Source organism: Acidaminococcus sp. HCP3S3_G9_1 (assembly GCF_052122455.1).
Classification (GTDB): domain Bacteria; phylum Bacillota; class Negativicutes; order Acidaminococcales; family Acidaminococcaceae; genus Acidaminococcus.
Window position 1 is genome coordinate 1 of record NZ_JBQKCH010000006.1, and the last position, 56,512, is coordinate 56,512.

Below are 56,512 nucleotides of genomic sequence, written 5' to 3' on the forward strand. Positions count from 1 at the left end.
GTACTGGCAGAAACGGTTTGACCGCGTGAATCCAGACCAGGAAGTAGAGGACAAAATACAGGAAATCCGCAGCCAGCATAAAGATTATGGATATCGGCGCATGACCGGTGACTGGGCTGGAAAAGTCCTGTTCAATACAGGCTTCCTTTGCAGGCAGCATAAAAAAGTAACGAGACAGTAAAAACCATCTCGTTACTAAGGTCTAACTTTTTGGGGTCACATCAGGGGACTGGCTGCTTTCACCGTTTTCTTCTGCACGATTTGTCAGGATTTTTGCCTGTGACAGTAATTTCGGAAAATTCTTCCATGATATACTGGACCTGCTGTGGAATCGGAATTTGGCAGGGAGGAGGAATTGCCATGAGTTCACTGGAAGAAATGCTGCAGGGATATGAAATCCCGGAGGTGGTGAAAATCCGGACCATCTTTGACCGGACACGGTTGGAAAATCCGGAGGAAACTCTGTTGGCACGGCTGCGGGCCAAAAATCTGCCAGTTCTCCCGGGACAGCGGATTGCCATCACAGGGGGAAGCCGGGGAATTGCGGATTATGTGCCTTTGATGCGGGCGGCCGTCCGGTATCTGAAGGAAATGGGTGCCGTGCCTTTTATCGTGCCGGCCATGGGCAGCCACGGGGGTGCAACGGCGGAAGGCCAGGTGGAAGTACTGCGGAATCTGGGGATTACGGAAGAAAGTGTGGGAGCCCCAATCGTTTCCAGTATGGAAGTGGTGGAAATCGCCCGGACGGAACTGGACCTGCCGGTGTACCTGGATAAAAATGCCTGGGAAGCGGATGGTATCCTGCTGTTGAACCGGGTGAAGACCCATACCTCCATTTATGGCCGGTACCAGAGCGGGCTGGTAAAGATGCTGGCCATCGGACTGGCCAAGCATGTGGGGGCCGCCATGACCCACAGCCTGGGTACGGACTACCTGAATGACAACATGGCCCGGGTGGGCCTGACGGCACTGGACCATGCCAAAGTGGTGGGCGGCATTGCCGTCATTGAAAACGGGTATGACCAGCTGGCAGATGTGTATGTGCTGAAAAAAGAAGAAATCAGGGAGGAAGAACCGAAAATTTTGGAACGGGCCAAAGCCATGGTTCCCCGGATCCCTTTTGCACATATGGATGTGCTGATCTGCCGGAAACTGGGAAAGGAAATCTCCGGTACAGGGATGGACCCGGCGGTGGTGGGCCGGCCCATCAACAACCGGCCCAATGTGGGTCCGGATGTAACGGAACTGGGAATCCTGTCTCTCACGGCCAAATCGGAAGGCAACGGGAACGGCATCGGCATGGGAGATTTCATCAGCCGGCGACTGCGGGATGCCGTGGATGAAAAAATGACGGTGGTGAATGCTTTGACTGGCATGAAGCCCTTTACGGCCCGGATCCCGCCTACCATGGATACGGATGAGCTGGTGTTCAAAGCCTGCATCAAGGCAGCGGGACGGATCGCTCCGGAAGATTTGAAACTGTGCATCATCAACAGCAGCGGGGATCTGCGGCATATCTGGGCCACCAGAGCGCTGGCGGAAAATCTGGATCCTCATAAGGGAGAACTGGCCGGAACGTATCAGAAGGTGCATTTTGATGGGTCCGGAACATTGATGCTGGAAGAATAGAAAAGGGGGGTGTGAATTTTTTCACACCCCCTTTACGTATGGTCCCTGATGAATTTTTTGGGGGACTGGCCCAGTTTGCTGGTGAAGGTGCGGATGAAGTGGGTATAGGTCTGGAACCCTACGGCCTTGCCCACTTCTTTTACTTTGCCCCCTTTTTCCAACAGGGAACAGGCCATCTGGAGCCGGTACATGGTCAGATAGCTGCCGATGGTGAACCCGGTATGTTCCCGGAACACCTTGCACAGCCGGGACTTGCTTACATACAGGTGGGCGGACAGATCTTCCAAGGAAATCTCTTCCCGGTAGTGGCTGTGGATGTACTGGAGGATCTGCTGGACCAGGCTGTTGTATTCTCCGGAACCGGGCTGCCGGGCAGGTCCTCTTGCCTGCAGGATCCGGGCAATGGCCAGGACAAAATGGAACAGGAGGAGGTTCTGCTGGATGTCCTGGCCATAGGCATCCGGAGCAGGCTGAAGCAGAGACTCCATCAGACCGCTGATCTGGGCCAGTTCCTGGTGGGTCAGCTGGATGGTCTGTGGGGCGGCCTGGAACAGGGATTTCAGATCCGTCTCCTCCGTGGACAGCCGTTCCAGGACGGAAAGGGGAAACCGGATGGCATACCGGCTGGTGGTTTCGTTGGCACCGCAGAAACCGTGGTGGATTTCAAAGGGGTGGATCAGGAACAGGCTGCCTACATTCAAAGGATACTTCTGTTCCTGGAGAAAAAAATCACCGATATTGTTCAGACTGATGTAAATTTCCAGCTGGTCATGAAGATGGGGACGGGGATTCACATTATGGTCTCCCCAATAGGCATAATAGAGACAGTGTGTCATAATGAGCTTCCTTTTAGCGTAATGGATTCTTTTTTCATGATACGTCAGATGGAAGGATTTGTAAATCAAAGAAAAAGCTGCTGAATCATATCATGATTTTACGCTCGATTGGCAAATCTTCGCCGGATGGACTAAAGGAATTGACGGTAAAATTCTGAATACTCTATGATAACTGGCAGATGGCCCTGCTGATATCCAGCAGGGGTGCCAAAAGGATTTCGTGGAATTTTGCAGAATGCAGAAGGGAGCAGAAAAATGAGTGAGATTACAGTCTGTCTGATCATCGCCGTAGTGACGATGATCCTGTTCATCGGCCGGGTGTTTCCCATGGCTCTGACGTCGGTGCTGTGCGCCCTGGCCATGGGGATCTGTCTGCCCAGTGTGAAGCTGTCCGCCATATACAGCGGCTTCGGGACGGCTCCGGTGTATATGATCGCCGGGATGACCATTGTGGGGGATGCCCTGTTCCAGACAGGGGTGGCCCAGAAAATCGGGATTACCCTGAGCCGGATGAAAATCTTCCAGAATGAACGGGTCTTTACGGTCATGGTGGTTGTGGTGTGCACTCTGATGTCCGCTTTTATGAGTGATTCGGGCTGCATCGCCATGTGGATGCCCATCATTGCAGCAGTGGCAGCCGGGTCCAAGGGAAAGATCCGGTCCAAGATGGTGATCATGCCTGCCGGCATTGCCTGTATCGTAGGGGGCGCTACCACCCTGGTAGGGTCCACCTCCCAGAATACAGCCAACAGCTTCCTGATGCAGGTCCCCGGCTTTGAAGCAGGCATGGGGGTCTTTGACATGACTTCGGTGATGTGGATGGTGGATGCCCTGATGGTCCTGTATTTTGCCACCATTGGCTATACCATCACCAAAAAGACACTGAAGCCTGGCTCTCCCCATTTCGATGACGGGAATGTGTTTGCCCAGAGTTCGGAAGAACTGGACAATGTGCCCCAGGCGTCCACCCGGAAGCAGGTGATTTCCGTGTTCACCCTGCTGCTGTGCATCCTGGGCTTCATCCTGTGCGGGTTTGCTCCTTTCAACAAGTATCTGAACATCGCCAATGTGGCCCTGATCGGATCCTCCATCCTGTTTGTGACGAAGACCATCGACTACAAAACCACGCTGAAGAACATCAGCTGGGACGTACTGCTGACGGTAGGTTTCATCGCCACCCTGGGGGTGGCCCTGGAGAAGACCGGAGCCGGGAAACTGATTGCGGAACAGACCCTGGCATTCTTTGGCGGAGAGGATGCTTCCCTGAATGTGATTCTTTGCGTCATGTTCGTTTTGGGCAGCTTCCTGACCCTGTTCATGTCCAATGTGGCCGTATCCGCCATGCTGGCCCCCATTTATATCCCTCTGGCCCAGCGGATGGGCCTGAGTCCGGTGCCGTTCATCATCCTGATTGCCATTGCGTCTAATATGGCCATTGCAACGCCCATCGGGACGCCGGTGAACATGCAGATTTTGCCGGCAGGGTATAAATTCAGTGATTATGTGAAAATCGGCGGCCCTCTGTGGCTGATCTTCATGATTGCCGTATGTCTGACCGCCAAGGGTATTCTGTTCTGATGGGAGAGATGAAAAATGGAACTGTATGATGCAGTTGTTGTGGGTGCAGGGGTTGTAGGCTGCGCCATTGCCCGGGAACTGTCCCGGTATGATCTGAAAATCCTGGTACTGGAAAAGGAACTGGACGTGGCTACAGGGAATTCCAGCCGGAATACGGGGATGCTCCATGCAGGATTTACTTACAAACTGGGAACCCTCCGGGCCAAATGTTCCGTGGAAGGGAACCAGGAATTCGACCAGGTGTCCCAGGAACTGGGGGTTCCTTTCAAACGGACCGGGAAACTGGTGGTGGGCTTTACGGACCATGACCGGGAAAATATCCTCCGGTTCAAGGCCAATGGGGAAGCCAATGGTGTCAAAGGCATCCGGATGGTGGATCCGGAAGAAATGCACCGGATTGAACCCAATGCAGGAGGAAATTTTGCCATGTACGTGCCGGCTTCCGGCATCCTGGACCCTATGCAATACACTATTGCCCTGGGGGAAAATGCCTGCAAAAACGGGGCGGAGTTTTCCTTTGGCTCCCGGGTTATCGGTATTGAACCCCTGGACGGAGCCCGGCAGCAGCAGGTGCTGGGCCAGGCGGAAAAGGGCAGAGTATACCAGATTACCACCAACCGGGGGATGGTCTGCAGCCGCTGGGTCATCAACAGTGCCGGTGCCTATGCAGTAAGAATCGGTCAGCTGATGGGATATCCGGAAGTGCCCCAGATCGGGACCAAAGGAGAATACTATGTGCTGGACAAAAAAGCAGGAGCCTTTTTGAAGACACCGGTGTACCCGGCTCCCAACGACCGGGGCGGGTTCGTGACTCACGCCACTCCTACGGTGGATGGGAATATCCTGGTGGGACCGGACTGGTACACCACCACCGGACCGGAAGATTATGCCAACCAGCAGCAGAGCCTGGACCGGCTGTTCCAGGATGGCCGGAAGATGTTCAAAAAGATGGAACGGCAGTACTTTATCCGGAACTTTGTGGGTATCCGCTGGCGGAACTGCGATCCGGTAACCAAGGAACCCCTGGATTTCCGGATTATGACGGATCCGTCCATTCCCCATACGGTGAGCCTGGTGGGTATCGAATCTCCTGGGGTGACGGCGGCTCTGCCGCTGGCCCGGCGTGTAGTAGACATTCTGGTGGGAGAAACGGAAAATGAAGGGGGAAAAGTTACCCGGAAACAGGATTTCGATCCAATCCGGAAACCCATCCGCCGCTTTGCTGAAATGAGCCTGGAAGAAAAAGAAGCAGCCATCCGGGAAAACCCTGCTTATGGACAGGTGTTCTGCCGGTGTGAAAATGTTTCCAAGGCAGAAATCCTCCAGGCCATCCACAATCCTCTGGGGGTCCATACCCTGACCGGCATCAAGAACCGGACACGGTCCATGATGGGCCGCTGTCAGGGAGGCTACTGCCAGACCCGGATCACCCAGCTGCTGGAACAGGAACTGGGAACGGCGCCGGAAGATCTCCGGTATCAGCGGGAAGGCGGCTGGCTGTTCACCGGAGAAGTGCGGCCGGAAACCAAAGGGGAGGAATGAAGGATGGAAGGAGCCAATGGAATGAAACAGGAAGAGAAGATCCGGCAGGCGGATGTGGTGATCATCGGCGGCGGACCGGCCGGGCTGGCGGCTGCTGTCCGGCTCTATGACCAGGGGGTCCGGGACATCCTGATCCTGGAACGGGAGCATCAGCTGGGAGGGATCCTGAAACAGTGCATCCACGACGGGTTTGGGCTGACCCGGTTCGGAGAGACTCTCAGCGGGCCGGAATATGCGGACCGGTTCATCCGGGAAGTACAGGACAGGGAAATCCCCTACATTACCGATACCACGGTGATCCAGATCACTCCGGAGCATCGGGTTTACGCCGCTCATGAAACGGGCATGGTGGCGGTCCAGGCCAGAGCCGTGGTGCTGGCCATGGGCTGCCGGGAACGGACCCGGGGAGCCCTGGCCATTCCGGGGACCCGTCCGGCCGGGGTCCTTACGGCCGGTGTGGCCCAGGCCTACATCAATCTCCAGAACCGGATGCCCGGCAAAGAAGTGGTGATCCTGGGATCCGGGGATATCGGCCTGATCATGGCCCGGCGGCTGACCCTGGAAGGGGCTCATGTGAAGGGTGTCTATGAAATCAATCCCATTCCCAGCGGTTTGCCCCGGAACATCGAACAGTGCCTCCATGATTATGATATTCCCCTCTATCTGAGCCATACAGTAACGGATATCCGTGGCCGGGACCGGCTGGAAAGCGTAGTGGTGGCTCAGGTGGATGAACATCTGCGGCCCATTGCCGGGACGGAAGAAGAAATCCCCTGTGATACCCTGATCCTTTCCGTGGGACTGATCCCGGAAAATGAACTGACCCTGGGGGCCGGGGCGGTGCTGGATCCCCATACCCAGGGTGCCCTGGTGGATGAATTCTGCCAGACGACGGTTCCCGGACTGTTTTCTGCCGGCAACGTGCTCCACGTCCATGATCTGGTGGATTTTGTTTCCCTGGAAGCGGAAGGCATGGCGGAGGGAATCCGGCAGTATCTGGAAAATGGACTGCCCGGAGCGGTCATCCCGGTGTGCTGCGGAAAGAATATCGGTCATACGGTTCCTCAGCGGGTCAGTGGACAGACGGGTTTCCGGCTGTCCCTGCGGGTGCGGCAGCCTCAGCGGAATGGCTGTCTGACAGTGAAACAGGGCGGGCAGGTTCTGGTGCGGAAAAAGATTCCCAACGCACTGCCGGCCAATATGATCGAACTGGAGGTTCCCTGCAGTGGGCTTTCTGCAGAAGGAGAAATCGAGGTGAGCCTGGATGAATAAGGAAATGACCTGCATCGTCTGCCCCAACGGATGCACGCTCAAACTGGATTATGAGATCCGGGAAGGAAAACCGGTGCTGGCTAAGGTGACGGGGAATCTGTGCCCCCGGGGACTGGAATATGCCCGGCAGGAACTGCTGGCGCCCAAACGGACCATTGCCAGTTCCGTGCTGGTGGAAGGGGGCGAACTGCCTTTGGTCAGCGTACGGACCCGGGGTGCCATCCCGAAAGAAAAAATCTCTGACGTGATGGAAGAAATCCGGAAATGCCGTGTGAAGGCTCCCATAGCGGCAGGAACGGTGCTGCTGTCCAATGTACTGGGCCTGGGAGCCGATGTGATTGCCACCAAAACGGTGGAAAAGAAATAACCCCATAAGAAAAGGACCTGTCCACAGGAGACGGGCCCTTTTTGTTTACCGGTTGTAACCGGGACTGTGCCGGGAAAATTGTTCTTCCATGGATTTCCCATACTGCCGGGCCAGGTCCAGCAGATACCGGGTGGCTTCCCCCAGGCGGTAGTCTTTCCGCCGTACTACGGAAACGGACCAGGTGGGATTTTCCAACATCCGGAACCAGGCACATTCATTCCGGTGGCTACTGGCCAGTACCCGGGAATGAGGCAGGATGGTGCAGCAGAATCCCCGGCTCACCAGAGTGGCCAGGGCACTGTTCATGGCCGTTTCCAGCATGATGTGGGGGTAAAAGCCGCTTTTTTCGAACATGGGATCGATGACGTCCTGACGCATGGTGGAAGATTTGAAAATCAGAGCAAAGGAATCATCCTTGAACAGCCGGAGATCGATGACCCGGAGAGGCTTTCCGGCGCTGAGGGGAACCGCCCGGGAAGCCAGGGGATGGGACAGGGGAACCCCCAGCAGCAGGTCTTCCTGGTATAGGTCTTCCCGGATCAGGGTGCGTTGGAGCGGGGCCGGAAGCTTTTTGATCAGGACGATGCCCAGATCAAGGGATCCGTGGTTCAGCATGTGATACTGGTCTGCCACAATCTTTTCCACCAGGGAAAAATTGATGTGGGGATAGCGCTGGTGGAACTGCTGATAGATGGCAGTAAAAGCATCGATGCCGTGTTCATGGGTCAGGCCCAGGGAAATCAGGCCGCTGATACTGGTCTGGAGATCGCTGAGCTGGGTCAGCGTATTCCGCCGGATCCGGAGGATTTCCGTGGCACTGTCCACAATGAGCCGACCGGCAGGGGTGATTTCCAGATGATGGTTGTCCCGTTCAAAAAGTTTCACGCCCAATTTGTTTTCCAGTTTGATCAGCTGCTGGTTCAATCCCGACTGGGTGATGAACAGTTTCTGGGCCGCTTTGGAAATGCTGCCGCAGTCGGCAATGGTCACGATGTAGTCAAGGACCTGGATATCCATGGCAAGGCTCCTTTCCAGATTTTTGATAGTAATGATACTTCTTATAACTATAATTATTAGCACGTTTACTGATAACAAACAAGATGATAGGATAAAAATATGAAAAATTCCGGAAAATTCTTTCTTCAGAGAGGGGAGTAGGGAAAATGAAACTGGTCAAATGGCTCGACAAGAATCTTGAACTGGTGATTTTGGCCATTATGCTGGCAGTGATGTGTTGTCTGTCCTTTGCCAATGTCATCATGCGGTATGCTTTCCATCATGCGCTGACCTGGTCCGATGAAATCTGCTGCTATCTGCTGGCCCTGTCGGCTTTCTACTGTCTGCCCTGTGCTGTGCGCCACGGGGTCAGCATCAAGGTGGATACCTTTACCACCATGATGCCGGAAGGTCTGCAGAAAATCCTGGGCCTGGTGTGTGACGGTGTCATGATCCTGCTGTTGGCTTATCTGTTCAAAGGAACCCAGGAACTGATTGCCAAGGCGGCGCTGATCCATCAGGCCAGCCCGGCTCTGGGCATTCCGGTGGCGGATATTTACCGGGCCATGGCTTTCGGCATCCTGCTGGGAATCTTCCGGTACGCACAGCTGATGGTAAGAGTCCTCCAGGGGAAAGCCACCCTGGAAGGGGATAATGGGAATGATATACAAAACGGAAAGGGGGCTGGAGAAGAATGAACATTGGATTCTTTTTTGTACTGCTGGGAGCATTGCTTTTCATCGCTCTCCCGGTAGGCGGGGTATTCACTCTGCTGTCCACGGCTCCCAATCTGCTGAACGGCCAGTTTACTTTTGGCATCAGTGATGTAGCCCGGGCTATGTTCTCTGGCCTTAACAGTTTCACCCTGCTGGCTGTCCCCATGTTCATGGTTTCCGGGATGATTATGGCCCAGGGAGGGATTTCCAAGAAGCTGTTCAATTTCTTCGGGTATTTCATCGGCAACAAGACGGCCGGGTTCCCCTGTGCGGTAGTGGCTACCTGCATGTTCTATGCAGCCATTTCCGGTTCTTCTCCTGCAACGGTTTCTGCTGTAGGGGCCATGACCATTCCTTTTCTGGTATCCATGGGATATGAAAAGATCTTTGCCACCTCCATTGTGACGGTGGCCGGGGGACTGGGGGTCATCATTCCTCCCAGCATTTCCTATATCGTCTATGCCTCCACGGCCAACTGCTCTCCTTCCAAGCTGTTCATTGCCGGGATCATCCCGGGGATCCTGATCGGGGTCTCCCTGATGGGGTACTGCTGGATCTACTGCAGAAAGCACGGAGAGGATAAAGAAAAACTCAACGCCAGCTATCGGAAGCTTCATGAACAGGGATTGTGGAAACTGTTCCGGGAAAGCTTCTTTGCCCTGATGACACCGGTCATCATCCTGGGGACCATTTATTCCGGGGTCTGCAGTCCCACGGAAGCGGCGGTGATTAGCGTGTTCTACGGCCTGTTCATCTGCCTGTTTGTTTACAAGACACTGCAGTTCCAGGACCTGGGGAAAGTGTTTATGAAAGGGGCCAAGACCTATGTGAACATCCTCTTTGTGATTGCGGCAGCCGCGGCCTTTGCCAAGGTCATCACCCTGCTCCGGTATCCCCAGACCATCAGCACGGCAGTACTGGCTATCTCGGACAACAAGTATGTAGTGCTGCTGATCATGAACATCATCATGCTGATCTGCGGTATGTTCATCGATAACATTCCCAATATCATGATTCTGACTCCCATTATGGTGCCGGTGGCCACGGCTTTGGGTGTGGATCCCATCCATTTCGGGATCATCATGACCTGCAACCTGGCCATTGGGATGGTAACGCCGCCCATGGGCATCAACCTGTTCGTGGCGTCCGGGATGACCAAGATTCCCATGCTGAAGCTGGCACGGGCCACGGTTCCATTCCTGGCCACCTTCCTGCTGTCTCTGATGCTGATTACCAATATCCCTGGCATTTCCATGGGGCTGGTCAGTGCCCTTTCCAAAGAAAAGGCCAAAGTGGCCTCCAATATCAGTACCGCACTGGATGCGGATGCGGATGAATTCGGGAAAAACATCCAGCCTTTGGATCCCAGTGAGATTCCGGGAGAATACCACTGGCGGGCAGCTATGACAGTGGCGGATTCTTCCATCAACTACCAGATGGTAGCGGAATTTGCCCACCTGCTGAAAGAAAAATCCGGAGGCAAGATCACCGTTGACCTGTATCCTGGCGGCCAGTTGGGAAACACCACGGAATTTACCGAAGCGGTGGTCAGCGGTTCCATCGAAATCGGTACCGGCATGACTACGGATCTGGTGGATTTCATTCCTCAGTATGCGGTGTTTGACATGCCCAACCTGTTCGACAATGTGGGGCAGATGCGGACTGTGCTGAACGGGCCCTTTGTCCAGGTGATGAACCAGTACTGCAACGCTGGGGGCATTCAGATGCTGGGGTATTCCGATGCCGGCTTCCGGGAACTGACCACCAACAAAAAGGTGACGAAACTGGAAGACCTCCAGGGCCAGAAAATCCGTGTGATGACCAACAAATACCATATTGCCTACTGGAACGCCTTGGGAGCTGCGGCTACCCCCATGCAGTTCACGGAAGTGTTCATGGGCCTCCAGCAGGGCACCATCGACGGGGAAGAAAATCCCTACATGAACATTGTGGGGAACAACGTCCAGGAAGTCCAGAAGTATGTGGTGGAAACCAACCATGTGGGCCATATCATCACCTTCTTCATGAACAAGGACGTGTACAATTCTCTGCCGGACAACGTACGGAAACTGGTGGATGAATGTGCGGCGGCGGCCACGGCTTATGGGAACCGGCGTGCGGACAAGAGCATCCAGCAGTACAAACAGACCTGCATTGATGCCGGCTGTGAAATCGTTACCCTGGATCCCCAGGTGATTGCCCAGCTCCGGGAAAAAGGCAAAGTGGTCTATGACATGGTGAGAAAAGACCAGGGCAGTGAAATCGTGGATCAGCTGCTCCAGGCTGTGGACCAGGCCAGGAAGGCCGAAAAATAAAACAGGTGACCCGGCAGGATAATTTCTGCCGGGTCTTTTGAAAGGAAGTGCGGAACATGGATTTTTTGATCAAAAACGGGCAGGTGTATGATCCGGAAACCCATCAGCTGATACGAAAAAATATGGCCTTGGTCAATGGGAAAATCGAATATCCCGGAGAAGGGAGGGATGAGTCCGGATACAGACAGGTCATTGACGCCCGGGATTGTCTGGTAACGCCCGGTCTTATCGATTACCACACTCATTACTTTTTTCGGGGCAGTGAAAATGGCGTCAATGGGGATGCAGCCTCCTTCTGTATGGGCATTACTACCGCTGTGGACGGGGGGACTGCCGGCGTAGGAGGCTATGAACTGTACCGGGCCAGCGTGATGGCCATGTCATCGGTGCGGATCCTGAACTGCCTCCTGGTGGCTTCGGGAGGGCAGTCCAATGACCGGTATCCGGAGAACCTGGATCCCCGGTATTTCGAGGAGAAAAAGATCCTGGACTTCTTCCGGAGGTATGGGGACAACCTGGTGGGCCTGAAAACACGGCTTTCCCGTGGAATCCTGGATGAGGACATGGCCAGAAGTTCTCTCAAACGGACCGTGGAAATTGCCGAGAAGGCCGGGACCCGGGTGGTGGTCCATGTGACGGACTGCCCTCTGCCCCTGGATGAAGTGGCGGAAATCCTGCGGCCGGGAGATGTGATCTGCCATATTTACCAGAACCGGGGAGAGCACACCTGCCTGGATGAACGGGGAAAGGTCCTGCCGGGACTGTGGGAAGCCCGGAAAAAAGGGGTCCTGTTCGATGCATCCAACGGCCGGAGCAACTTCGACCTGGAAGTAGCCCGGAAAGCGGTGGAACAGGGATTTGTACCCGATGTAATCAGTTCAGACAACAATGCCTCCAGCTGTTTCCTCCAGCCTCTCCATTCCCTGCCCCGGATCTTATCCAAGTATCTGGAGTTCGGGATGCCCCTGGAACAGGTGCTGGATTGTGCCACCTGGAAGCCGGCTCAGCTGATCGGGCGGCCGGAACTGGGAGCCCTGGCCAAAGGAAGCCCGGCTGATGTGGCTTTGTTCCGGCTGAAAAAGAAAGACGTGGAGTACAGTGATATCAACGGCAATACCATGACCGGCCATCAGGTACTGGTGCCTCAGATGACCTTTAAAGGGGGCCAGTGTGTATACTGCCAGGCGGATTTTGGATAAGGAGGAAATGGCTGTTTCTTGGGATGGGCCGCATCCTCGCATCCTATGGCCGCTGACAGCTGACAGCTGACAAAGGCCGCCGGAAAATCCGGCGGCCTTTCCTACCTAAAGCAATCCATGTAATTTTCCCAGTTTCTGAATCTGATCCAGAGAGTAGTGGGTGATCCGGGAAATGGTTTCCATGGGGATTTTTTCCTTCAGCATGCCAAGGACGTTGGCTTCCCGTTCTTTCAGGCGGCCCTTTTGTTCGCCTTCTTCCAGAATGGATTGTCCGTATGTACACATGGTCTCCGCCTCCTTTTTCATCTCTACAGTCATGGGGATGTGGTATTCCCGTATGAAAATTCGATTCTTATTTACTGTTTATTTTATCATGTTTGATGGGTGATGGACGAGAGACGAAAGGAGGCAGAGCCGCTTTCCAGCCTCACACCGATGGATACCATCTGCCGGGGGCAGATGCTTCTGAACTTGTAAAACCCCCAGGCCGGGACGGGCGGGCCTTTGGCACGCCCCTACGGCGTTGGGGGCGGGCATTGTTTGTTCGACCGATTGGACGGGGATGCCGTCCAAGGGAGAGTCTCCGTAAGAAAATCGTTGTTAGCCGGCTCCTGGACAGCGACGGCGTAGGGGCTTGCCCCAGGCAAGCCCGTCCCGGCCGCCCAGGGGGCATATATTCAAAAAGGGGGTACTGCACAGAACGTGCAGCACCTCCTTTTTTCGTTCATCCCAATAAAACACTGTTGTTATTCTATACTAAACAAAATAATGGAAAACAGAAGCTGCATAAATTTATAGAGCTTCTGTTTTTTTCTTTAAAACTGTTGTATTACTTATGAAATCGCAGATAAAAAGAATACTGGAAATTTTCTAAAAATACCATTGACAAGGAGGATGTGTTTAATTATACTGTACATAACAAAGAAATTATGTTTAATAAATCTGAACGGAGGGATTTGTGATGGATGCGGAAAAGTACATTGCTCAGGACCCGGTGATCCGGGAAGTTTCGGAAAAGAAGGAAACGGTGTGGGTGAACCCCCGGTACCTTCCCTTTGACATGACCAATGCTGTGTGCAGCCTGGTGGTGTCCGATGCCATGATCGACGATGCGGCAGACCGGCTCCAGCGGTTTGCGCCTTTCATTGAACGGTGCTTCCCGGAAACGGAAGTGACTCATGGGCTGATCGAATCTCCCCTGAAAGCCATTCCGGATATGCAGAAGGCCCTGGAAAAGGACTTTGCCTGCACCATCCCCGGCCATCTGCTGCTGAAGATGGACAGCCATCTGGCCATTGCCGGTTCCGTCAAGGCCAGAGGGGGCATCTATGAAGTCCTGAAACATGCGGAAGACCTGGCCCTGGCTGCGGGCAAACTGAAGGTAACGGACAACTATGCCAAACTGGCAGATCAGGATATGAAGGATTTCTTCCATCAGTATACGGTACAGGTGGGCTCCACCGGGAACCTGGGCCTGTCCATCGGGATCATGAGTGCGGCGCTGGGCTTCAAGGTGAAGGTCCACATGTCCATGGATGCCCGTCAGTGGAAAAAAGATCTGCTCCGGCAGAAGGGCGTGGAAGTCATCGAATATGCCGATGACTATTCCAAGGCGGTGGCGGAAGGCCGCCGGCTGTCCGACCAGGATCCCACCAGCTATTTCGTGGATGACGAAAAATCCGTGAACCTGTTCCTGGGCTATGCTGTGGCTGCCAGACGGCTGAAGAAACAGCTGGATGACATGAATATCACCGTGGATGCTGACCATCCTCTGATCGTTTACATCCCGGCCGGTGTGGGCGGGGCCCCCGGCGGCGTTTCCTACGGTCTGAAACGGATCTTCAAGGACAATGTCCATGTGTTCTTTACGGAACCCACCCTTTGCCCTTCCGTCCTGCTGGGCACGGCCACCCAGGAATTCGAAAAGGCCAACGTCCACGACTTCCACATTGACGGGATTACGGAAGCAGACGGCCTGGCCTGTGCCAGCCCCTCCGGATTTGTGACCCGGATCATGACCAACCTGCTGTCCGGGGACTTTACGGTGGATGATTACCGGCTCTTCAATTTTCTCCGGGATCTGAAGAAAACCGAAGACGTGGAAATCGAACCTTCCAGCTGTGCGGCCTTCATCGGACCCTGCCGGCTGACGGTGTATGAAGGGACCCGGAAATATCTGAAGGACCAGGGCCTGGATGCAGGCAAACTGGCCAACGCCACCCAGATTGCCTGGGCCACCGGCGGCCGTCTGGTACCGGAAGAAATCCGGAAAGAATACCTGAACACCTATCTGAAAAAATAAGGTCTGTTCCCCCAAGGGGGAAGGAGGGATTTCCATGAATGGTGCATTTCCTGTGATTGCCGGGCTGGTCCTTGCGGTGCTGGCCCTGGTGATCTGTACTGTTAAACTGAAGCTTCACCCGTTCTTTGCCTTGATTGCCACGTCCTTTGTCTTTGCCATTGTGTCCGGCATGGGCATGGAGCCTATGCTGAAGGCCTTTGCAGATGGCATGGGAGGAACGGTGGCGGATATCGGCCTGGTCATTGCCCTGGGGACGGTGACCGGGGCCCTGCTGGAAAAATCCGGGGCCGCGGAAACCATGGCCAAGACCATTTTGAAGATCACCGGCAAGAAACATGCAGCCCTGGGGCTGGCCATTACCGGGTACTTCGTTTCCATCCCGGTGTTCTGTGATTCCGCTTTCGTCCTGCTGAGCCCCATTGCCAAAAGGCTCTCCCGGGATACCAAGATTTCCATGACCACCATGGCCATTTCCCTGTGCATGGGCCTCCACGCCACCCACATGTTCGTGCCGCCCACCCCTGGCCCTCTGGCAGTGGCCGGGATCCTCAGCGCCGACCTGGGACAGGTGATCCTGTTCGGGGCTCTGGTATCCATTCCCGTGACCCTGGTGGCTTACCTGGCTTCCCTCTATGCCGGGAACAAATACTACTATCTGCCCACCAGTGTGGAAGACACGCCGGAACATCAGAATCTGCCCAGTGCCATGATGTCCTTCCTGCCCATCCTGGTGCCCATTGCCCTGATGCTGCTGAAAACTGTAGGCAGCATGTGCAAGCTTACCGGTACCCTGGCCCTGGTGCTGAACATTGTAGGGACTCCGGCGGTGGCTTTGCTGATCGGGCTGCTGATTGCCGCTGTGGGCTACCACAACATCTTTCCGGAAGACACCAAAGCCTGGGGCTTTGACGGGGTCATTGCCGACGCCATGAAGACGGCCGGACAGATTGTCCTGATCGTAGGGGCCGGCGGGGCCTTCTCCGGAGTGCTGAAAGCCTCTCCTCTCCGGGACATCCTCACTGCCAGCATGAGCGGGGTTTCCATCGGCATCCTGGCACCTTTCCTGATTGGGTTCCTGTTCCGGACCTGCGTAGGCTCTGCTACTATTGCCATGGTAACGGCAGCCACCATGATCACTCCTCTGATCGATGTGCTGGGCTTCGGTTCTCCCATGGGCCGGGTGATTGCCATGCTGGCCTGTGCTGCCGGGGGCATGATGGTATTCCACGGGAACGACGATTTCTTCTGGGTAACGGCCACCACTTCCGATATGGATACGTCCATTGCCTACAAGACCATTCCCATTATCAGCGTGCTCCAGTCCATGACCGCACTGGTCACCGTGTTCCTGCTGAGCATGGTATTGCTGTAACAAAAAAACTGCCGCGGCTGCGGCAGTTTTTTTGTGCTTAAAAAGAAGGAGGAGTCACGGCGAAGATGACCCGGACCAGTTCTTTGGACCGGTTGGACCATTTGTGAGGGTGGCCGGACAGGATCCGTATGCTGTCTCCGGCAGAAAGCTGGTAGGTCTGGTCATCCACGGTAATTTCCACTTGGCCTTCCATCACATAGGCAGTTTCCTCGCCCTGATGGCCCCGGGGAACTTTGGTGGTGACGGTGCCGGCGGGGATTTCCATCAGGATGAATTCAATGGTACTGTCCGTATCCGGGGTCAGCAGCTTGTAGGTGACTTCCGTGCCCCAGTGGCCGATGATCCGGTGCTCTCCCTGGCGGACGATCTGGTCTGCAGGAGTGGGGGCCTGGGGCTTGAAAAATTTGTACAGGGGGATCTGGAGAACTTCTGCAATGCTCTTCAGGGTGTTGATGGAGGGGTTGACGGCGTTGTTTTCAATCTGGCTGAGCATGGAAGGAGAGATTTCCGCATGGGCGGCCAGTTCCCGGAGACTCATCCCGGCAGCTTTGCGGTATTCCTGGATCCGCCCTCCAATGTCCATCTCTTCCATGATAACAGCTCCTTCAACAGTTGATTTCTGTCTTCATTGTAACATAAAAAGAGAGAGAAAATGGAAGGAAATTTTAGGACAGGAGTCCTACGTCTTATGCCTATGGAGACCATCTGCCGGGGGCAGATGCTTCTGAACTTGTAAAACCCCCAGGCCGGGACGGGCGGGCCTGCGGCCCGCCCCTACGGCGTTGGGGGCGGGCATTGTTTGTTCGACCGATTGGACGGGGATGCCGTCCAGGGGAGAGGTGTCATAAGGAAACCGTTGACAGCTGACAGGGGTGCTGCAGAGAACGTGCAGCACCCCCCGTTTATTTCTCCCTCAGCCACCGTTTTAGCAGGAAACCGAGAAAATAAGGTATGGTGTAGAATTTTCCGTTCCAGCCGATGTTTCCGGTGCTGAGTTTGATGCCGTACCGGATGTCCGGATAATGGCTCGAATCTTCCAGGAGACGGTTCAGGGAGCGGGTACTGCCGTCGGTGGCTTTCACCTCCACGGGGATCAGGGAATCTGCATCCCGGACGAAAAAGTCCATTTCCAGGGTGCCTTGGGTGTTTTTGTAGTAATACAGGCCGTAGCCCTGCTGGACCAGCATCTGGGCGGCCATGTTTTCAAAGAGAGCGCCTTTGTAAACGCCGAAGTTACGGTTCCGGCGCAGATCCAGCTGGGCTTCTTCGTCCAGAGAGGCGATCAGGAGACCGGTGTCGGCAAAATACAGCTTGTACTGGTCTGGGTTGTAATTCCCTTTCAAAGGCAGTTCCGGATGGTCCAGGCAATAGCAGACATTGACGATGCCGGCGTTGGACAGCCAGTCCACTACCCCCAGATATTCCCGGTTCCGGGCTCCGTGGGCCACTTTGGAAATCTGGAATTTTTTGTTTTCCTTTCCCAGAAATACAGGGATTTTCCGGTAGACATTCAGGATTTTTCCTTTGTCCAGGCCGCCGACATATTTGGTGATGTCCTCTTCATAGTCCAGGAGCAGCTGTTGCTGGAGCTGGAGAGTGCCGCTGAAATTGTTCTGCTGGATGAACCGCCAGACTACTGCAGGCATGCCTCCCAGCACCAGATAGTCCTGGAAGTTTTTTTGCAGCACGTCCATTTCCAGCCTGGAAAGGGGCCGGGTTTCCAGCAGATGCTGATAAAAAAGGTCCACCTGTTCCGAAGTGTAGCCTCTGGCCCAGAGAAATTCTTCAAAATCCAAAGGATACAGGGTGATATCTTCCTTGTAGCCCACACTGTTGGATTCGATTTCCTGATAACTGATGCCCATAAGGGATCCGGAACAGATCACATCATAGCGGCCGTCCAGCTGGAAGGCCTTGAGACTGGTAGCGCAGTTGGGACAGGCCTGGAGTTCGTCGAAAAAAATCAGGGTTTCATGGGGCTTCAGCTGCAGGCTGGGGTCCAGGAAGGTGATGTTCTGAAGGATCCGGTTCACATCGAATCCGTCATCAAAGATGTGCCGGTATTCTTTCTGGAGGACAAAGTTGATTTCCACCAGGTGGGTGTAATGGGTGCGGGCAAAATGCTCGATGGCTTCCGTTTTTCCCACCTGCCGGGCTCCTTTGATGATGAGAGGAAGGTGATGGGGGGAATTCTTCCATTGGACCAGGAAGGAATCGATTTTCCGGGTAAGCCGGTTCACAAAAATCACGCCCTTTCTTCTCTAAAAATCACAAAAATCATGGTATTTTAGATGATTATATCACAAAATTATTAAAAATAGGGAGGAGTGCACGGTGGAAAGCGGCAGAGCCCCTTTCCAGTCTCACACCGATGGAGACCATCTGCCGGGGGCAGCTGCTTCTGAACTTGTAAAACCCCCAGGCCGGGACGGGCGGGCCTGCGGCACGCCCTACGGCGTTGGGGTCGAGTGTTGTTTGTTCGACCGATTGGACGGGGATGCCGTTGTGACGGCAAAAAAGGGCCGGTTCCTGGACAGCGACGGCGTAGGGGCTCGCCCCAGGCAAGCCCGTCCCGGCCGCCCAGGGGGCATAGATTCAAAATGGGGCTGTTGCATGAGCAACAGCCCCCCTTTTTTTCACTTCCCCAACACTTCAAAGATCACCTGATCCAGGGCCTTTGTGGCTTTGGAATGGTACCGGCCCGGGGCCATGGCGGTACCCAGGGGAATGGAGGTACCGTCTTTGCCCAGGGACAGCAGCTGGGCCCGGTGGAAGTACTGGCGGCTGCTGGCGTAGGTGAAGGCCAGTCCCAGACCGTTGGCGGCCAGGGCCGCGGCAAACAGGGCGGACAGGTTCTCGTTGTAGTAGGTGGGGTTCATGCCGTGGCGGAGGAAGATCCGCCGGGCTTCCCGGCCCAGGATGGTGCCGTAGCCGCTGAGCAGGAATTCGAACCGGGCCGCATCCTGGATGTTGATGTACTGGGACAATTGGGAAGGCTGCTGGCCGGCCTGGCCCTGATGGACCAGTTCCATCACCGGATGGTCCGGATGGGTGATCAGGCAGATTTCGTCATGCATCAGGAACCGGGCCTGGATCCGGCTGCGTTTTTCCGGCATCACCAGAAGGGCCAGGTCGATTTTCCCGGTGAGCAGCAGTTGTTCCAGGGCCAGGGAATTCTCTTCCACAATCTGGACCCGCACCCCCGGATATTTCTGCTGGAAAGCCTGGAGTACGGGCGGCAGCAGGAAGGATCCCCGGAAAGAACTGATCCCCAGGATCACATGCCCCCCTTTCAGGTTGCCGATATCCTGGATCTCATCCTTGGCCCGGTGGAATTCCGCCAGGGTATCCTGGGCGAACCGGATCATCCGTTTTCCCGGTTCCGTGGGCCGGATGCCGCTGGAAGTGCGGATGAAGAGTTTGTATTCTAAATGAGACTCTGTGGTGCTGAGAAACTGTGACAGACTGGACTGGGCCATGAACAGCCGTTCTGCCGCCCGGGAAATGCTCTTTTCTTCCGCCAGGGCAAGCAGGTAGTGAAGTTCCCGAAGATCCATTGTATCCTCTCCTTTGCCATCGATATTTCCTATACAAGATATCGTATTTTATCGGCTTCTGCAATAGCCAGCCCCGCGGTACACTAAAAGCAAATTTATTCAGAATACTTGTACAACAGGGAGGAATCAGAATGAGCAGAGTTTCACTGAAGGGAATCTGCGATATGCATGTGCACACCAATCCGGATCTGCGGCTGCGGGCCTACAACGATCTGGAACTGGCGGATGCGGCGGTGCGGGTGGGGGCCCGGGCCATTGTGATCAAGTCCCACCTGGGGTTCACGGTGAACCGGGCGGCCATTGCCAATGCCTATGTGAAGAAGGTCTATGGGGACAGCACCAACTTCACCATGTACGGTGGGGTGGTCATGAACAAAGTCATCGGGGGTGTGAACCCGGAAGCGGTGGAAAAAGGCCTGAAGCTGGGGGCCAAGGTGATCTGGCTGCCCACCCAGTCCGCTCGGCGGCATCTGGAAAAAATGGGGAAAAATCCCGATGAGGGAATCCAGCTGGTCCGGGACGGGAAAGTGATCCCGGAACTGGAAACGGTGTTCGGTCTGATCAAAGACCATGATGCAGTACTGGCCACCGCCCATGTATCTCCGGAAGAGGCTTTTGTGGTGGTGGAAGCGGCCCGGAAGGCCGGGGTGGAAAAAATCGTCATCACCCATCCGGAATGGTGGGTGTGCGGGTACACCTTGGAAGACCAGATCCGTCTGGTGAAGGATTATGACGTGATCCTGGAACGGTGCTATGCCCAGAACATGGGGAAAGGGAAGAAGTACCACATGAACCTGCGGGAAAATGCGGAACTGATCCAGGCTGTAGGGTACCAGCATGTCATGGTGGATACGGACGGGGGACAGACGGAAAATCCGGACTGGGAAACGGAAATCTACGAATACATGCATTACCTGGTGGAATACGGGATTCCTGAAGAACAGGTGTACTACATGACCAAAACTATTCCCTACCGGCTGCTGGGCATCCAGGAAGAACCGGTGGGCGCAGCCAAAGACTGAAACAAGGGGGAGGAAGCATTATGCTGAGTGCGGCGATTGTCCTGGCCATAGCCATTGCCATTTATCTGGGGTATAAAACCGGTCTGAACACCGGGCTGTTCTGTATTGTCTTTGCTTATCTGATCGGGTGTCTGGTCATGGGGCTGAAGCCCAAAGTGGTGATCGGGTTCTGGCCCATCAGTACCATGTTCGTGATTTTGTCCGTGTCCCTGTTCTACAATGTGGCGGCCATCAACGGGACCCTGGAAAAAATGTCCGGCTCCCTGCTCTATGCCTGCCGGAAATTCCCCGGGATGCTGCCCTATGCCCTGTTCGGGGTGGCCGTGGTGCTGTCGGTGATGGGGGCCACCTATTTTACGGTGCTGGCTTTCCTGGCGCCCATTACCCTTTTGATCTGTGATGAATCCCGGATGGACAAACTCACCGGGGCGGTGGCCATCAACTGCGGGGCCCTGTGCGGCGGGAACTTTCCCACCTCCAATCTGGGGGTGATTTTCCGGGGGCTGTCGGATACAGCCTATGAAGCCCTGAAACTGAAGGCTCCCATGGATTCCTTTGCCATGGAAATGGAAATCTTCCTGCTGTCCTTTGCCTTTTCCCTGGTGCTGATCACCCTGTTCCGGTACGGCATCAAGGCCAACCGGAACATCGGCCAGGGGGTCACCTTCAAAAGGCCGGAACCTTTTACGAAAGTCCAGAGCCAGACCCTGACCCTGATGCTGGTGATGATGGTCGTGGTGCTGGTGTTCCCCCTGCTGAAGATCCTGGTGCCCGGGAACGCAGGAATCGCCTATATGGCCGGTAAAGTGGATGTGGGCCTGGTGGCCATTATCTTCGCAGTGATCGCCCTGTTGATGAAGCTGGCGCCCCAGAAGGAAGCCATTTCGAAGATTCCCTGGAACACCATCATCATGATTGCCGGGGCCGGGATGCTGATTGCGGTGGCGGTGAAAGCCGGGACCATCAAGATGCTCAGCGCCTGGGTGGGAGCCAATGTGCCCACGCCGCTGATCCCTCTGGCTTTCTCCATCATTGCCGCCATCATGAGCTTCTTCAGTTCCACCACCGGGGTGGTGACCCCGGCTCTGTTCCCTCTGATTCCGGGTCTGGCGGAAAGCACTGGATTGTCTGCCTCCGCCTTGTTTGCCTGTACGGTACTGGGGGCCCAGTCCAGTGCCATCAGTCCCTTCTCTTCCGGCGGGTCTTTGATCCTGGGGTCCACGCCTAAAGAAGAGGACCGGAACACCCTGTTCAACAAGCTGCTGCTCCGGGCGGTGCCTGTCAGCGTCCTGGCGGCAGCTGCCTACAATTTTATTGTGGCATTTGTGCTGTAAGGGAAAGTGCGGGTTCCTTTGAAGAGTTGAAACCCCCAGGCCGGGACGGGCGGGCCTGCGGCACGCCCCTACGGCGTTGGGGTCGGGCATTGTTTGTCCGGCCGCTTGGACGGGGATGCCGTCCATGGGAGAGTCTCCATAAGGAAACTGTTGTTAGCCGGTTCCTGGACAGCGACGGCGTAGGGGCTTGCCCCAGGCAAACCCGTCCCGGCCGCCCAGAGGGCCTAGATTCAAAAAGGACCCGCCTTCATGAGAGGCGGGTCCTTTCCTTCGGCAATTGACCATTGACCGTTGACGGGGCTGCTGTGCCTGGCGCAGCAGTCCCTATTCCTTACACTCCCTGCAGAGCCCCAGAAAATAGGTCTGGTGGCAGCGGATGGTGAAACCGGTTTTTTTGGCCACGTCCTGGTCCAGGTGTTTGTGGTAGGCAAAATCCAGGTTGAACACCTTGCCGCATTTTTCGCAGCGGAAATGGGGGTGGGGATGGGGATCCACATCGTAGCGCATGGTCCCGTCGCCTACATCCACAGTCTGGATCAGGTGCATCCGGCAGAAAAATCCCAGAGACTGGTAGATAGTGGCAAAACTCAGGGTAGGCATCTGCTGCCGCACTTTTTCAAAGATTTCCGTAGCCGTGGGATGGTCTTCGGGGCCGGTAAAGGCCCGGTATACTTCCAGCCGCTGAGGGGTGATCTTCATCCCCTGGGCTTTCAGGACTTCTGACAGTTCCTTTGGACTGAGCATGGCAAAGCCTCCTTATATATAGATAGAATAAAATTGTTAAAAGAGAAGTTTCTTTAATAATAACTTTTAATACGTAAAATGTCAATAAAATCAGCCATTTCCAATGGGCGGCTTCCTCCATAACCAAACAGTTTATCCCAAGAGGGGAGATGTTGTGTTACAATTATATGATAAGATTTTGGAAAAGATCAGGGAGTGTGAAACCATATGGCGCAAGGACAGGAAAAAGAAATCAAACTGCTTTCCACCAAGGCGGGCCGCCGGAAATTCTTCCAGCTGCCTCTGGTGAAGGAAAAAATCATTCCCGGCAGCCGGCATACCCTGGACCTTTGGAACCAGTACCTGGATACCCGGGACCGGAAACTGACCCGCAGCGGCATGGCCTATCGGATCCGCCGGACCAACGGGAAGGCCTTCGAAGCCACGGTGAAAAGCCAGGGGAAGACGGTGAACGGCTTCTCCAGCCGGGAGGAATACACGGTACCTCTCACAAAGCCGGAGCCGGTGCTCCAGGGTTTTGCTCCCCAGCTGGACCAGAAGCTCCAGACCCTGCTCCAGGAAGACGAACTGCTTCCTTTGTGTACGGTGGAATTTACCCGGAAAACGGCTCTGATCCAGCTGTCTGCCGTGACGGTGGTGGAAGCGGCCCTGGACCAGGGAACCTTGACCGCCGGGGATAAAAAGGCTCCCATCGAGGAACTGGAACTGGAGATCAAACGGGGCCAGGAACGGGACCTGCTGCGGTTTACGGCGGCTCTGGCCCAGGCCATCCCTCTGTGGCCGGAAGAGCGGAGCAAGTTCAAACGGGGGCTGGATCTTACCGACTGGAAGGGGAACCCACCCAAAGACGGGAAGGCACCTGGCTGGAATCAGGAAACGGAGCCGTCGGAAGTGTGGCGGACCCTGGTCCAGCAGGCCCTGGGCAGGGGGCTGGATCTTCTGGTGCCCGGAGAGAACCGGGAATTTGAGAGCCGGGAACTGCTCACCATTCTCCAGCAGTGCGCCGGACTGTGGAACCTGGGCCAGGGCTTTTTGTCCCGGACCTCTTGGAAAAAGGGTCGGGATCTGTTGGACGGGCTCCTGGGGGTGCTGGAACCGGTGGATTACCTGGAAACGTCTGACCGGCAGCGGGAAAAGCCTTTCCCGGAAGAGCTCCTCTCCCTGGAACCGGCCTGGCAGTGGCTGGAAGACCGGTGGGTGGCGGCGGCCCAGCACTGTGCGGACTGCTGCGCCCGGGAAGCGGCAGCGGCCCTGTGGCAGCTGCTGTACCTGGCCACTCTGGCCAAAAAGGACGGAGAGAACTCCACCCTGGAAAAATTCCTCCAGGTCCGGTGGAATCGGTGGCAGCAGGAACAGCAGTTCCTGGAAGATGCCGGCAGCCCGGACCCCTGGGAACGGAAAGGTCAGCTGGAAGACCTGGCCGGGCTCCTGACCCTGGAACGGGGCCTGGGAGAAAAACGGCTGGTGAAGCGAGGGGAAGCCTACTGGGAAAAGTGGTGGAAATACTGCCGCAGCTATGCCCGGACGGGAGCCCTGGCAGAAGGGGCCGAAGGAGCCCGGGACCGGGAACTGACCCTGTCCCTGGCAGCCCTCTGTGGCCAGGAAGGGATCCGGACGGAGAAACGGGGGGACAAGGCGGATGCCGCCGGGAAGGCCTTCTTCCGGGAAGTGGCCCGTCATCCGGAATGGTCCTGTCTGGCCAAAGAAAAATAAAATCAAAAAAAGTCAAAAAAACGAAAATAATATTTGACTTTTTGACTTTTAATGGGTATAATAAGACCCGGGAAGTGAGAAAAGAGACTTCCCGGGCCCTGTTTGTTTCGGGCTCTGAATGAAGAAGATAACCCATTGATCCAATGGTTTTTGGAGGTGTTTGTTATGCAGGCAGAACGCTTGAGTGATGAAGTGCGTGGATTGTTGGAAGCTGCCCAGCAGCAAGCCGTTATGAATTACAACCAGGAACTGACCACCGTCCATCTGCTGTCCGCTATGTGCAGCCAGCCGGACGGGTTCTTCAAGTTTGTGCTGAAGAGCCTGAACGTGGATGAGACCCAGTTCAGCCGGGAGGTGGACCGTCTGCTGAAGCAGATCCCTTCCGTGAAGGGGTCCGATCAGCTGAGCATGAGCACGGGCCTGGCCCGGGTGTTTGCCCTGGCGGAAAAAGCCGCCGGCCAGAACCCGGTGACTGCATCCCATTTGCTGGCCGCCCTGTGTGAAGACGGGGATACGGAAGTGGTGGACCTGTGCAAAAAGTACGGGATCACCCGCAGTGCCATCCGTGGTTTGATCGACAAGTATGAAAACAATGGGGATGCGGATGAAAACCGCAAGACCCTGGAGAAATTCGGCCAGGACCTGACCCAGAAAGCCCGGGATGGGAAGCTGGATCCGGTAATCGGCCGTGACGATGAAATCCGCCGGACCATCGAAATCCTGTCCCGCCGGAAAAAGAACAACCCGGTGCTGATCGGTGAACCGGGCGTGGGCAAAACCGCCATTGTGGAAGGCCTGGCCCGCCGGATCGTGGCCGGGGACGTTCCTGAATCCCTGAAGAATAAGACCCTGTATGCCCTGGACCTGGCGTCCCTGGTGGCCGGGGCCAAGTACAGAGGGGAATTTGAGGAACGGTTGAAGAAAGTCCTGAAAATCGTGTCCGATTCTGCCGGCCAGATCATCATGTTCATCGATGAACTGCACACGGTGGTGGGGGCCGGGGCTTCTGAAGGCTCCATGGATGCGGGGAACATCCTGAAACCCATGCTGGCCAGAGGGGAACTCCGGTGCATCGGTGCCACCACCCTGAAGGAATACCGGAAATACATTGAAAAGGATTCCGCACTGGAACGGCGTTTCCAGCCGGTACTGGTGAAGGAACCCAGTGTGGAGGACACCATTTCCATCCTGAGAGGGCTGAAGGAACGGTACGAAGTCCATCATGGGGTACGGATCAAGGATTCCGCCTTGGTGGCTGCTGCCACGTTGAGCAACCGGTACATCAATGACCGGTTCCTGCCGGACAAGGCCATCGACCTGGTGGATGAAGCCGCTGCACGTCTGCGGGTGGAAATCGATTCCATGCCTACGGAACTGGATGAAAGCCGTCGCCGGATGCTCCAGCTCCAGATCGAGGAACAGGCCCTGTCCAAGGAAGAGGACGATGCTTCCAAGGCCCGTCTGGAAAAGATCAAAGAGGAACTGGCCAAACTGAAGGGCGAGAACGACAAGCTCATGGACCAGTGGAAGGCCGAAAAAGGCGGCATTGCCAAGATCCGTCAAGTCAAGAAGGATATGGACAATGTGAAGAAGGAAATGGAAGAAGCGGAACGGTCCTATGACCTGAACCGGCTGGCGGAACTGAAGTACGGCAAGCTGCCGGAACTCCAGAAACAGCTGGCGGCCCTGGAAAAAGAGGAACATTCCGACAAACGCTTGCTGAAGGAAGAAGTGGACGAGGATGATATCGCCAAGGTGGTGAGCACCTGGACGGGCATCCCTGTGAACCGTCTGATGGAAGGAGAAAAGAAGAAACTGGCGCATCTGCCGGAAATCCTCCACAAACGGGTGATCGGCCAGGACGAAGCGGTGGAAGCTGTCAGCGAAGCCGTAATCCGGGCCCGGGCCGGGATCAAGGATCCCAACAAACCCATCGGTTCCTTCATCTTCCTGGGGCCTACCGGCGTGGGCAAGACCGAACTGGCCAAAGCCCTGGCGGAAGTGCTGTTCAATGATGAAAAGAGCATTATCCGTATCGATATGAGTGAATACATGGAGAAACATACGGTGTCCCGTCTGATCGGTGCCCCTCCTGGATATGTGGGCTATGAAGAAGGCGGCCAGCTGACGGAAGCGGTGCGGCGCCATCCTTATTCCGTGATCCTGTTCGATGAAATCGAAAAGGCTCACCCGGATGTGTTCAACGTACTGCTCCAGGTGCTGGACGACGGCCGTTTGACCGACGGCCAGGGCCGTATGGTGGACTTCAAGAATACCCTGATCATCATGACCAGCAACCTGGGGTCCCATGAGATCATGGAAAAGAAGGGCAACATCAGCAAGGACGAAGTCCGGAGCATGCTGATGAAGTTCTTCCGGCCGGAATTCCTGAACCGGGTGGACGACATTGTGGTGTTCAAACCTCTCCAGGAAGAACAGCTGAAGGATATCGTACGGCTGATCCTGAACCATCTGGGAAGCCGGCTCCACAGCCAGCTGGAACTGACCCTGACGGCCACCGACGAAGCCGTTGCCTACCTGGCCAAAGCCGGGTTCGACCCTGCCTTTGGGGCCCGTCCTCTGAAGAGACTGATTGTCCATACGGTGGAAACCGTAGTGAGCAACAAGATCGTCCAGGGCGAGATCCAGAGAGGGGACCATATCGAAGTGGTTCTCCAGAACGGGAACATCGACGTGGTGAAGAAGTGAATACAAAAGGAGCTGCTGCACGTGTGGAAATCACATACGTGCAGCAGCTCCTCTTTTTACCCCTCCAGTACGTGGAGGATCCGGTACAGTTTTTCTTTCAAATTGGCCACTTCTTCGGCTGTGAACAGGGGACCTTTCCGGTTGATCAGGCAGCCCATGGCATGGGGGACTTTCAGGGCCTTGTCCCGGAGGGCCAGTCCATCGGGGGTGATTTCCACCACCACCACCCGTTCGTCGTCGGGCTTTCGGTAGCGCTTCACATAGCCCATGGCCTCCAGCTTCTTCAGTACCGGGGTCAGGGTCCCGGAATCCAGGTACAGCCGTTCGCCCAGGTCCCGCATGGTGATGGTCCTGTCTTCCCACAGTACCATCATGGTCACATACTGGGGGTAGGTCAGGCCCAGCTCTTTCAGATAGGGGGTATAGGCTGCCACGATCTTCCGGGCACTGGCGTACAGGGGAAAGCAAAGCTGGTTTTTCAGCAGCAGGGGATTGCAGTCATCCTTTTCATTCATATCGATCATACCTCCGGTACGGAAAAACTTTTGATTGCACTTTATTGTAACAGGAAAAGAACATGAGAACAAATTGAATTTAGCAAAATTAAATTTGACAAAATTAAATAAAACAGGTACAATGGGTTTCACAAGAGGCCGATGGCCAGAAGAAAAGAAACAGAAAGCTCCGCTTTACGGGGGCAAGGGAAAACAGGAGGAAAAGACAATGAGCATTTACGGACAGACCAAAGGAACGGAACTGGAAGCTATGGCAAAAACCATGATGCAGGCAGAAGCCAACGGCACCATGATGTATTATGCACTGGCCCGGCTGGCCAAAGAACAGGGCTATGAAGATCTGGTGCCCCTGTTCATCGAAGCCGCCAACCAGGAAGCGGTCCATGCGGGCTTCTATGCCGTGCTCAACGGGAAATATCCCCAGGATTTCTGGGGCCTGGTGAAAACCCTCCAAAAAGCGGAAACCAATGGGGAGGCCCAGGTAAAGGCCATGGCGGACAAGGTGCGGGCTGCCGGGTTTGCCGAAGCGGCTGACGAAATGGAAGTGTTTGCCAAACAGGAAGGCCACCATGGGGAACTGATGGCGGAAATCCTGGCCCGGTATCCTCAGGAAGAGAAAAAGGAAAAGGCCAAAAAGGTGTATGTGTGCCCGGTCTGCGGCTATGAATACGAAGGGGACATCAACAGCGAAAGCGACGACTGGGTCTGCCCTCTCTGCGGCCAGCCCAAAAGTGCGTTCAAGGAAGTAAAATAAGAGGATGAAAAACAGGGGGTGCTGCACAGAACGTGCAGCACCCCCTTATTTTTCAGCAAAATTCTGCAGCAGCAGTTCCTGGAAGGCCTGGACTGCCGGGGAGAACTGGTGGTCTTTTTTCCAGATCAGGGACAGACGGTCGGTGAGGGACGGATCACAGGGCCGGAAGCACAGGGGGGAGCCGGCGGTGTTGATGAGCCCGTCCAGGCCCATGGCACAGCCCAGGCCCCCGGCCACCATTTTCGCCGCATTGGTCAGAAGGGTGTAGGTACCGATGATGTTCAGCTCTTCCAGAGGCTTTCCCAGCCATTTCAGGAGCAGCCCGGATTTCAGGGCCTGCTGGGACAGGATCAGGGGCAGGTCCCGGACCTGTTCCGGGGACAGGCCGGGCTCTGCGGCCAGGGGATGGGTACGGGGCAGCAGGATCCCCCACCGGTCTTCCTGATCCAGGGGCACGCTTGCGAATTTTTCCGGGTCCGAAGGGCCGTACACCAGCCCCAGATCCAGGAGCCCCTTGTTCAGCCGTTCCCGGACCCCTTCCGCGTCGCTGCTGAAGATCCGGTAGCGGATCCCCGGATGCTGGCGGGAAAAACCCACGGCCACCTGGGAAATCAGCCGGATTACGTCGGTTTCCCCGGTGCCCAGGAAAATGTCCCCGGCGATTTCCGCGGAAGCACGGATCTCGGACCGGGTTTTCCGGTACAGGTCCAGCAGTTCTTCTGCCCGTTTCCGGAACAGGATCCCTTCCGGAGTCAGGGACAGCCGGCGGTTTTCCCGATAGAACAGGGGCCTGCCCAGTTCTTCTTCCAGGGCCTTCAGCTGCCGGGACAGGGTGGGCTGGGTAATATGGATGATCTGGGCTGCCCGGGTGACGTTGTTTTCCCGGGCAATCACCAGAAAATTTTCCAGAGTTTCCATATCCATGGGAATCACCTCTTTTTTGCATTATATCATACATAAAACGTATTGAATGTTATTAAAACAAAGAATTTTACATGGAAAACTGTTTCCCTTATACTGAAGATGTCCAAAGAAAGTAACCAACAAGTGAAAAGGAGAAAATACATGCTTGGAAATTTTACTTATGAAAATCCCACCAAAGTGTTCTTTGGCCGGGGGGCTGTGGAGAATCTGGCCTCAGCCCTGAAGCCCTACGGCAGCCAGGTGGTCCTGGTCTACGGAGGCGGTTCCATCAAGAAGAACGGCATTTATGACAGGGTGTGCAAACAGCTGGAATCTGCCGGCAAAGATGTGACGGAAATTCCCGGGGTCATGCCCAACCCCACCATCGACAAACTCCGGGAGGGCATTGCCATTGCCCGGCAGCACAAGGCGGACTTCATCCTGGCCGTAGGAGGCGGGTCCTGCATCGACTACGCCAAGGCCCTGGCCATGTCCATCCATGAAGAGGAAGACCCCTGGGACAAATACTTTATGCGGTTCGAAGAACCCACCTGTGAAGTGGTTCCAGTAGGCTGCGTGCTTACCATGGTGGGTACCGGGTCCGAAATGAACGCTGGTTCCGTGATCACCAACCCGGCAACGAAAGAAAAACGGGGCAAAGCTTTTGCCGATGCCCGGGTATTCCCCCGGTTTGCCATCATGGATCCGTCCTACACCATGACCCTGCCCCGGTATCAGATGGTTTCAGGGATCTACGATATGTTCAACCATATCTGCGAACAGTATTTTTCCGGTATCGACGACAATACCAGTGACTACCTGGCGGAAGGCCTTATGCGGTCTGTGATCCACGCCAGCCGGATCGCCATTCGGAACCCTCAGGATTATGAAGCCCGGAGCAACCTGATGTGGGATGCCACCTGGGCCCTGAACACCCTGATCGCCAAAGGCAAGACCACCGACTGGATGGTCCACATGCTGGGACAGGCGGTGGGCGGGGTCACCAATGCAGCCCACGGCATGACCCTGGCGGCGGTATCCCCTGCCTATTACCGGCATATCCTGCCCTACGGCCTGCCCAAATTCAAACGGTTTGCGGAAGCGGTGTGGAATGTGGATCCCACCGGCAAAAGCGACCGGACAATCGCGGAAGAAGGGCTCCAGGCCATGGAAAGCTGGATGGAAGAACTGGGGCTGGCCAGGAACCTGCGGGAACTGGGGGCCACGGAAGATATGATCCCGGCCATGGTCCGGGGTACCCTGATCCTGGATGGTGGGTACAAGGTCCTGGACCAGCAGGAAATCGAAGAGATTTTCCGGGAAAGCCTGTAAGAGGAAAGGAGACGGTAATGAAAATCAGCAAAAAGATGAAAATGGTCCTTTTGACGGCGGTGCTGGGCACCTGCCTGCTGCAGATGGGAGGAGGCAGAGAAGCCATGGCAGCTGCACAAACGGCAAAACCGGCCGGCGAAATGCTGAGCCCGGGAGTGAAAACGGAAAAACTCCATCTGACCCGGGAATGGGACAAGGTATTCCCCAAAAGCGACAAGGTGGATCACCAGAAGGTGACCTTCCACAACCGGTATGGAATCACCCTGGCGGCGGACCTGTACACCCCCAAAGGGATAAAAGCCGGGGAAAAACGGGCGGCCATCGCCGTAAGCGGTCCTTTCGGAGCGGTAAAGGAACAGGCTTCCGGACTTTATGCCCAGCAGCTGGCGGAACGGGGATACATCACCCTGGCTTTTGATCCTTCCTTTACCGGGGAAAGCGGCGGCAATGTACGGAATGTGGCTTCTCCGGACATCAACACAGAAGACTTTTCCGCGGCGGTGGATTTCCTGGCCAACCAGAAGGATGTGGACGCCAACAGGCTGGGAATCCTGGGGATCTGCGGCTTCGGAGGCATCGCCATCAATGATGCGGCCATGGATACCCGGGTGAAGGCCACCGTAAGCTCCACCATGTACGACATGACCCGGGTGCTGGCCAACGGGTATTACGACAAGGAAGACAGCCCGGAACAGCGTCATCAGAAGCTGGAGGCCATGAACGCCCAGCGGACGGAAGACTACAAAAACGATACCTTCGCCCGGGCCGGGGCTAACCTGAAACCGGAAGAACTGAAGCCGGATACCCCGGAATTCATCAAACAGTACACTGCCTACTATGAAACCAAACGGGGCTTCCATCCCCGGTCCGTGAATTCCGTAGGAGGCTGGAACAAGACCTTTGCCCTGTCCTTCATCAACCTGCCCTTCCTCCAGCGGAGCAGCGAGATCCAGAGTGCGGTGATGGTGATTGCCGGGGAGAAGGCCCATTCCCGGTACTTCAGCGAGGATGCCTTCAAGAAACTGAAAGGCAGCAACAAGGAACTGGTGATCGTGCCGGGAGCCACCCACACGGACCTGTACGATCAGCTGGACAAGATTCCTTTTGACAAAATCGATCAGTTCTATCAGACCTATTTGAAGTAAGAGAAGGGGACTGCTGCGTGAGCAGCAGCACCCCCTTCTTGACATTTCCGGGAATTTTTTCTACTATGTACTTTCAGAACGTATTTTTGTGTCTGAAGGTGAAACTGTTGGAAAACGAAAATCCTGCTTTTGTGCGCCGGGCAGATGCCCGGCTGTTTCTGTCCATATTGGCCGCGGGACTTCTGTCCTTTACCGGGGTGGTCATCGAAACGGCCATGAACGTGACCTTCCCCACCCTAATGGAGGAATTTTCCGTGAGCACCTCCACGGTCCAGTGGCTTACTACCGGATATCTGCTGGTGCTGGCCACGGTGATCCCCACGTCCAGCTACCTGAAGCAGCGGTTCCCTCTGAAAGGGCTTTTTGTGGCCGGGAATCTCCTGTTCCTTACCGGGACGGTGCTGGACGGCCTGGCCGGGAACTTCCCTCTGCTCCTGCTGGGACGGCTGCTCCAGGGGGCGGGCACAGGCATTGGCCTGCCTCTGATGTTCAATCTGGTGCTGGAACAGGCGCCGCTGGACAAAATCGGCACCATGATGGGGGCCGCCATGCTGGTGTGCGCCCTGGCTCCGGCGGTGGGCCCTTCTCTGGGCGGGTACATTATCGGCCATTTCGGCTGGCGGATGATCTTTGCCGCCCTGGTGCCCGGGCTGCTGTTCTCCCTGGCGGTGGGGATCTGTGCCATTCGCCAGTCTTCGGCCTGGGGGCCCCGGCCTTTTGACGGGTTCGGCCTGGGCTGCCTGATGGTGGCCCTGCCCTGTCTGCTGCTTTTGTGCAGCTACGGGACGGTGCTGCCGGCCCCGGCTTTTTGGCCCTGGCCGGGCTGATGGTGCTGGCCCTGGCCGTCTTTGTCCGTCAGGAGAACCGGCTCCGGAAGGCCGGGTCCACCCCGCTGCTGAACCTCCAGGTGTTCCAGGTGCCGGCTTTCGACGGGGCGGTGCTGGGGCTGCTGCTGGTCCAGTTCCTGTGCCTGGGAGTGGGCTTCCTGCTTCCCAATTATGCCCAGATCGTCCTGGGGTCCGATCCTTTTGCCGCCGGGTGCATCCTGCTTCCCGGGTGCCTTTTGGGGGCGGCCCTGGCCCCTGTAAGCGGCCGGCTCTATGACCGGCTGGGGGCCCGGAAGCCCCTCATCCTGGGCAGCTGTGCCATTATCCTCAGTTTCGGGCTGTACCAGCTGGCTCTGGGGAAGGCGGCCATTCCCGGGCTTACGGCCATTTATGTGGTGTTCACCCTGGGCCAGGGGCTGTCCGCCGGGAACATCCTGACCTATGCCCTGGAAAACCTGCCGGAATCCATCCAGCCGGACGGGAATACGGTGTGCAACACCCTCCAGCAGCTGGCCGGGGCAGTGGGGACTTCCGTCTGTGCGGCCCTGGTGGCCGCCGGCCAGGCCGGACGGGCCCTGGCCGAAGGTACCAGCCTGGGCACTGCCCACGCCTTCCATCTGCTGCTGGTCCTGGCTCTGTGTCAGGGAGCCTGCATGGTGTGGGCGCTGGGGAAAAATCGGCAGGCAGTCTCTAGTCACTAGTCTCCAGTTGAAGGATACCATCTGCCTGGGGGCAGATGCTGCTGAGTGGAAAAGGCAGCCCTATGGCTGCTAACCCACCACCCATGCTGCGCATGGATACCCCCGCCCTTGAAAAGGGCGGATATACGCTGGGGCTTACGCCCTTTGCTTTATGTGGGTACCAGGGCGTAAGCCCACATACCCATTATCCGCCCTTTGCAAGGGCGGGGGACCAGCCGTAAGGCTGGTGGTGGGTTAGCAGCGCCAGCTGCGTTTTCCTTTCAAAGAACCTGGCCATAGGACAGGTTCTATCCAAAAAACGATACCTATGGCTTGCGACTCCAAAAGGGGCCGCCCGCTCTGTGTATCCGAGGAAGCCCGCCATGGCATTTGGCAAAGGGAAAGAATATCTGGATACCAGGGGATCTGGGGGACCGGATCTTCGTTCTGGAATAACGAATAAGGAAGGATGTTGTTTATGAATCCACTGATTGCACCGGAAAACACCTGGCTGCTGCTGGCCCTGACCTGCGGGGTGGTGGCAGGCTCCATCTGGCTGGAACAGACCTATGCCTGGGCCTCTCGAATCTCCGGGGCCGTACTGGCCTTGGTGGCGGCCATTGTGCTGGTGAACCTGAACGTGATCCCCAGCCATGCCCCCATTTATGACGATATCATCTGGGGATACGCCGTACCCCTGGCCATTCCTCTGCTGCTGCTCCAGGCCAACCTGACGAAGATCTGGCAGGAAACCGGCCGGCTTCTGTTCATTTTCCTCATCGGGGCGGTGGGGACCGTGTGCGGAGCCGTGCTGGGCTGCTGGCTTTTGGGGAGCCGGATCGACGGGCTGGCCAAGGTGGCGGCCATGATGACCGGGTCCTACATCGGAGGCGGAGTCAATTTCGTGGCCCTGGCCGATGCCTTCCACACGGAAGGGACCCTGGTTTCCGCTACGGTGGTGGCGGACAACCTGAACATGGCGGTGTATTTCCTGGTACTGCTGAAATGTGTGGGCAGCGCCTTTTTCCAGAAACACTATCCCCATCCCCATATGGACCGGGTGGCCCGGGAAGGACGGGAAGACGCCCAGACCCAGGCGGCAGCCTACTGGCAGCCCAAGAACATTTCCTTAAAGGACATTGCCCTGGACCTGTTCTATGCGGTGGCGGTGGTGACCCTGTCCCAGAACCTGGGGAAGGCCCTGGGGGCCGCCATTCCCACCGGCAGCGGCCTGGGACATATGGCCAACACCTTCTTCAGCAGCCAGTATGTGTGGATCACCCTGTTTTCCATGGGGTTCGCCACTTTTTTTGAAAAACAGGCGGCAGCCCTGGCCGGAGCCCAGGAAATCGGCACCTATTTCATCTACCTGTTCTTCTTCGCCATCGGGGTGCCCGCTTCTATCCTGGAAATCCTCCGGAACGCGCCGCTGCTGTTCGTGTTCTGCTTCCTGATGGTGGTGGTGAACATGGCCTTCTGCTTTGTGGGAGGGAAACTGTTCCATTTCAGCCTGGAAGACATCGTCCTGGCTTCCAATGCCAACATCGGAGGCCCCACCACCGCGGCAGGAATGGCCATTTCCCAGGGCTGGACGGCCCTGGTGGGCCCCAGCATGCTGGTAGGCACCTTCGGCTACGTAATCGGTACCTATCTGGGTATGGTGGTCGGGGGAATATTGGGGGCGTGAAAAAGGGGCTGTTGCTCTTGCAACAGCCCCTTTGCTTTCCCCTTTATCCGCTCTGCCTCTTCCCCTTCCACCAGGGTGGGACGGTAATCGTTCCAGTCCGGGGTGGAGGAGATCCGGCAGGGGATCACTTTTCCCGGGTCCGTTCCCACCAGATGGCCGTCCCGGAACCGGAAGGTCTGCTGGTAGATGAAGGTGTCCTTGTCTCCCGGGTTGCTGTTGCCTCCAAAACAGAAATTCCCCAGGCTGTAGCAGATGGTCTTTCCCTTGTAGGTTTCCAGAGGCTGGATCACATGGGGATGGGCCCCCAGCACCAGGTCGGCTCCGTGATCCACCGCCAGATGGGCCAGCCACACCTGGTCCTCATCCGGATGGGTTTCCAGTTCGCTGCCCCAGTGGAAATAGACCACTTTCAGCCGGGCCCCTTTTTCCCTGATTTTGGCCAGTTCTGCCACCAGCTGATCGGCGGCCCCGGCTTCCAGGGCGTTGATCCCCACCAGGCCTACGGGGATTCCCTTTACCGGGAGAATCTGGCTTTCCTCATAGCCGAAGGGCATGATCCCGTTGTCTCCCAGGGTCTTGAAGGTGTCCCAGTACCCGTCGCTGCCATAGTCGTAACTGTGGTTGTTGGCCAGGGAGGCGGCTTCCACGCTGCCGGCTTTCAGCACTTCCACATAGGCCGGATCGCCCCGGAAGGCGAAGGTCTTGTCCTGGCGCTGGCCCCGGGTGGTGAGAGGGCCTTCCAGGTTCACCACCGTCAGGTCGTCCTTGGCAAAAACGGACTGGACGCCTGCCAGGAATACGGAACCATCTCCGCCGGCGGCGTCCCAGGCGGCCGGGAAGGTGGCTTCATAGCCGAAACTTTCTTCCGTGCCCAGGGTACAGTCTCCGGCGGCGCTGAGGGTCACGGTGGTAAGAGGGTCTTCCGGAGGCCGGGGAGCCGGAACGGGAGAGGCAGGGGCCGCCTGGGCCGGGGGAGTTTCCGGCAATCCGGGAGATGCTTCCGGAGCCGCAGGAGCGGCTGCCGGGGCGGCAGGGGTTTCCGCCGGGATCGGTGCCGGTACCTTCCGGGCTCCCAGAGACGCCGGGGAGGCCAGGGCGGGAGCTGCCAGAAAGGTCAGGGCCGCCAGACAGGAGATGAACAGGGTGGAAATGGGATGGGTCATAGAGCAGGTTCCTTTCTCTGAAATTTCAGTGCTTATCATAATGAGCCGCATAGCGGCTCGGTCTCGAGTCTCGAGTCTCGAGCCAAATGAAAAATTTGCAGGCAAATCTTTGAACGTGTAAATCGGTACCGTAGGGGCTGCACGCCGGGCAGCCCGCCAAATCATCGATTATCTGCGCATTTTGCGGGGCGCCGGGCCTGCGCCCCCTACGGTTATACACAATAAGAAGAACCTGGTCGAAGGACAGGTTCTATCCAGCGGCCCGAGACTCATGACTCGAGACCCGAGACCTGAAGAGGAGGCTGTTGCTCTTGCAACAGCCTCCTCTCTACATCTTCCACCCAAAATGATCCGTGTGGAGGAGTTTTTCTGCTTTGGGACTCAGGGGTTTGCCCAAAAATTCCCGGTACAGCCGCTGGACCTGGGGATTCTGGTGGGAGAACCGGAGATGGCTGTGCTTGTCCAGGGTCCGGAGCTCTTCTCCCCGGACGCCTTCCAGCTCCACATCCTCTTGGGGAATGGGCTGGCCGCCTCCTCCGGCACAGCCGCCGGGACAGGCCATCACTTCCACGAAATCGTAATGGACTTCTTTCCGCTTCAGGGCCTGGATCAGCTGCCGGGTGTTCCCCAGGCCGCTGACCACGGCACAGCGGATTTCTTTGCCGGCCATGGTGTATACTGCGTCCCGGAGCCCTGTACCGTTCCGCAAAGGAGCAAACAGGTCCGGATTGGGATTTTCCCCGGTCAGGGTGGCGTAGGCTGTACGGAGAGCCGCTTCCAGTACCCCGCCGGTGGTGCCGAAAATGGTCCCGGCTCCCGTAAAGGTGCCCATGGGGTCATCCAGCGGTTCTTCCGGCAGGAGAGCCGGATCCAGGTGGTCCGCCCGGAGCATCCGGATGAATTCCCGGGTGGTGAGGGCCAGGTCCACATCGGGTCCGTAAGGCCCCTGCATGGTGGGCAGGGCACATTCCGCCTTTTTGGCCAGACAGGGCATGATGGAGACGCAGTACAGCTTTTCCGGAGGCACCTGGAGCTTTTCCGCCAGCCAGGTCTTGGCAATGGCCCCGAACATCTGCTGGGGGGATTTGGAGGTGGACAGCCGTCCGGTCAGTTCCGGATACTGGCCTTTCAGGAACCGGACCCAGCCGGGGCAGCAGCTGGTGAACATGGGGAACTCTTTGGTGTCCCCGGCCTGGAACCGTTCCAGGAACTCATTGGCTTCTTCCATAATGGTGAGGTCCGCCCCGAAGGTGGTGTCGTACACATGGTCGAATCCCAGCTGCCGGAGGGCCGCCGCCATTTTTCCGATGGTCCCCTGCTCCCGGGGCAGGCCGAAGGCTTCGCACCAGGCCGTCCGCACCGCCGGAGCCACCTGGACCAGGGTCACTTTGTCCGGGTCCGCCAGGGCTTCGTAGAGTTTGTCCGTATCGTCCCGTTCCCGGAGCCCGGCCACCGGACAGTGGGTGATGCACTGGCCGCACAGGGTGCAGTCCGAATCCTTGATCACCCGGTTCCCGGACACATCCACCGTGGTCCGTCCCCCGGTGCCCGCCACGTCCCAGATGTGCATGGCCTGGATCTTGTCACAGACCTGGATGCAGCGCATGCATTTGATGCATTTGTTGTAGTCGTGGAACAGGGGGTAGGTGGTGGTCCAGGCCCGGCGCAGGCCTTTGGGCAGCTGTTCCTCATAGGGATTGTCGTGGATCCCCAGGCTGTTGGCCAGGGACTGGAGCCGGCAGTTGCCGCTGCGGACACAGACGGCGCACCGGCAGTCGTGCTGGGACAGGATCAGTTCCACGTTGATCTTCCGGGTTTCCCGGACCCGGGGAGAATGGGTGTGGACCACCATGCCCTCTTTGACAGGACTGTTGCAGGCGGTGATCATCCCCGGTTCTCCTTCCACCTCCACACAGCACACCCGGCAGGCGGCGATTTCGTTGAGTCCTTTCAGATAGCACAGGTGGGGGATCTGGATCCGGGCCTGCCGGGCCGCTTCCATAATGGTGGTCCCTTCCGGCACCTGGATGATTTTGCCGTCAATGGTACAGGTTACCATTCCCGATTCCTCCCTCCTTTAAAGCTGCCGTAGCCAAAGTGGTCACAGCGCAGACACCGGCTGGCTTCCTGATGGGCTTCTTCCGGGGTCATCCCTTCCGCCACCAGACGGAAATCTCCCACACAGTCCGGAGTGCAGTGGTGCTTCAGGTTCACCCGGCCGCAGGGAGGGGTCTGGGTGAAGTAGGCGTCGGGGATCTCCACCTGGCAGGAAATCCGGTGGTGGCAGCCGAAGAAGGAATCGATGTTGTCGGCGGCCACTTTCCCGGCGGCCACTGCCCGGATCACTGTGGCGGGACCGGAAACCGCATCCCCGCCGGCAAACAGGTTCCCCAGGCCCGGGATGCTGGTGGACAGATCCGCCTGGATGGCCCCCCGGTGGGTGGTGACCCCGATGGCCTCAAAAGGCTTGGTGACAATGGACTGGCCGATGGCCACAATCAGGATGTCGCAGGGGAACCGCCGTTCCGGCAGATCCGCCTTTATGGGGTTTGGCCGGTCCTTTCCATTGTAGGGGCCGATATGCTGGGGCTGGGTCCAGATGGCCGTTACCTGGCCCGCTGCGTTGGTTTCAATCCGGCTGGGGGCTTCCAGGGTGACGATTTCGCAGCCTTCCGCCATGGCCGCCTGGATCTCTTCCGGCAGAGCGGTCATATCTTCCAGCCGGCGCCGGTACAGGCACTGGACGGAAGCCGCCCCCAGCCGTTTGGCCGTGCGGGTGGCGTCCATGGACACGTTGCCGCCCCCGATGATGCAGACCCGTTTGCCGGTGAAATCCGGAACCCGGCCTTCCCCGATGTCCCGGAGCAGCCGGACGGCACTGTACACCCCCTGGGCGTCTTCCCCGGGGATATGGAGCTTCTTGTCGCTGTGGGCCCCGATGGCGATGTACACCGCATCATACTGCTGCTGGAGCTTTTCCACCGGAATGTCCGTCCCCACGGAAACTCCGGTGCGGACCTGGATCCCGGTGGTGAGGATGTAGTCCAGGTCTCGGTCCAGCACTTCCAGGGGCAGACGGTAGTCCGGGATCCCGTACCGGAGCATGCCGCCCAGCTGGGGCCGCTGTTCGTATACGGTGACGCTGTGGCCCATAAGAGCCAGATAGTAGGCTGCCGTCAGGCCTCCCGGGCCGCCTCCGATCACCGCCACGGTCTTGCCGGTGGCAGGGGCGGGCTTTGGCGCCCGGGCCGGTTTGGCATGGTCCACGGCAAACCGCTTCAGCCCGCAGATGTTCACCGGGGCGTCCACCATCCCCCGGCGGCAGTGGTGTTCGCAGGGATGCTCGCATACATAGGCGCAGGCGGCGGGGAAGGGATTGTCCTTCCGGATCAGTTCCAGGGCGTCTTCATACCGGCCTTCCCGGATGAGCGCCACATAACCGGGAATATCCACATGGGCCGGGCAGGTGGACACACAGGGCACCGGGTGGCTGAGACCGCAGATGCACCGGCCGGTGAGCACGTGCTCCTCATAATCCTCCCGGAAGCCCCGGACCCCCTTCAGTACCATATAGGCCGCCTCGTAGCCGATGGCACAGTCCGAAGAAGAGGCGATGCTCCGGGCGGTCCGTTCAATAAGGTCGATGGTGTCCAGGGTGGCCGTCCGGTCCAGCACCCGTTCAATGAGCACCTCCAGCTGGCCCAGGCCCACCCGGCAGGGCACGCATTTGCCGCAGCTCTGGGCATGGCAGAACCGGAGAAAGTTCAGGGCCATGTCCACCGGGCACAACCCTGGAGAACTGGCACTGATCCTTCGGTGCATATCCTGATACAAACCGTTCAGGACCGTCTGGGCCCGTCCCGGTGTTTCGATCTGTAAGCGACGCACGATTTTCTCCCCCTCCATGAATTTTCAGTATGGAATCCGGAAACAGAATGAACAGATACGATATTATTTTACCGTTCAGAAGCAAAGAGTGTCAACTGATTCGGTGAAAAAATCTGATAAATCGGGGGGGTGTGAAATTCCTAAAAATTACTAGGAATTCACCTTTCCTTTTGGAAAATTCTATAGTACAATTATAGGAAATTATTCTTGCTGCGAGGAGGAACCATGAAAATCTCTACCAAGGGACGGTATGCCCTGCGCCTGATGATCGATCTGGCCATCAACGGCACCGAATCCTATGTACCTATTAAAAGCGTCTCTCAGAGACAGGAAATCTCAGAAAAATACCTGGAACAGATCATTACCCAGCTCTCCCGCGCCAAACTGGTTAAAAGTGCCAGAGGAGCCCAGGGAGGATACAAACTGGTCCGTGATCCCAAAGACTATACCGCCGGAGAGATCCTCCGGGCCGTGGAAGGGTCCCTGGCTCCCGTGGCCTGCCTGGAACCCGGCCACGCAATCTGCAGCCGGGCCGCCCACTGCGTCACCCTGGACCTGTGGAAAGAAATCCAGGATGCCATCGACAACATCGTGGACAACACCACCCTGGCAGATCTGGTGGAAAAGCAGGAAAAGAAGGGGATGTGAATTTTTCACACTCCCCTTTCCGATTTTTCCTTGCACACTTCTCCCGGAAGCGCTATAATACTACGTATTGGGGCATTAGCTCAGCTGGGAGAGCGCAAGGTTCGCAATCTTGAGGTCAGGGGTTCGATCCCCCTATGCTCCACCAGACCAAAAGCAAGCATCCATGCGGGGTTTGACCGTGTGGGTGCTTTTTTGTGCGCAAAAAGAGAGTGCTGCATAAAACATGCAGCACTCTCTTTTTTCCTTATTCTATTTTCACTGCCATGCGCAGCCGTTCGATGCTCTGGGTCAGGTTCTCCAGTTTCTCTTCCATGCGTACCAGCAGGTACCAGGAAATGACCATGGGGAATCCGTACTGGGCAGCCTGGCCGGCCAGCAGGGACAGGTCCTCCATGGGTTAGCCCTCGGTGACTTCGTCAGTTCCGTCAGAGAGCAGATCCTTGACATCGGTCACTTTGGCCCCCTGGATGGTTTCCACAGGAATGCCGTTCTTGGTGAGGAAGACTTTGCTTTCCACCACTTTGTTCATCACCGGCAGCACCATTTCCCGGTCCACGTCAGAGCGGGGGTTCACGATGCGGATGTTTTTGGTCGCTTTTTCGCTGTCCTTGAAAATCAGGTCCAGTTTTCTGGAATCTGCCATTGTGCACTACCTCCTTTACGCCACTTCTTCCAGGGTATGCCGTTCCACGATGTACATCCCCTTGGGAGCTTCTGCCATCAGCCCGCCGAATTCCTTGCCCACTTCCGCCAGTTTTTCAGGGGTGGCATCGGTGGACAGCTTTTCGTAGCTGATGTTCTTGAATTTGGGCTGGTCATTTTTGTCCACCCCGTTGCTGATTTCCAGCTGCAGGGTCACTGCGGTGAGGTTCTTCTGGATTGCCATTTTCATTCCTCCTTTGGATTGTCAGGATAAGGTTGCATCACAGGGTGTAAGGGGGCGGGGCCCGGCAGGGCCGGGCCAGTCACTAGTCACTAGCCGATGGAGACCATCTGCCGGAGGCAGATGCTTCTGAAGGGAAACGCAGCCCCTGGGGGCTGCTAACCCACCACCATTGCGCAAGCGCAACGGTCCCCCGCCCTTGCAAAGGGCGGATATACGCTCGGGCTGACGCCCATTGCTGTATATAGGTATGCGGCCTAACGGTCCATTGCTTTATGTGGGTGCCAGGGCGTAAGCCCGCGTACCCACTATCCGCCCTTTTCAAGGGCGGGGGACCGGCCGACAGGCTGGTGGTGGATTAGCAGCGTCAGCTGCGTCCTCATTCACAGGAACCCGGGTACGGGTTCCTTCCATAACGACTCACGATGAACGACAAACGATGAACCCACCTTTTACCCGCTTCACCCACTGATAATACAGTCCCTTCCCCCGGAGCACCGCCCCGCCGCTGCGCCATACTCCGTCATAGTCTTTCAGCTTCCACAGATCCCACCGTTCAAAAGCGGGCGTCCCGGCCATGCTTGGCCCGTAACCGTCCAGGTCGGCAGCCTCTGCATGGGTCATGATCTGGGCAGGCTCCAGAGGGAGTTTCCAGACATCTGACAGGGTGGCCAGCAGGATGGAAGTGCTTTCCACCTGCAGGGGAGTGGGGGGATAATCCCCCAGGTCGAAGGTGCCGTCTGCGTAGAGCATGGCATCTTTGGTACAGCACAGGGCAATGCCCAGGGCACCGGTATTCCGGTTCCAGGTGTGGGGGAGGATCCGGGTCCAGTCCCGGGTACTGGTTACCAGGCTCCCGTCCCCCCGGACCAGAAGGTGATAGTCCGGGAACAGCTGGTCATAGGTTCCAGCCGTCCAGTGCAGGTAGATTTTCTGGATGTGCCCACGGGCCCTGCGGGCCAGTTCCAGAACCTCCTGCCGTTTGATTGCTTCCATGTCACCGCCTCCTTACACTGTATAAGAGACGGCAGGGAGGATTTTTTCGGAGGAAATTGGGAAAAGGGGCAGGGACGCTTTTCCGTCTCACGCAGAAGGAGACCATCTGCCGGAGGCGGATGGTCATGAGCTGACAGTCACTAGTCTCTAGTCTCTAGCGGCAGGAGGGAACCCACCGGGGCGGTTTCCTGGGAACGGATAAAAACCGGAGGCCGGGACGGGCGGGCCTGTGGCCCGCCCCTACAACCTTGGGGTCGGATGTTGGATACAACGGTCACAGGAACGGATTTTTTGACAACCCCGTTTCTCTGATTTTCCGCTGCATCCTTGACCCCAACGTGGTAGGGGCTACCCGCAGAGGGGAGCCCATCCCGGCCGCCGGGTTTCATGTTCCAAGGCAGATGCGCAGCATCTGGCATCCGACTTTCAGGGGGACACATCTGGACCACTCCTGCAGGGCGGACTTGGCCATCGGCCTTGCTGGTACTTTGTACGAGTATATATCGATTCTCCGGGAGCCGGGGGGAGGGCAGGCCCAGGAGGAGTCGGCGGGACAACATCGGGTGTTGTCGCTCCTGGGGTGGAGCACGCGGGCGATGGGGTCCGGCTTCCTGGTCCGTAGCCGCTGCCTTTGACCGTCAGGGCAAGGCGATAGGCTGTGAGCCTCCCGCCAGGGACGAACGGGTCTGCCCTCCCGGCGGAGAGCCCTTGCGGGTGGAAGAGTATAGGAGGACTTTTCCCCTCTGGGAGGCCGGGACGGGTTTGCCTGCGGCGAAACCCCTACGTCGTCGACCTCAAAGCAACGATAAAAAATTTTTGACACCATTTCTGAATAACTATACGGCGATGAAGGATTCACCGAGAACTTGTTGACACATACTTCAGATACATGGAAACGGCTTGCCCCTGGCAGATTGTGCTATAATATTCTGTATAAACAGTTTTTTTGCTCCAACCGTCTGCAGTTTCTGTCTGAAAGGGAGGAAGATATCGTGGGACTCAGGAAATTCAGCTTTAATTTTGGCAGGACCACCCAGGAAGTGGAACTGCCGGAGGAACGGATCAGCAGCATCATCGAAGGCCGTCCGGTGCCGGCGGTGGATGTGGAGCAGGCCACCCTGGAGGCCATGCGCCATCCCATCGGCTGCCGGCCTCTCCAGGAAATGTTCGGGAAAGGGGACAAGGTCTGCCTGGTCATCGCCGATGTGACCCGTTCCTGGAACCGGTCTTCTGAATATGTGATCCATGTGGTCAATGAACTGAACCTGGCCGGGGTGCCGGATGAGGACATGTACATTGTCTTTGCCCAGGGAACCCACCGGGAGCAGACTCCGGAGGAAAATGTCCGGGTGGTGGGCGAAGAAGTGGCCCGGCGGATCCGGATGTACCAGCACCACTGCCGGAACAACGATGAACTGACCTGTGTGGGGACCACCCGGTTCGGGACCCGTGTGATGCTGAACAAGCGGGTGGTGGAAGCGGACAAAATCGTGATCATCGACGGCATCACCGCCCATCTTTTTGCCGGCTATGGGGGCGGCCGGAAACTGCTCCTGCCCGGGGTGGCCGGCTGGGATACCATCCAGGAGAACCACTGCCATGCCCTGGCGGACCATTTTGGGGACGGCATCAACCCCAAGACCCGGAACGGAGTACTCCAGGACAACCCGGTGAACTACGATATGCTGGATGCCATGGAGATGGTCAAGCCCACGTTCCTGGTCCATTCCATCATCAACAATGAAGGGAAAATCTGCCGCATGGTGGCCGGTGATCCCTACCAGGCCTGGCTGGAAGGGACCCGGATCTGCCATGACAACCAGGCGGTCTCTTTCAAGGCCCGGGCGGATGTGACCTTTGCCTGTGCCGGGGGCTATCCCAAGGATGTATCCCTGTACCAGGGCTGCAAATGCTATGATCCGGCAGATGTGACCACCAAACCGGGGGGCATCATCATCGCCATCATGGAGGCCAGTGACCTGTACGAACCGCCGGAATATCTGGGCAGTTTCAAGTATGACAGCGAGAAGGACATGGAAAAGGCCCTGCGGGAGAATTTCAGCATTCCCTTCTTTGTGGCGTTCAACCTGTTCTGCATGACCCACCGGTACACCATCTACCTGGTGACGAAAAAGGAGAATTTCGACGCCATCCGGAAGACCAATCAGATCCCCTGCGCCACGGTGGCCGAAGCCTGGGAAAAGGCACAGGCCCAGCTGGCCCGGGAGAGGAAAAAGGACTATACCCTGAACCTTATCCCCCACTGCGGCGGGGTCATTGCGGAGGAGCCGGAGAAATAGATGAAAAACTCTTCATCTAGCCCGCGACCCGCGACTCAAGGCCCGCGACAAAAAAGGCACCGCAAACGCGGTGCCTTTTGTCATTTCTTTGCATTCTTCGTCATTTCGTCGGTGGCGGTGCGGATGATGGCAGCCAGCAGGGTGTCGGAATCGTATTCCGTGCTGGTCCGTGCATCGGTGACCTGGTAGATGGTCTGGCCGTTCTTGGTGGCCAGGAAGGTGACGCCTGCGTAAGCGGTTTCCCCTTTGGCCAGCTTGTTCCCTTTCCGGGCAGCGGGCTCGGTGCCGTCAGCGGTCTCGATCCCCACCGGGTTCACCTGGACCTGGAGGGTGATGGTGTTCCGGAGCTTCTTGTCCGGCAGCATCACCGGGTTGCTGTATACGGTGACCCCTTCTTTCTTGAAGTCCCGCTGGAGGGTCAGCAGGGTCTTCCGGACCGCATCGTCGTCCCGGGTAAAGGCGGGATGGGCTTTCCGGAAGTCCGTATCCTGCCGGGAAAGATCCTTCAGATACACGACTTTCACATTTTTAAAAGCAAAGGTGCTGCTCTTCCAGCCGCTGCGTTCCGCGCCTGCCGTCAGGGGCAGGGCCAGCAGAGTCAGGAGCAGGGTGGCCATAGCCAGGAATTTTTTCATGGGTGTTCCTCCTCTTAGGTTCTGTCTTCCCATTTTACAACGGATAGGGACAGCTTTCAACGGCTTTTCGTTTTGACTAACCTGGGGAATCGGGCTATAATTTGTAGAGTTATCTTGTATCCGCTGTGGGTACAGTGCAGGAAACGGAGGAAATCCTATGCCAATACCTCTTGTGGTGTGGGCGGCTGCCGGGATCGGCGCTGCCGGACTGAAACTGTATAAAAGTGCCACCAGCTCTGAAAATATGGTGAAAAATGCCATTGAACGGTATAATGAAGAAAGGTTCAAATTCTACAAGGTGCTGGAGCAGCTGACTCCGGAAGTGGAAGAACTGGGCCGGCTGAAGCTCCATATCTGGGGCTGCTACGACAAGGTCTTTGCCATCCTGGACAAGATCGAGAACAAACCGGGCCATTATACCTACAAGACCCATAAGAATCTCCATCTGCTGCCCCAGGATGTGCGGAAGCTGAAACGGATCCGCCGGGTGGTGGACCGGATCCAGGAAAAGAAACTGGATACGGAAGGCACCGGGATGCTGACGGTGGTGGCTCTCCAGGGGGGAGCGGCCAGTTCCTACAGCCAGTCGGAACTGGAACGGGACGAGGCCAAGCTGGTGATGGAACAGATCATGGACCAGCCTCTGTACACTTCAGAAGTGACGGCCCTGGATGAAATGAGCGTGCTGGAATCCATCATGTGCTTCCCCAAGGTGCTGCGGCCCGGGTATTTTTCCGACAAGGACGGGTCCAAAATGACCAAGGATGAGGCGGTCCATTTCAAGACGGATACGGATACCCAGTCCCTGCTCCTGGCGGATGCGGAGGCCCGGGGAGAACGGCTGCTGGAAGTGGTCCGCCATGTGTACAAGACCACCGAGACCCTGAAAAACGAACAGCGGGAGCAGATCCAGTTCTTCCAGCGGCTGCTCCTGGAAAAGACCGATTACCAGATCTTTACCCTGGAGGAAAAGGACCGTCTGAATTTCCTGGTGGCCCTGGGTTTTGTGCTCCGGGAACTGGCACGGACGGATATTGTGCTGAAAAACGGCAGCATGGCCATCCTGAACCGGAGCGGCCTGCGGGTGCCCCTGGGCAAGGCCCAGGACCTGCTGCCCATGGAAAACCTGGCTCTTTTGGATGAGAACGACTAATTGTGGGGAGGAACCATCATGATCAGTACCAAAGCGTTTAAAGCCTATGACATCCGGGGCATCGTCCCCAGCGAAGTGAACGAAGACCTGGCTTACCGGCTGGGACGGGCCCTGGCCTGGAAGCTCCAGGCCAAAGAACTGGTGGTGGGCCATGACATCCGGCTCAGCGGACCGGCCCTCAGCGAAGCGGCGGTAAAGGGCATGCGGGATGCCGGGGCCAATGTCCAGGATCTGGGCCAGTGCGGCACGGAAATGATCTATTTTGCCACCGCCCACCTGAAAACCGATGGGGGCATGATGATCACCGCCAGCCACAATCCCAAGGACTACAACGGCATGAAGCTGGTCCGTTCCGAAGCCCGGCCCATTTCTGCGGATACGGGGCTGAAGGACCTGGCGGAACTGGTGGCAGCGGAAGACTTCGAGACCCGGGTGCCCAAGGCGGAGAAACAGGGAACCTACAAAAAAGTGGATATCGTCCCCAGCTATGTGGACCATCTTCTTTCCTATATCAATGTAAAGAGCCTGCTGCCTCTCAAGATCGTGGCCAACCCGGGGAACGGAGGGGCCGGTCCCATTGTGAAGGAACTGGCCAAGCACCTGCCCTGCCAGTTCATCATGATCAACGATACCCCGGACGGCACTTTCCCCAACGGGGTGCCCAACCCTCTCCTGCCGGAAAACCGGGCAGCCACCTCGGATGCGGTGAAAAAGAACGGGGCCGACCTGGGAATCGCCTGGGATGGGGACTTCGACCGGTGCTTCTTCTTTGACGAAAACGGCCGGTTCATCGAAGGGTATTATCTGGTGGGGCTCTTTGCCCAGTACTTCCTCCAGAAGCATCCCGGCAGCAAGATCCTTTACGATCCCCGGCTCACCTGGAACACGGAAGACATCATTGCCCGGTACGACGGCCAGCCGGTACGGTGCAAGAGCGGCCACGCCTTCATCAAGGAATGCATGCGCCGGCAGGGTGTGCTGTACGGGGGCGAAATGAGCGCCCACCATTATTTCCGGGATTTCTCCTACTGCGACAGCGGGATGATCCCCTGGCTGCTGCTGATTTCCCTTCTGTCCACTTCCGGCATGACCCTGTCCCAGCTGGTGGATGCCCGGATCAGCGAGTATCCCTGCAGCGGGGAAATCAACCTGAAGGTGAAGGATGCGGACGAAGTGCTGGAACGGCTGTCCAAACATTTCCGTTCCGGGATCCAGGACCGGATGGACGGGCTCAGCGTGGTGTACAATGAATGGCGGTTCAACCTGCGGAAATCCAACACGGAACCGGTGGTGCGGCTGAATGTGGAAACCCGGGGGGACAAGGATCTGCTGAAACAGAAGACCCGGGAAATGCTGGAGCTGATCGGCGGAGAAAGAGCATAGGAGGCAAAACGGATGAATGTACTGGTAACAGGGGGAGCCGGCTATATCGGCTCCCATGTGGTGGAAGAACTGACGGCCAACGGATATACGCCCATTGTCTATGACAATTTCAGCACCGGCCATGTGGATGCGGTGTCGGACAAGGTCCAGCTCATCGAAGGGGATATCCATGACTTCAACTTCCTGAAGCATATCCTGGGGGAATATGAAATCGACGGGGTCCTCCATTTTGCGGCCAGCAGCCAGGTGGGAGAATCCATGGTGAACCCGGGGAAATACTACTACAACAATGTGGCCGGTACCCTGGGGCTTTTGGATGCCATGCGGGAAGCGGGAGTGGAACAGCTGGTGTTCTCTTCCACAGCGGCTGTCTACGGGGAACCGGCCCAGGTGCCCATTACGGAAGACATGCCTCTCCAGCCTACCAATGTGTACGGCCGGACCAAGCTGATGATCGAAAAGATGATGGAAGACTACAGCCATGCCTACGGCCTGCGCTATGTGGCCCTCCGGTACTTCAACGCCGCCGGGGCGTCCCTTTTGGGGAACATCGGGGAAGACCACCGGCCGGAGACCCATCTGATCCCTCTCATTATCCAGGCGGCCCTGGGCCAGCGGGAAAGCGTGTCCATTTTCGGCACGGATTATCCCACTCCTGACGGCACCTGCCTCCGGGACTACATCCATGTGAAGGATTTGGCCAGCGCCCATGTACTGGCCATGGACCATCTCCGGAACGGCGGGGACTGCCGGACTTACAACCTGGGAACGGAAAACGGCTTTTCCGTCCGGGAAATCATCGACGCGGTGAAGAAGGTCACGGGACGGAACTTTACAGTGAAGGAAGAGGCCCGGCGGGCAGGAGACCCGGCGAAACTGATCGCCTCTTCGGAAAAAATCAAGAAGGAGCTCCATTGGGAGCCCAAGCACAGCCAGATCGAAGAAATCGTGGAAACCGCCTGGCGGTGGCATGAAGGGCATCCCAAAGGATACGAGAAATAAGGAGTATGGATATTTTGGTGACCGTGGACGGCCTGAAAAAAAGTTTCGGCGTCCACGATATTTTTCAGAATGTAAGTTTTACCATCCGCCAGGGAGAAAAAGTGGGCCTGGTGGGGGTCAACGGCAGCGGGAAGACCACCCTGCTCCGGTGTCTGCTGAACCCGGATTTTGCCGACGGAGGATCGGTGAAGTTCGCCGGGGAACTGCGGCTGGGGTATGTGGAACAGGGGTTTGACGACTTCCGGGAGGAAACGGTCCGGGAGTTCATGCAGCACGCCTGCCCGGATATCCTGGACCTGCGGGAGAAGATGCGCCGGCTGGAGGAAGCCAGCGGCCGGGCCCAGGGAGAAGAGCTCCAGGGGATCCTGGACCAGTATGCCCGGACGGAAAGCCGGTATGCCCATCTGGATGGGTACCACTACGAAAGCAACATCAAACGGGTGCTGCTGGGGCTGGGGTATCCGGAAGACACCTGGCAGTGGCGGGCGGACAAGCTGTCCGGGGGACAGAAGACCCGGCTCCAGCTGGCGGCGGCCCTGGTGAATTCTCCGGACATGCTGATCCTGGACGAACCCACCAACCACCTGGACATCGTCATGAGCGAATGGCTGGAAAAGTACCTCCGGGAATTCCGGGGCGGAGTGCTGGTGATTTCCCATGACCGGGCCTTCCTGGACAATGTGGTGGAAGAGATCCTGGAAATGGAAGGGGGCACGATCCACCGGTTCAAGGGGAACTATTCCCGGTATCTGGAACAGAAGGAAATCCAGGTGCTGACCCAGACCCGGGCCTATGAGGCCCAGCAGGAATACATCGCCCGGCAGGAGGCCTACATCCGCCGGTTCAAGGCGGGGATCAAGAGCAAGATGGCCCGGGGCCGCCAGTCCCAGCTGGACCGGCTGGAGCGGATCGACGCCCCGGTCCAGGAGGAAGAGTTCCAGCTGCGGCTGCCCCATGCGGCGGAGTGTGCGGAAAAGGTGATCATGCTGGAACACCTGGATGTGGGGTATCCCCAGCATCTCCTGCTCCAGGATGTGGACCTGACCCTGCGCCGGGGAGAAAAGGTGGCCATCATCGGTCCCAACGGCTGCGGGAAATCCACCCTGCTGAAGACCATCCTCCAGGAACTGCCGCCTCTCAAAGGAGAGGCACGGATCGGGAACCGGGTGAAGATCGGCTATTTCTCCCAGAGCTATGAACGGCTGGACGAGAAACAGACCATTATGGAGAACTTCCTGACGGAATACGGGCTCACCGACGAACAGACCCGCCGTCTCCTGGGGAGCATGATGTTCCACGGGGAGGATGTGTTCAAGGTGATCGGGACCCTGTCCGGGGGCCAGAAGGCCCGGCTGGTGCTGCTGAAGCTGGTGCTGGACGGGGCCAACTGCCTGCTCCTGGACGAACCCACCAACCATCTGGACATCGCCGCCAAGGAGGCGGTGGAAGCGGCCCTGGAAACCTTTGACGGCACCGTGCTCCTGGTAAGCCACGACCGGTATCTGGTGAACGAGGTGGCCGGCCGGATCTGGGCGGTGGAAGAAGGCCATGTGACCGATTACAAAGGGAACTACGACTTCTATCTGGAAGAACGGGACAAGAACCGGAGCCGGGAAGGACAAACGGCTCCGGCGGTACCGGCTGCCTCCCGGAAGGAAGAAAAGCCGGCGCCCCAGGGAGCACAGGAACCGGCGGCCGCCAAACCGGCAGCCCCGGCGCCCCCTGCGGAAAAGAAAACGGAAAAGAAGCCCTACAGCCCGGCGGAAGCCCAGAAGCTGCTGCCCCAGGTGGAACTGAAGATCCGGGAATATGAAGCTCTCCAGAAGGTGCTCAGCGACAAGATCGCCGACCCGGCCAACCAGCAGGACCTGGAAACCAGCACCAGACTGGCGGAAGAGTACGCGGAACAGGACAAGATCCTGGACGGGCTTATGGAAAAATGGGAAAAACTCATGGAGTCACTGGAATGACAATCGACGAATTTCTGCATGCTCTGCAGCAGTTCCATGGGGACGGCTGCTTCAATCCCTGGGGGGAGTATGATCCCTCCTGCGATATCGGACCGGAAGCTCCGGTGATCCGGTCCGCCAATTTCCGCCGGTACCTCCAGCTCCGGCAACAGGCCCGGTTCCTGTTCATTGCGGAAGGGCTGGGATACCAGGGGGGCCATTTTTCCGGCATGGCCATGACCAGCGAACGGATCCTCCTGGGCCACCATCCTGCAGTGCGGCCGGAGGTGGTGCTGGGAGAAGGCTGGGATTACCGGCGGACCAGCAATCCGGACAGCCCTCTTTTGAACCGGAAACAGAAGGAGGAAGGGTTCAACGAACCCACCGCCACCATTATGTGGGGAGAACTGGCGGCCCAGGGGCTGGCTCCCTTCCAGACCATTTTGTGGAACATTTTCCCCTTCCATCCCTACAAGCCTTCCGGGATCCTCACCAACCGGACTCCCACGGGATTGGAACTGGATCAGGGGATCCGCTATGCCCGGATGCTCCTGGACCTGGTGCCCGGGCTCCAGGTGATCGCCATCGGACGGAAAAGCGCCGGTACCCTGGAGAAATACGGGGTGCCCTGTGCGGCGGTGCCCCATCCCTCCATGGGCGGGGCCAACCGGTTCCGGGCGGCGGTAGGGGCTCTTTTTGCCCAACCGAGGTGAAACTATGACCAAAAGTACCTTAGCATCCATGAGCAAGGAACAGGTGCTGAAAATCGCCCTGACCGCCGGAAAGATCCTGCTGGTCAGCGGGGCAGAGACCTACCGGGTGGAGGACACCATGCTGCGGATCTGCCACGAGGGAGGCATGAACACCATTGCGGCCTTCTGCACCCCTTCCCTGATCATGATCGGGGAGGAGACCATGGAAGGGGCCAGCCTCATGTACCGGGTGACCCACCGGGGGACGGATCTGACCCTCATCAGCGAAGTGAACGACATGAGCTTCCACATGCCCACCTGGGGAAAGAGCTTCCAGGACACCATGGCCATCCTGGAGGAAAAGACCATGCGGAAACCCCGTCCGGCCCGGGAGGAGATCTTCTGGTCCGGCCTGGCCGGGGCTTTCTTCGCCGTGGTACTGGGGGGCGGATACCTGGAATTTTTGGCAGCCCTGCTGGGGTCCCTGCTTTCCATGGCCTTTGTGAAGGCGGTGTCTCCCTTCCGGCCCAGCAGCTTCTGGGAGACCACCATGGCCGGGGCCATTATCTGTCTTACGGTGGTATTGTTCCGGATGGCCTGTCCGGACCTTGTGATGGAACTGGCCATTGCCGGGGGCGTGATGCCCTACCTGCCGGGGATGGCCTTTACCAACGGGATCCGGGATTTCATGGCCGGAGACCTGCTCAGCGGCACCTGCCGGGCCGGGGAAGCCATTTTCCTGGTGGGCGGGGTGGCCATCGGCATCGCCACCGTCCTGGGCATACTGTACATGTAGGAGGCTTTTATGCCGCTGGCAGCAACCATTTTCATCAAAACCGTATTTTCCTTTTTCGCCACCGTGGCCTTCGGCAAACTGTTCAAATGCCCGGAAAGCTGCCTGTACAAGGCGGGGTTCGTGGGTATGGTGGGCTTCGGGGTGTACATTATCCTGTTGAGCGGCTTCGGCCTCAGCTCCATGCTCAGCAACTTTGCCGGCACTGTGGCCCTTTCCATCTGCAGCGAGATCTTTGCCCGCTGGTACCGGCAGCCGGTGCCCATCTTCTCCATTCCGGGGATCATCCCCCTGGTGCCCGGACTGCCCTTGTACCGGGCCATGAACTACACCATGCTCAATGCCTACAGCCTGGGGATGCACACCTTTGTGTCCGCCGCCCTGGATGCCACAGCCATTGCCATGGGGATCCTGCTGGTGTCCGGCCTGGCCAAGGTGTACAAGACCAGCAAGAAGATGGTCCGGGACAAACGTCGGCACGGCCGTTGAGGAAAATCGGAAGACTGGCTATAATACAGACAGGAAATGTGAAGGAGGAATGCCCAATGGCAGTATTCACGAAACGAGAAAAACAGGTGGTCAACAATCCAGGGACCGGGACCATCGAAAAGGAAATCCTCATGGACCCGTCCGCTTTCCAGGGGAACAATGACCTGTTCGCCCAGATCACCCTGCATCCGGGCTGTGCCGTCCCTGTCCATCAGCATCTGGGGAACAATGAGACCTACTACCTGCTCCAGGGAGAAGGGGAATACACCGACGAGGACAAGAAGCTGACCGTAAAGGCCGGGGACGTGACCTTCTGCGCCGACGGAGGCACCCACGGCCTGAAGAACACCGGCAAGGAGGATCTGGTGTTCATCGCTCTGATCTGCAATACGCCGGGGTATAAGAGATAAGGATTGTCAATGGTCGGCTGCCAACGGTCAGCGGCCGGAGGAGGAAACCCGCTTTTGGCGGGTTTCTTTTTATTTGTAAAAAATTTGTGAACTCTTGTATAAAAAATGCATTTTTTTCGGCTGAATTGACCTTGAATCTGCGAAAATTTCCCTGCTTTACTGCGGTACCAGTGTCCGGGAAGCGAGGAAATTTCCCCTTGTTTACACTAAAAGAAACGCACGGAACTGTGTAAAGAAAGAAGCGCATAAAATGTGGCCGAAAACCGAAAAAAATCCCGAAAAAATATTGACATTGGCTGTCAGTAATGTTACAATACCACAGTGTCACAGAGGGGTAGTATGTCTTTTGGAGGTGTCAAATGTTTCTCGCAGACGTAAAAAACGGTTCGCCGGTTGTAGTCGGTGTGAAGCAGTCCCAAAAGGCCATTGCCCGGGATCGGGCCGCAGGAGTCCTGATCGCCCGGGATGCGGATGACCATGTAACAGGGCCTGTCAGGGACCTGTGTGAAGCCAAGAGCATCACAGTGGAAACTGTGGATACCATGCTGGAACTCGGCAAGGCCTGCGGCATCCATGTGGGAGCTTCCGTAGCCGCTGTGCTCAAAACCCGGTAGAATCTGCCGGAAACGGCAGATCTTCATAATCATTAAATTTTATTCTCGAGAAAGGAGGTGCCGGAATGCCTACAATCAACCAATTGGTTCGTAAAGGTAGACAAGTTATTACTCAAAAATCCACGGCGCCAGCATTGAAAAATTCACCGCAAAAACGCGGTGTCTGCACGAGAGTGTACACCACCACTCCGAAAAAACCTAATTCTGCTCTGCGGAAGGTTGCCCGTGTCCGTCTGACCAATGGGATTGAAGTCACTGCTTACATTCCTGGTATTGGCCACAATCTGCAGGAACACTCCGTTGTTCTGATCAGAGGCGGAAGAGTCAAGGATCTTCCCGGTGTTCGTTATCACATCATTCGCGGCGCATTGGATACCGCCGGTGTTGCTGACCGCAACCAGGGCCGTTCCAAATACGGTGCAAAACGCCCGAAAGCAGCCAAGAAATAAGCTGCCTGCTGTAGAATGAGACAATAACGAAGGAGGAAATACAGATGCCGAGAAAAGGTCCTGTAACCAAAAGAGACGTATTACCGGATCCAGTATATGGTTCCAAACTGTTAACCAGATTCATCAACAAAATTATGCTCGACGGCAAAAAAGGTGTTGCTGAGCGTATCGTATATGACGCATTCGATCTGATCCATTCCAAGACCGGGAAGGATCCCATGGAAGTGTTCGACGCTGCCATGAAGAACGTAATGCCTGTCCTGGAAGTAAAAGCACGCCGGGTGGGCGGTGCCAACTACCAGGTTCCTGTGGAAGTCAGAGCTGACCGGAAAACCACTCTGGGTATCCGGTGGCTGGTCAACTATTCCCGCCTGCGCGGTGAAAAGACCATGTGCGAACGGGTTGCCGGCGAACTGATGGATGCCGCCAACAACACCGGCGCTTCCGTGAAGAAACGTGAAGACACGCACAAGATGGCTGAAGCAAACAGAGCTTTTGCTCACTATCGTTGGTAAGATTCCTTAAGGAGGAGTAATTCGTGGGTAGAGAGTTTCCCTTAGATAAAATTAGAAACATCGGTATCATGGCTCACATCGATGCCGGTAAAACTACGACCACGGAACGTATCCTGTTCTACACCGGCAAGACGTACAAGATCGGTGAAGTTCATGATGGGGCTGCCACCATGGACTGGATGGTCCAGGAACAAGAACGTGGTATTACGATTACTTCCGCTGCTACGACCTGCCATTGGAAAGGCCATTCCATTAACATCATCGACACCCCGGGGCACGTTGACTTCACCGTTGAAGTAGAACGTTCCCTGCGTGTACTGGATGGCTCTGTGGCTGTATTCAGCGCCAAAGGCGGTGTTGAACCCCAGTCCGAAACCGTATGGCGTCAGGCGGAAGAATACAACGTCCCCCGTATCGCTTATGTAAACAAGATGGATACCACCGGGGCTGACTTCTTCAACGTAATCCAGATGATGAAAGACCGTCTGGGTGCCAACGCAGTTGCCATTCAGGTTCCCATGGGCGCCGAAGACAGCTTCGTAGGCCTGATCGACCTGGTAAAGATGCAGGCCATCATTTACGGGGACAAGCTGGGCAAGGATGAAGAATTCGAACCCATCCCTGAAGAATACGTGGAAGAAGCCCAGAAATACCGCCAGATCCTGCTGGAAGCCGTTGCGGAAAGCGACGACGACCTGATGGAAAAATATCTGGAAGGTGAAGATCTGACCGAAGAAGAAATCAAAGGCGCCATCCGGAAGATGACCTGCCAGTGCAAGCTCTTCCCTGTGACCTGCGGTTCTTCCTACAAGAACAAAGGCGTACAGCCGCTGCTGGATGCCATCATCGACTACATGCCCTCTCCTCTGGATGTACCCGCCATCAAAGGGACCAACCCGGAAACCGGGGAAGAAGAAGAACGGCCTTCCGATGACAACGCTCCTTTCGCAGCTCTGGCCTTCAAGATCGCTACCGACCCCTATGTGGGCCGTCTGGCATTCTTCAGAGTGTACTCCGGTACCCTGACCGCCGGCTCCTATGTCTACAACTCCAACAAAGACAAGAGAGAACGGATCGGCCGTATCCTGCGGATGCACTCCAACCACAGAACGGAAATCGAAGAAGTATTTGCCGGGGACATTGCTGCTGCCGTAGGTCTGAAAGACACCGGTACCGGTGATACCCTGTGCGACGATAAAGCTCCTATCATCCTGGAATCCATGGTGTTCCCTGAACCGGTTATCTCCGTGGCCATCGAACCCAAGACCAAGGCTGACCAGGAAAAAATGGGCATCGCCCTGGGCAAGCTGGCTGAAGAAGACCCCACCTTCCGTGTCCGCACGGATCCGGAATCTTCCCAGACCATCATCTCCGGGATGGGCGAACTTCACCTGGACATCATCGTTGACCGGCTGAAGAGAGAATTCCATGTAGACTGCACCGTGGGCAACCCGCAGGTAGCTTACAGAGAAACCATCCGCAAGGAAGTGGAAAGCCAGGGTAA

51 protein-coding genes, 1 tRNA gene and 2 pseudogenes (1 of these 54 cut by a window edge) are annotated in these 56,512 nt (G+C 56.8%); 37 read left to right on the forward strand and 17 right to left on the reverse strand.

The features are described from left to right. Positions 1–181: pseudogene (locus tag ACTQY1_RS05125) on the forward strand (hypothetical protein); the annotation flags it as partial. A gap of 179 nt (positions 182–360) precedes the next feature. Beyond that, positions 361–1,629 carry a DUF362 domain-containing protein gene (locus ACTQY1_RS05130; protein WP_022488251.1) on the forward strand — a complete coding sequence of 423 codons (1,269 nt, stop codon included), beginning with the start codon at positions 361–363 and terminating at the stop codon, positions 1,627–1,629. Between the two features lie 32 nt (positions 1,630–1,661). On the opposite strand, the gene ACTQY1_RS05135 is transcribed toward ACTQY1_RS05130, so the two are convergent. After that, positions 1,662–2,465: an AraC family transcriptional regulator gene (locus tag ACTQY1_RS05135; RefSeq protein WP_288310225.1), complete on the reverse strand. Its 804-nt coding sequence runs from the start codon at positions 2,463–2,465 to the stop codon at positions 1,662–1,664. 255 nt (positions 2,466–2,720) lie between these two features. Between ACTQY1_RS05135 and ACTQY1_RS05140 the strand changes: the two genes are divergently transcribed. The 4 genes from ACTQY1_RS05140 to ACTQY1_RS05155 are packed head-to-tail and all read left to right on the forward strand — an operon-like array spanning position 2,721 to position 7,224. Beyond that, positions 2,721–4,043, forward strand: a complete 1,323-nt coding sequence (locus ACTQY1_RS05140; RefSeq protein ID WP_022488249.1) for an SLC13 family permease — start codon at positions 2,721–2,723, stop codon at positions 4,041–4,043. 15 nt (positions 4,044–4,058) lie between these two features. Continuing rightward, positions 4,059–5,585: an NAD(P)/FAD-dependent oxidoreductase gene (locus tag ACTQY1_RS05145; RefSeq protein WP_154488644.1), complete on the forward strand. Its 1,527-nt coding sequence runs from the start codon at positions 4,059–4,061 to the stop codon at positions 5,583–5,585. Between the two features lie 21 nt (positions 5,586–5,606). Next, positions 5,607–6,857: an NAD(P)/FAD-dependent oxidoreductase gene (locus ACTQY1_RS05150; protein ID WP_154488643.1), complete on the forward strand. Its 1,251-nt coding sequence runs from the start codon at positions 5,607–5,609 to the stop codon at positions 6,855–6,857. Continuing rightward, positions 6,850–7,224, forward strand: coding sequence for a DUF1667 domain-containing protein (locus ACTQY1_RS05155; RefSeq protein ID WP_154488642.1), 375 nt, complete (start codon positions 6,850–6,852; stop codon positions 7,222–7,224). Before ACTQY1_RS05150 ends, ACTQY1_RS05155 begins: the two co-directional genes overlap by 8 nt. A gap of 45 nt (positions 7,225–7,269) precedes the next feature. On the opposite strand, the gene ACTQY1_RS05160 is transcribed toward ACTQY1_RS05155, so the two are convergent. Next, positions 7,270–8,241: a LysR family transcriptional regulator gene (locus tag ACTQY1_RS05160; protein ID WP_154488641.1), complete on the reverse strand. Its 972-nt coding sequence runs from the start codon at positions 8,239–8,241 to the stop codon at positions 7,270–7,272. 146 nt (positions 8,242–8,387) lie between these two features. Here ACTQY1_RS05160 and ACTQY1_RS05165 point away from each other — a divergent pair, with 146 nt between their 5' ends. From ACTQY1_RS05165 to ACTQY1_RS05180, 4 genes and pseudogenes are all read left to right on the forward strand, one after another. Further along, positions 8,388–8,918, forward strand: a complete 531-nt coding sequence (locus tag ACTQY1_RS05165) for a TRAP transporter small permease (protein WP_154488640.1) — start codon at positions 8,388–8,390, stop codon at positions 8,916–8,918. Beyond that, positions 8,915–10,198: pseudogene (locus tag ACTQY1_RS05170) on the forward strand (TRAP transporter large permease); the annotation flags it as partial. The gene ACTQY1_RS05165 and the pseudogene ACTQY1_RS05170, both read left to right, overlap by 4 nt. A 141-nt stretch (positions 10,199–10,339) precedes the next feature. Then, positions 10,340–11,251, forward strand: a complete 912-nt coding sequence (locus ACTQY1_RS05175) for a TRAP transporter substrate-binding protein (RefSeq protein WP_347567365.1) — start codon at positions 10,340–10,342, stop codon at positions 11,249–11,251. 56 nt (positions 11,252–11,307) lie between these two features. Next, a complete protein-coding gene (locus ACTQY1_RS05180) occupies positions 11,308–12,450 on the forward strand; it encodes a metallo-dependent hydrolase (protein ID WP_154488638.1) in 1,143 nt (380 codons plus the stop codon). Positions 12,451–12,555: 105 nt separating this feature from the next. On the opposite strand, the gene ACTQY1_RS05185 is transcribed toward ACTQY1_RS05180, so the two are convergent. Then, complete coding sequence (locus ACTQY1_RS05185; protein ID WP_022488242.1) at positions 12,556–12,735, reverse strand: hypothetical protein; 180 nt, start codon at positions 12,733–12,735, stop codon at positions 12,556–12,558. 676 nt (positions 12,736–13,411) lie between these two features. On the opposite strand from ACTQY1_RS05185, the gene dsdA reads away from it, so the two are divergent. Then, complete coding sequence (dsdA, locus tag ACTQY1_RS05190; protein WP_154488637.1) at positions 13,412–14,752, forward strand: D-serine ammonia-lyase; 1,341 nt, start codon at positions 13,412–13,414, stop codon at positions 14,750–14,752. Positions 14,753–14,786: 34 nt separating this feature from the next. After that, on the forward strand, positions 14,787–16,124 hold the full coding sequence (locus ACTQY1_RS05195; protein WP_022488240.1) for a GntP family permease: 1,338 nt from the start codon (positions 14,787–14,789) through the stop codon (positions 16,122–16,124). 37 nt (positions 16,125–16,161) lie between these two features. Here ACTQY1_RS05195 and ACTQY1_RS05200 read toward each other — a convergent pair whose 3' ends face one another. From ACTQY1_RS05200 to ACTQY1_RS05210, 3 genes are all read right to left on the reverse strand, one after another. Further along, positions 16,162–16,716, reverse strand: coding sequence for a cupin domain-containing protein (locus ACTQY1_RS05200; protein ID WP_022488239.1), 555 nt, complete (start codon positions 16,714–16,716; stop codon positions 16,162–16,164). Positions 16,717–17,026: 310 nt separating this feature from the next. Beyond that, complete coding sequence (locus ACTQY1_RS05205; RefSeq protein WP_369678689.1) at positions 17,027–18,364, reverse strand: ATP-binding protein; 1,338 nt, start codon at positions 18,362–18,364, stop codon at positions 17,027–17,029. A gap of 396 nt (positions 18,365–18,760) precedes the next feature. Next, positions 18,761–19,681, reverse strand: coding sequence for a LysR family transcriptional regulator (locus tag ACTQY1_RS05210; RefSeq protein ID WP_441373887.1), 921 nt, complete (start codon positions 19,679–19,681; stop codon positions 18,761–18,763). Positions 19,682–19,812: 131 nt separating this feature from the next. On the opposite strand from ACTQY1_RS05210, the gene ACTQY1_RS05215 reads away from it, so the two are divergent. Together ACTQY1_RS05215 and ACTQY1_RS05220 are read left to right on the forward strand one after the other, a co-directional pair. Then, on the forward strand, positions 19,813–20,703 hold the full coding sequence (locus tag ACTQY1_RS05215) for a DUF6282 family protein (RefSeq protein ID WP_022488236.1): 891 nt from the start codon (positions 19,813–19,815) through the stop codon (positions 20,701–20,703). A 20-nt stretch (positions 20,704–20,723) separates the two neighbouring features. After that, complete coding sequence (locus tag ACTQY1_RS05220) at positions 20,724–22,037, forward strand: SLC13 family permease (RefSeq protein ID WP_441373888.1); 1,314 nt, start codon at positions 20,724–20,726, stop codon at positions 22,035–22,037. 324 nt (positions 22,038–22,361) lie between these two features. On the opposite strand, the gene ACTQY1_RS05225 is transcribed toward ACTQY1_RS05220, so the two are convergent. Beyond that, on the reverse strand, positions 22,362–22,781 hold the full coding sequence (locus ACTQY1_RS05225; protein ID WP_279125817.1) for a Fur family transcriptional regulator: 420 nt from the start codon (positions 22,779–22,781) through the stop codon (positions 22,362–22,364). 207 nt (positions 22,782–22,988) lie between these two features. Between ACTQY1_RS05225 and ACTQY1_RS05230 the strand changes: the two genes are divergently transcribed. Beyond that, entirely contained in the window at positions 22,989–24,494 is a 1,506-nt protein-coding gene (locus ACTQY1_RS05230; protein ID WP_441373889.1) for a CYTH domain-containing protein, read from the forward strand. Between the two features lie 165 nt (positions 24,495–24,659). Beyond that, positions 24,660–27,203 (forward strand): ATP-dependent chaperone ClpB, encoded by a 2,544-nt coding sequence (clpB, locus tag ACTQY1_RS05235; RefSeq protein ID WP_303226128.1) that lies wholly within the window; start codon positions 24,660–24,662, stop codon positions 27,201–27,203. 56 nt (positions 27,204–27,259) lie between these two features. Here the strand turns inward: clpB and ACTQY1_RS05240 are convergent, their stop codons facing one another. Next, complete coding sequence (locus ACTQY1_RS05240) at positions 27,260–27,727, reverse strand: MarR family winged helix-turn-helix transcriptional regulator (protein WP_441373890.1); 468 nt, start codon at positions 27,725–27,727, stop codon at positions 27,260–27,262. A gap of 199 nt (positions 27,728–27,926) precedes the next feature. On the opposite strand from ACTQY1_RS05240, the gene ACTQY1_RS05245 reads away from it, so the two are divergent. Further along, positions 27,927–28,472, forward strand: a complete 546-nt coding sequence (locus ACTQY1_RS05245; protein ID WP_308664166.1) for a rubrerythrin family protein — start codon at positions 27,927–27,929, stop codon at positions 28,470–28,472. Between the two features lie 45 nt (positions 28,473–28,517). On the opposite strand, the gene ACTQY1_RS05250 is transcribed toward ACTQY1_RS05245, so the two are convergent. After that, on the reverse strand, positions 28,518–29,396 hold the full coding sequence (locus ACTQY1_RS05250; RefSeq protein WP_441373891.1) for a LysR family transcriptional regulator: 879 nt from the start codon (positions 29,394–29,396) through the stop codon (positions 28,518–28,520). A 141-nt stretch (positions 29,397–29,537) separates the two neighbouring features. Between ACTQY1_RS05250 and ACTQY1_RS05255 the strand changes: the two genes are divergently transcribed. The 5 genes from ACTQY1_RS05255 (at position 29,538) to ACTQY1_RS05275 (ending at position 35,046) form a co-directional block, all read left to right on the forward strand. Continuing rightward, positions 29,538–30,707, forward strand: coding sequence for an iron-containing alcohol dehydrogenase (locus ACTQY1_RS05255; RefSeq protein WP_154488632.1), 1,170 nt, complete (start codon positions 29,538–29,540; stop codon positions 30,705–30,707). Positions 30,708–30,724: 17 nt separating this feature from the next. Further along, on the forward strand, positions 30,725–31,852 hold the full coding sequence (locus tag ACTQY1_RS05260; protein ID WP_154488631.1) for an alpha/beta hydrolase: 1,128 nt from the start codon (positions 30,725–30,727) through the stop codon (positions 31,850–31,852). A 65-nt stretch (positions 31,853–31,917) separates the two neighbouring features. Beyond that, positions 31,918–32,679: an MFS transporter gene (locus ACTQY1_RS05265; protein ID WP_441373892.1), complete on the forward strand. Its 762-nt coding sequence runs from the start codon at positions 31,918–31,920 to the stop codon at positions 32,677–32,679. Then, positions 32,625–33,380 (forward strand): MFS transporter, encoded by a 756-nt coding sequence (locus ACTQY1_RS05270; RefSeq protein ID WP_441373893.1) that lies wholly within the window; start codon positions 32,625–32,627, stop codon positions 33,378–33,380. Before ACTQY1_RS05265 ends, ACTQY1_RS05270 begins: the two co-directional genes overlap by 55 nt. 457 nt (positions 33,381–33,837) lie before the next feature. Next, on the forward strand, positions 33,838–35,046 hold the full coding sequence (locus tag ACTQY1_RS05275; RefSeq protein WP_154488629.1) for a DUF819 family protein: 1,209 nt from the start codon (positions 33,838–33,840) through the stop codon (positions 35,044–35,046). Here the strand turns inward: ACTQY1_RS05275 and ACTQY1_RS05280 are convergent. From ACTQY1_RS05280 to ACTQY1_RS05290, 3 genes are all read right to left on the reverse strand, one after another. After that, the gene (locus tag ACTQY1_RS05280; protein WP_441373894.1) at positions 35,007–36,209 is read right to left on the reverse strand and encodes a CapA family protein; all 1,203 of its coding nucleotides are present in this window, start codon (positions 36,207–36,209) and stop codon (positions 35,007–35,009) included. The two genes, ACTQY1_RS05275 and ACTQY1_RS05280, sit on opposite strands and share 40 nt — an antisense overlap. Positions 36,210–36,537: 328 nt before the next feature. After that, on the reverse strand, positions 36,538–38,268 hold the full coding sequence (locus tag ACTQY1_RS05285) for a [FeFe] hydrogenase, group A (protein ID WP_441373895.1): 1,731 nt from the start codon (positions 38,266–38,268) through the stop codon (positions 36,538–36,540). Then, positions 38,262–40,097, reverse strand: a complete 1,836-nt coding sequence (locus ACTQY1_RS05290; RefSeq protein ID WP_022486654.1) for an NAD(P)-binding protein — start codon at positions 40,095–40,097, stop codon at positions 38,262–38,264. The genes ACTQY1_RS05285 and ACTQY1_RS05290 overlap by 7 nt, the downstream gene beginning before the upstream one ends. 225 nt (positions 40,098–40,322) lie before the next feature. Between ACTQY1_RS05290 and ACTQY1_RS05295 the strand changes: the two genes are divergently transcribed. Further along, the gene (locus tag ACTQY1_RS05295; RefSeq protein ID WP_022486653.1) at positions 40,323–40,745 is read left to right on the forward strand and encodes an RrF2 family transcriptional regulator; all 423 of its coding nucleotides are present in this window, start codon (positions 40,323–40,325) and stop codon (positions 40,743–40,745) included. 69 nt (positions 40,746–40,814) lie between these two features. After that, positions 40,815–40,890: transfer RNA gene (locus tag ACTQY1_RS05300), tRNA-Ala, on the forward strand. A gap of 99 nt (positions 40,891–40,989) precedes the next feature. Here ACTQY1_RS05300 and ACTQY1_RS05305 read toward each other — a convergent pair. The 4 genes from ACTQY1_RS05305 to ACTQY1_RS05320 form a co-directional block, all read right to left on the reverse strand. Beyond that, positions 40,990–41,139, reverse strand: a complete 150-nt coding sequence (locus ACTQY1_RS05305) for a YvrJ family protein (protein ID WP_441373896.1) — start codon at positions 41,137–41,139, stop codon at positions 40,990–40,992. Positions 41,140–41,142: 3 nt separating this feature from the next. Continuing rightward, a complete protein-coding gene (locus tag ACTQY1_RS05310; RefSeq protein ID WP_154487234.1) occupies positions 41,143–41,388 on the reverse strand; it encodes a DUF2922 domain-containing protein in 246 nt (81 codons plus the stop codon). Between the two features lie 15 nt (positions 41,389–41,403). Continuing rightward, a complete protein-coding gene (locus ACTQY1_RS05315; RefSeq protein ID WP_195839581.1) occupies positions 41,404–41,631 on the reverse strand; it encodes a DUF1659 domain-containing protein in 228 nt (75 codons plus the stop codon). Between the two features lie 417 nt (positions 41,632–42,048). Continuing rightward, complete coding sequence (locus ACTQY1_RS05320; protein WP_441373897.1) at positions 42,049–42,624, reverse strand: peptidoglycan recognition protein family protein; 576 nt, start codon at positions 42,622–42,624, stop codon at positions 42,049–42,051. Between the two features lie 992 nt (positions 42,625–43,616). Here ACTQY1_RS05320 and larA point away from each other — a divergent pair. Further along, on the forward strand, positions 43,617–44,924 hold the full coding sequence (gene larA, locus ACTQY1_RS05325; RefSeq protein WP_441373898.1) for a nickel-dependent lactate racemase: 1,308 nt from the start codon (positions 43,617–43,619) through the stop codon (positions 44,922–44,924). Between the two features lie 80 nt (positions 44,925–45,004). Here the strand turns inward: larA and ACTQY1_RS05330 are convergent, their stop codons facing one another. Continuing rightward, positions 45,005–45,559, reverse strand: coding sequence for a hypothetical protein (locus ACTQY1_RS05330; protein WP_154488465.1), 555 nt, complete (start codon positions 45,557–45,559; stop codon positions 45,005–45,007). Between the two features lie 157 nt (positions 45,560–45,716). On the opposite strand from ACTQY1_RS05330, the gene ACTQY1_RS05335 reads away from it, so the two are divergent. From ACTQY1_RS05335 to fusA, 12 genes are all read left to right on the forward strand, one after another. Then, a complete protein-coding gene (locus ACTQY1_RS05335; protein ID WP_308664159.1) occupies positions 45,717–46,712 on the forward strand; it encodes a hypothetical protein in 996 nt (331 codons plus the stop codon). 18 nt (positions 46,713–46,730) lie between these two features. Continuing rightward, positions 46,731–48,095 (forward strand): phosphomannomutase, encoded by a 1,365-nt coding sequence (locus ACTQY1_RS05340; RefSeq protein WP_308664158.1) that lies wholly within the window; start codon positions 46,731–46,733, stop codon positions 48,093–48,095. A 12-nt stretch (positions 48,096–48,107) separates the two neighbouring features. Beyond that, positions 48,108–49,097 carry a UDP-glucose 4-epimerase GalE gene (galE, locus tag ACTQY1_RS05345; RefSeq protein ID WP_022486818.1) on the forward strand — a complete coding sequence of 330 codons (990 nt, stop codon included), beginning with the start codon at positions 48,108–48,110 and terminating at the stop codon, positions 49,095–49,097. Positions 49,098–49,102: 5 nt separating this feature from the next. Further along, complete coding sequence (gene abc-f, locus ACTQY1_RS05350) at positions 49,103–51,067, forward strand: ribosomal protection-like ABC-F family protein (RefSeq protein WP_308664156.1); 1,965 nt, start codon at positions 49,103–49,105, stop codon at positions 51,065–51,067. Beyond that, positions 51,064–51,759: a uracil-DNA glycosylase gene (locus ACTQY1_RS05355; protein ID WP_308664155.1), complete on the forward strand. Its 696-nt coding sequence runs from the start codon at positions 51,064–51,066 to the stop codon at positions 51,757–51,759. The genes abc-f and ACTQY1_RS05355 overlap by 4 nt, the downstream gene beginning before the upstream one ends. Before the next feature lie 4 nt (positions 51,760–51,763). Further along, a complete protein-coding gene (locus tag ACTQY1_RS05360; RefSeq protein WP_154488470.1) occupies positions 51,764–52,534 on the forward strand; it encodes a threonine/serine ThrE exporter family protein in 771 nt (256 codons plus the stop codon). 9 nt (positions 52,535–52,543) lie between these two features. Further along, complete coding sequence (locus ACTQY1_RS05365) at positions 52,544–53,020, forward strand: threonine/serine exporter family protein (protein ID WP_022486814.1); 477 nt, start codon at positions 52,544–52,546, stop codon at positions 53,018–53,020. 56 nt (positions 53,021–53,076) lie between these two features. Then, positions 53,077–53,430 carry a cupin domain-containing protein gene (locus tag ACTQY1_RS05370; protein ID WP_279127710.1) on the forward strand — a complete coding sequence of 118 codons (354 nt, stop codon included), beginning with the start codon at positions 53,077–53,079 and terminating at the stop codon, positions 53,428–53,430. 359 nt (positions 53,431–53,789) lie between these two features. After that, positions 53,790–54,044: a L7Ae/L30e/S12e/Gadd45 family ribosomal protein gene (locus tag ACTQY1_RS05375; RefSeq protein ID WP_022486812.1), complete on the forward strand. Its 255-nt coding sequence runs from the start codon at positions 53,790–53,792 to the stop codon at positions 54,042–54,044. A 65-nt stretch (positions 54,045–54,109) separates the two neighbouring features. Beyond that, complete coding sequence (gene rpsL, locus ACTQY1_RS05380) at positions 54,110–54,493, forward strand: 30S ribosomal protein S12 (protein ID WP_012939266.1); 384 nt, start codon at positions 54,110–54,112, stop codon at positions 54,491–54,493. A gap of 44 nt (positions 54,494–54,537) precedes the next feature. Further along, positions 54,538–55,008, forward strand: coding sequence for a 30S ribosomal protein S7 (gene rpsG, locus ACTQY1_RS05385; protein WP_012939265.1), 471 nt, complete (start codon positions 54,538–54,540; stop codon positions 55,006–55,008). Between the two features lie 23 nt (positions 55,009–55,031). After that, positions 55,032–56,512, forward strand: partial view of an elongation factor G gene (gene fusA, locus ACTQY1_RS05390; protein ID WP_441373899.1) — the 5' portion only. Its footprint extends 607 nt past the window's final position; only the first 1,481 of its 2,088 coding nucleotides appear in the window; its start codon is at positions 55,032–55,034; the stop codon falls past the right edge of the window.

What these genes read in the sequence shown, in the direction of transcription:
- ACTQY1_RS05185 (WP_022488242.1), bottom strand. Translation starts at nt 12,735, where the DNA reads ATGTGTACATACGGACAATCCATTCTGGAAGAAGGCGAACAAAAGGGC.
- ACTQY1_RS05365 (WP_022486814.1), top strand. Translation starts at nt 52,544, where the DNA reads ATGCCGCTGGCAGCAACCATTTTCATCAAAACCGTATTTTCCTTTTTC.
- ACTQY1_RS05175 (WP_347567365.1), top strand. Translation starts at nt 10,340, where the DNA reads ATGACAGTGGCGGATTCTTCCATCAACTACCAGATGGTAGCGGAATTT.
- ACTQY1_RS05330 (WP_154488465.1), bottom strand. Translation starts at nt 45,559, where the DNA reads ATGAAAAAATTCCTGGCTATGGCCACCCTGCTCCTGACTCTGCTGGCC.
- ACTQY1_RS05280 (WP_441373894.1), bottom strand. Translation starts at nt 36,209, where the DNA reads ATGACCCATCCCATTTCCACCCTGTTCATCTCCTGTCTGGCGGCCCTG.
- ACTQY1_RS05240 (WP_441373890.1), bottom strand. Translation starts at nt 27,727, where the DNA reads ATGATCGATATGAATGAAAAGGATGACTGCAATCCCCTGCTGCTGAAA.
- ACTQY1_RS05130 (WP_022488251.1), top strand. Translation starts at nt 361, where the DNA reads ATGAGTTCACTGGAAGAAATGCTGCAGGGATATGAAATCCCGGAGGTG.
- ACTQY1_RS05145 (WP_154488644.1), top strand. Translation starts at nt 4,059, where the DNA reads ATGGAACTGTATGATGCAGTTGTTGTGGGTGCAGGGGTTGTAGGCTGC.
- ACTQY1_RS05340 (WP_308664158.1), top strand. Translation starts at nt 46,731, where the DNA reads ATGATCAGTACCAAAGCGTTTAAAGCCTATGACATCCGGGGCATCGTC.
- ACTQY1_RS05305 (WP_441373896.1), bottom strand. Translation starts at nt 41,139, where the DNA reads ATGGAGGACCTGTCCCTGCTGGCCGGCCAGGCTGCCCAGTACGGATTC.
- ACTQY1_RS05220 (WP_441373888.1), top strand. Translation starts at nt 20,724, where the DNA reads ATGCTGAGTGCGGCGATTGTCCTGGCCATAGCCATTGCCATTTATCTG.
- ACTQY1_RS05150 (WP_154488643.1), top strand. Translation starts at nt 5,607, where the DNA reads ATGAAACAGGAAGAGAAGATCCGGCAGGCGGATGTGGTGATCATCGGC.
- ACTQY1_RS05335 (WP_308664159.1), top strand. Translation starts at nt 45,717, where the DNA reads ATGCCAATACCTCTTGTGGTGTGGGCGGCTGCCGGGATCGGCGCTGCC.
- ACTQY1_RS05260 (WP_154488631.1), top strand. Translation starts at nt 30,725, where the DNA reads ATGAAAATCAGCAAAAAGATGAAAATGGTCCTTTTGACGGCGGTGCTG.
- ACTQY1_RS05165 (WP_154488640.1), top strand. Translation starts at nt 8,388, where the DNA reads ATGAAACTGGTCAAATGGCTCGACAAGAATCTTGAACTGGTGATTTTG.
- ACTQY1_RS05225 (WP_279125817.1), bottom strand. Translation starts at nt 22,781, where the DNA reads ATGCTCAGTCCAAAGGAACTGTCAGAAGTCCTGAAAGCCCAGGGGATG.
- rpsL (WP_012939266.1), top strand. Translation starts at nt 54,110, where the DNA reads ATGCCTACAATCAACCAATTGGTTCGTAAAGGTAGACAAGTTATTACT.
- ACTQY1_RS05180 (WP_154488638.1), top strand. Translation starts at nt 11,308, where the DNA reads ATGGATTTTTTGATCAAAAACGGGCAGGTGTATGATCCGGAAACCCAT.
- ACTQY1_RS05215 (WP_022488236.1), top strand. Translation starts at nt 19,813, where the DNA reads ATGAGCAGAGTTTCACTGAAGGGAATCTGCGATATGCATGTGCACACC.
- ACTQY1_RS05375 (WP_022486812.1), top strand. Translation starts at nt 53,790, where the DNA reads ATGTTTCTCGCAGACGTAAAAAACGGTTCGCCGGTTGTAGTCGGTGTG.
- ACTQY1_RS05275 (WP_154488629.1), top strand. Translation starts at nt 33,838, where the DNA reads ATGAATCCACTGATTGCACCGGAAAACACCTGGCTGCTGCTGGCCCTG.
- ACTQY1_RS05245 (WP_308664166.1), top strand. Translation starts at nt 27,927, where the DNA reads ATGAGCATTTACGGACAGACCAAAGGAACGGAACTGGAAGCTATGGCA.
- ACTQY1_RS05135 (WP_288310225.1), bottom strand. Translation starts at nt 2,465, where the DNA reads ATGACACACTGTCTCTATTATGCCTATTGGGGAGACCATAATGTGAAT.
- ACTQY1_RS05320 (WP_441373897.1), bottom strand. Translation starts at nt 42,624, where the DNA reads ATGGAAGCAATCAAACGGCAGGAGGTTCTGGAACTGGCCCGCAGGGCC.
- ACTQY1_RS05370 (WP_279127710.1), top strand. Translation starts at nt 53,077, where the DNA reads ATGGCAGTATTCACGAAACGAGAAAAACAGGTGGTCAACAATCCAGGG.
- ACTQY1_RS05250 (WP_441373891.1), bottom strand. Translation starts at nt 29,396, where the DNA reads ATGGATATGGAAACTCTGGAAAATTTTCTGGTGATTGCCCGGGAAAAC.
- ACTQY1_RS05265 (WP_441373892.1), top strand. Translation starts at nt 31,918, where the DNA reads ATGTACTTTCAGAACGTATTTTTGTGTCTGAAGGTGAAACTGTTGGAA.
- ACTQY1_RS05255 (WP_154488632.1), top strand. Translation starts at nt 29,538, where the DNA reads ATGCTTGGAAATTTTACTTATGAAAATCCCACCAAAGTGTTCTTTGGC.
- ACTQY1_RS05140 (WP_022488249.1), top strand. Translation starts at nt 2,721, where the DNA reads ATGAGTGAGATTACAGTCTGTCTGATCATCGCCGTAGTGACGATGATC.
- ACTQY1_RS05160 (WP_154488641.1), bottom strand. Translation starts at nt 8,241, where the DNA reads ATGGATATCCAGGTCCTTGACTACATCGTGACCATTGCCGACTGCGGC.
- ACTQY1_RS05360 (WP_154488470.1), top strand. Translation starts at nt 51,764, where the DNA reads ATGACCAAAAGTACCTTAGCATCCATGAGCAAGGAACAGGTGCTGAAA.
- ACTQY1_RS05200 (WP_022488239.1), bottom strand. Translation starts at nt 16,716, where the DNA reads ATGGAAGAGATGGACATTGGAGGGCGGATCCAGGAATACCGCAAAGCT.
- abc-f (WP_308664156.1), top strand. Translation starts at nt 49,103, where the DNA reads ATGGATATTTTGGTGACCGTGGACGGCCTGAAAAAAAGTTTCGGCGTC.
- ACTQY1_RS05230 (WP_441373889.1), top strand. Translation starts at nt 22,989, where the DNA reads ATGGCGCAAGGACAGGAAAAAGAAATCAAACTGCTTTCCACCAAGGCG.
- dsdA (WP_154488637.1), top strand. Translation starts at nt 13,412, where the DNA reads ATGGATGCGGAAAAGTACATTGCTCAGGACCCGGTGATCCGGGAAGTT.
- ACTQY1_RS05310 (WP_154487234.1), bottom strand. Translation starts at nt 41,388, where the DNA reads ATGGCAGATTCCAGAAAACTGGACCTGATTTTCAAGGACAGCGAAAAA.
- ACTQY1_RS05295 (WP_022486653.1), top strand. Translation starts at nt 40,323, where the DNA reads ATGAAAATCTCTACCAAGGGACGGTATGCCCTGCGCCTGATGATCGAT.
- ACTQY1_RS05285 (WP_441373895.1), bottom strand. Translation starts at nt 38,268, where the DNA reads ATGGTAACCTGTACCATTGACGGCAAAATCATCCAGGTGCCGGAAGGG.
- rpsG (WP_012939265.1), top strand. Translation starts at nt 54,538, where the DNA reads ATGCCGAGAAAAGGTCCTGTAACCAAAAGAGACGTATTACCGGATCCA.
- clpB (WP_303226128.1), top strand. Translation starts at nt 24,660, where the DNA reads ATGCAGGCAGAACGCTTGAGTGATGAAGTGCGTGGATTGTTGGAAGCT.
- ACTQY1_RS05315 (WP_195839581.1), bottom strand. Translation starts at nt 41,631, where the DNA reads ATGGCAATCCAGAAGAACCTCACCGCAGTGACCCTGCAGCTGGAAATC.
- ACTQY1_RS05195 (WP_022488240.1), top strand. Translation starts at nt 14,787, where the DNA reads ATGAATGGTGCATTTCCTGTGATTGCCGGGCTGGTCCTTGCGGTGCTG.
- ACTQY1_RS05210 (WP_441373887.1), bottom strand. Translation starts at nt 19,681, where the DNA reads ATGGATCTTCGGGAACTTCACTACCTGCTTGCCCTGGCGGAAGAAAAG.
- galE (WP_022486818.1), top strand. Translation starts at nt 48,108, where the DNA reads ATGAATGTACTGGTAACAGGGGGAGCCGGCTATATCGGCTCCCATGTG.
- ACTQY1_RS05155 (WP_154488642.1), top strand. Translation starts at nt 6,850, where the DNA reads ATGAATAAGGAAATGACCTGCATCGTCTGCCCCAACGGATGCACGCTC.
- ACTQY1_RS05355 (WP_308664155.1), top strand. Translation starts at nt 51,064, where the DNA reads ATGACAATCGACGAATTTCTGCATGCTCTGCAGCAGTTCCATGGGGAC.